We start from the raw sequence: 57,671 nt of genomic DNA on the forward strand, positions 1-57,671 counted from the left end.
GAGTATCATCAAATAATTTAGCAAACTCTTCAGAAGCCTGTTTGTTATACAAATAAGATAAATAATGCTCCCTTTTTAACTTTGCACTATCTGGATTCATTCGAAGAAGTAACATCTCATATTGGTCGTCAGAATATTTTACTATTTCCTGTTCCCAATTCTCTGAACTTCTGAGTTTGGGCTCAAGCTCTTTTACCTCATAACCAAACTTATCATTCATAAATTTATATAGAAACACTTGGGTGATGATTTTAAATTCATTCCCATCATTCCCCAAGCCATAAGAAGTACAAACCCCTTTCAGGTTATCAATTAGATCTTTTGTTTGCTGTGTAAAATCTTGTGTCATCATGCTGTTACTCCCTTGTATTCGTTCACATATTCTTTTACCAAACAGTTGTTAATGTATTTAGCAGATTCAGGATTTAACTCGATACTAGTTTTGATAAAACTTCCAATAACCATTTGAATCATCAGCTTATCAAAATAACTCTCGTTATCTAGTAATTTAGTATTAATCAGTACTTTCTCGTCAGCGTGTTTCTTTATATCTAATAACGACTCACATATTTCGCTTTCCCTTTTAGAAATGCTTCCCTTTTCCAAAACGCGTTTATGGATTCGGGCATATTTAACATCATTTTTATATTTCGCTTTTAGCAAGTTATTTTTTCGGTTGAGCTCAGTTATTTTATCATATATTTGCTGCAACGAACCAATATTACTTTTCATATCATCCTGCGAAATTTCACTTAGATTCTTTTTCGCAAACAAACGTTTCAGTTCCTCGTATAAAGAAACGAATTCCGGGTCATTTTGGTCAAAATTAGAGGCAAGTGCTTCACGGGTTTTGCGAAGCGTATCTTTAAGTTGATCTGCAATTACTAGTTCATCTTCTGAGACTTTTCGAAACATAAACAGCACATTTTCTAAAGCGACATTTAGTAGATTAGTGGTATCCGTGCTATTCTGTAAAGATTCCTTAAGATTCAGCAATTCCAAGTGTCTCGTAGCTTCGTTATAAAGCTGATTTAGTTTTTTAAAGTCAACTTTCTCCAATAGATCTGTATGATCATATACACGTATCATATTGTAAAGATTTTTTGTGTTCTCTAAAACCCTTTTTATTTCTAGAACTTTTTTCCGGTCTTCAATTTGACTTATTTGCTGTGAGAATATTTCCGCATTATTTAAATCAAAATGAAAAAGCTTTTCCTTTATCTCCTTTATTTCTTCTTCAATCTCTTCTCTCGATTTAAACAGGTTGGAATAAGTATGCATTTCATCACCAAGCTCTGCTTGTAACTCATCAAAATATGCTTTATTGGTAGCATCAAACTCTTTACGTATGTCTGCAAAGTCAACGACAAATCCATATTTGAATTTTTTATACGGTCTGTTCACCCTCGTTAAGGTTTGTAATAAATTGTGATCTTTGATAAGTCGTCCTATATATAGTTTCTTTAATCTCTTGGCATCAAAGCCTGTAAGTAACATATTATAAACGAAAAGAAAGTCAATCTTACCTTCTTTAAAGTCGTTCACTTCTTGTTTTCGATCCTCTTTAGTCCCTACATCATGTAATATTAAGGAGGCTGTTAGGGCTTTGTTTTGTCTTCTCTGATAATTTCCATATTCAGCAACTTGCTCAGCGACCATTAAGTTAGGTTGTACTGGCACTACTGTTTTTTGGGTTGGATTATACTTACTGATGAAAATCTCAAATAATTTTCTTGCTTGGTCAGCACTATCGCATACAACCATAGCACCAATTGTATGGTCACCGAATCGTATTCTACTATTCATGAAGTCTTTAACAATGTAATCAATCATGGGTTCAACAAACTTCTCGTGGGCATAAATATAGCGCTTGTCTACATCACCCTTAAGGATTTCAACTTCTTTTAGCGCCTGCTCTAATTGAATCTTAAAATTCGTCTCAATGCCTTCGCGTACCAACTTTAGTGTATAACCATCAGCTATCGAGGCATTGTAATAATATTTGTGAATATAGTCTCCAAAGGTATCACGAGATCGTCTATCTCTTCCAATAAGAGGAGTTCCAGTCAGACCTATAAGAATAGCATTTCTGTCAGAATTGTAGAGGTTAGCTAGAAAGCTACCTGTTGGATTATAACTTCGGTGTACTTCATCCAAAAAATATACTCTTTGTGTGTTAATATCATAGTAATTATTTTCCAGTATATCAGTATCATCATAAAATTTCTGAATGTTGACAACAGTAATCTCCCGTTTTCCACTCAAGTTATGAAGAGCCTGTTTTAATCTAAAGTTTCTAACCAACTCATCTTTTGAATCAACTGTATGAACAATTAAACCACGACTTGAAAATTCCCTTTTCGCTTGGTTCATTAGGTCAATGCGGTCAACAATAAAATAGAATTTAGGTATGATTCCCTTATTTTGAAAATAATCCGTTAAGTAATGAACATTGTAGAATGATAGTGCCGTCTTTCCGCTCCCTTGAGTATGCCAAATAATCCCTTTCTTTATTCCTTCTTCAAGATTCCTTTCAATCGCTTTTGTCGCAAACAATTGAGGATAACGCATTATATGCTTCTCTAATCCTGTTTCGCTTTTCACATAAGCAAGACTATATTTTAACAACATAGCAAAACGATCTTTATAAAATAAAGATGTTAGTATCCGATTGGTTGGCGTATTTATTTCTTTATTAGTAATGAATTCTGGAGAGTGCTTAATTGATGAAAGGTTGTTATCCATCAACACAAAATTCTCTAGTTCATCATCTTCTTGTCTTAGTAGTGTTGAACAATCTAACTCTTCTTCCTCTTTGAAACTATTAAAGTTAGCATTAGAATAGGAGACGGTAGAGTAGAATGCTCCCTGTATAGGTTCAATTGATCCCAGATCATATTCCATATTATTCGAAAAAACAAGGACTTGCGAAATGTTGATAAATTTTCGAAACTTACTATTTTTAAACCTTGTGTTAATTCTATCCCTTTCAGCAAGAATTCCTTCGTGATTATTCGGCTTTTTAACTTCAATAAATGCAAGAGGCATACCATTTACTAATAATGTAATATCAGGTCTAAATTCATCATCGCCATTTTTATACGGCAGCTCTGTAACTACATGGAATGAATTATTACTAAAATTTTTGAAATCAATAAGCTTAATTCCTGCTGCAGAAGTGAGCATATTGTAAAAGGCTTCTCCCAAGTCTTCATTATCTAAGGCTAATGACACATTCTCAAAAACCCTTGTTACGTCTATATCACTAATGTCAGAATTAATACGATTAATGCTATCATAAAAAATATCAGTAAAAATATTGGTGCTTACATCCCATTTGGCCTTCGACAATGATAAATAGTTGTATCCTAATCTGTATAAATGTAATATAGCCGGTATTTTAACTCTTGTATTTTCATTAAAAGCCATATTAATATTCCACTCCTTGAAATTTTATATCTCGTCGTCTAGAGTAATTACTTCCAAAGGATTTATTAATATCTATGTAAATTACAGTATTTTTTCCACATATGAATCTAGTGCCTAGTCCTATAGCCATATATTCCACAGAATTTTGAGTTTATCCTTTATTAATAGTTCATTCATTTAATCATATTAATGTTTACGACTAATATCATTAGCAAGTATATGATTGATATCTTCACCGTATATCCAACCGTTATAAATACTCGGTATCAGCAATGTGCGACGTCCTGCAAATGGCAAGGTGTACGTTTTACTACGAATACAATGAACAGCCAAGGGAGATGTATCTTTCGTCACCGCTGCAAACACGGTTTCGGAGACGTCTTTCGTTTGTTGCGAACGGAACCAATTGAAGATCCGAAAGTCGGAACGCTGACGTTCGGCCAGCCACATGAATGTCTTCTTATAATCCATTGGCAAGCAAATGTACAAAGAAATCTCTACTTTTGGAGATAGGAGTGTGGTACTTCCATTTTACCAAAAAGGCGATTTCTTTTGCATTTTTATAAGCGGATGGTAGAAACTTTTATCTTCGAAGCAGCGGAGAGGACGGATTGTGGAAAAGCGGTAGCGTTCGCCTTGGTCTCCGTTTTTTTATCGCTAAGGGGAAATAAATAAAAACTGGGGACCACAGCGATTGGAACAACGGTCCGTTCGCGAAGCGCCACACTAGTACCGATGTCCATCCTACAAAAAAGAGGGCTGTCCCAAGCAGCCATTTCATGGCTTTTGGGACAACCCCTTTCATACAGATCAACGGCATTCCTCCGAAGAAGAGTCCTTGATGCTATAGGCTTTTCAACCTATTACATCATGCCGCCCATTCCACCCATGCCGCCCATGTCAGGAACGCCAGCAGCGCCTGCTGGTTCTGGCTTGTCAGCAATAACAGCTTCAGTAGTCAGGAACATGGACGCTACGGAAGCAGCGTTTTGCAGTGCGGAACGAGTTACTTTGGCAGGGTCAACGATCCCTGCTTCGAACATGTTCACCCACTCACCAGTAGCAGCGTTGTAGCCGATACCGATAGCTTCTTTTTTCAAGCGGTCCACGATAACGGAACCTTCTTGACCAGCGTTCGCTGCGATGGTGCGAACTGGCTCTTCCAACGCGCGAAGCACGATGTTTACGCCGGTTTTCTCGTCGCCGGATACGCTCACTGCCGCAACAGCGTTATATACGTTCACAAGAGCTGTACCCCCACCGGATACGATACCTTCTTCAACCGCAGCGCGGGTTGCGTTCAGGGCGTCTTCGATGCGCAGCTTACGCTCTTTCAATTCTGTTTCAGTTGCAGCGCCAACTTTGACAACGGCTACGCCGCCAGCCAATTTAGCCAGACGCTCTTGCAATTTCTCTTTGTCGAACTCGGAAGTAGTGTCTTCCAGTTGAGCACGGATTTGGTTCACGCGAGCAGTGATGTCCGCTTTGTCGCCGCTTCCGTCAACGATTGTAGTGTTCTCTTTGGTTACGCGTACTTGACGTGCGTTACCCAATTGCTCAATGGAAGTAGTCTTCAGGTCCAGACCGAGCTTCTCAGTGATCACTTGGCCGCCAGTCAGGGCAGCGATATCTTGCAGCATAGCTTCGCGACGGTCGCCAAAGCCAGGAGCTTTAACAGCAACAGCGTTGAAAGTTCCGCGCAGTTTGTTCACGATCAGCATAGCTTGTGCTTCGCCTTCGATGTCTTCAGCGATGATTACAAGCGGTCTAGCTTGCTGAACGATTTTTTCAAGCAGTGGCAAGATTTCTTGCGTGCTGCTGATTTTCTTGTCTGTGATTAGGATGTACGGGTTCTCCAGAACAGCTTCCATTTTGTCCGTGTCAGTGATCATGTACGGAGAAATGTAACCACGGTCGAACTGCATACCTTCAACCACTTCAAGCTCAGTCAGGAATCCGCGGGATTCTTCAACGGTGATTACGCCGTCTTTACCTACTTTTTCCATGGCTTCAGCAATCAGTTGGCCTACTTCATCGTCAGCAGCGGAGATTGCCGCTACTTGAGCGATAGATTGTTGACCTTCGATTGGTTTAGCGATCTTCTGCAATTCTTCAATTGCTGCCCGCACTGCTTTGTCAATCCCTTTGCGGATAACCATAGGGTTAGCGCCTGCAGTTACGTTCTTCAGACCTTCACGGATCATGGCTTGAGCCAGAACAGTTGCAGTAGTAGTACCGTCACCAGCAACATCGTTGGTCTTGGTAGCTACTTCTTTAACCAGTTGAGCACCCATGTTCTCGAAAGCATCTTCCAGTTCGATTTCTTTGGCGATGGTTACACCGTCGTTAGTGATCAGCGGGCTACCGAATTTCTTCTCCAGTACCACGTTGCGGCCTTTCGGTCCAAGTGTTACTTTTACCGCGTTTGCCAAAGCATCAACCCCGCGCAGCATTGCGCGGCGAGCATCTTCACTGAACTTGATTTCTTTTGCCATTGTGTAATATACCTCCTAAAAGTTTTGTGAGCATGCACTTCTTCGATCTTCTGCGTCAAAACTAGCTTCGAAAGCATCATCCTAGTTTTGTTAGCGTACACTTCTTCGTGCATTATTCATAAGTAATTGAGTTCAAGCTTATAAACGATTCTTAGTCCAGAATCGCGTGAATGTCGCTTTCTTTCATAATCAAATATTCTTTGCCTTCGTATTTGATTTCGGTTCCGGCATACTTCGAGAAGATTACACGGTCGCCTTCTTTAACTTCCAGTGCCACACGCACGCCATCTTTCAATGCGCCGCTGCCTACTGCGATAACCTTGCCTTCTTGCGGCTTCTCCTTGGAGGAGTCCGGAAGCACGATTCCGAAAGAAGTGGTTTCCTCCTGCTCGCTCGGTTCTACCAATACGCGTTCACCTAAAGGTTTGATCATGAAAAATAGCCTCCTTTAAAATTATGTGATTGTTCTTGAAAACAGAGATTAGGAATATCGCTGTAGTCTAAAGACTGCGATATTTTGAAAAATATGAATCTGGCATAAGAAATACCCGTCATTCCATATTTTTCAGCATCATTAGCACTCGACACTCCGTAGTGCTAACAACAATTTTTATGATACTCAACTTGAGAGCGGATTTCAAGTCCTTTTACACAAATTCGTATTTTGTTTTCGGAAAAAAATGGTTTTGGAAGGTTGTCCGACACATACCCCTTTACATTCTATCCAGCCGTCGGAAAAATATGCCTTTCTCCCCTATCATCCACCCGTAACAGCATCTTGTCTGTGCTTGCGGATATAGGCTAGAGCGAGTCGCATGAATTCGGCAGCCAGCCGCGGAATATTGATCTCATCCTTGACAGCCATCACGACCTCTTGCATGAGCGCAGGAGCGAAAGAAACAGCCGGTAGTTTTGCGCCGAGTCTGGAAATATAGAACCGGGGCAGTATAGACAGACCCAAGCCTTCCTGTACCATCGCCTGAATGGTATTGAAATCCTTCACTTCCATCACAACATTGAAGCCGGAATGGCTGGACAGCAGCAGATTGCGCAGATCCTCGTCCTTCGGCATTAGAAAGCACTGTTCTTTGATTTGCTCAAAATTTAGAAAGGATTCCTGCCCCAGCGGATGATTCTCCGGTAAAAGCACTACCATTTCATCGCGGATCAGGGGCACACTATGCCACTGTGGGTCTGGAAACATTGTTATACCGACATCAATAACGCCACTGGCGATCCATTCATTAATCTCCTCGGATTCTCCCTCGAAAACCACAAGCTCCGAGCCAGGGAAAGACTGCTTGAACGCCTCGGACAATTCCGGCACGAACCGGCAGGCAATATCCGGCGTGGCACCGATCCGCAACGAACCGGCCTGCATTTGCACGGCAAGAGCGGCTTCTTCCTTCATGACCTGGGTTGTATGCAAAATAAGACGGGCATGCTTCAGCATCGCCTCTCCGTTCTCGGTCAGGACAATACCTTGGCGGCTGCGGTGAAACAGCAGAATACCCAATTCTTTCTCCAGACTTTGAATCATCTGCGAAACGGCAGATTGAGTAAAACCAAGATCTTCGGCAGCACGGGTGAAGCTCTTCGCTTCCGCTGCGGCCGCAAACACTTGCAACTGGAGTATAGTCATCATCCCCCCTGCCGGAAGCCGGCAGAAGAATCCTCCCCTCTGTAGCACATCTGGTCATCTGGCCCAAATCAGCCATTAGTAAAAACTAATATCAACATCATCAACCTTAATTTTACTAACAAAATAGCGGCATGTATACTCCAGTTGTGCAGATCGGTAAGCGAAATCGAAAAGACAGGACCTTTGAGGGACTGAAGCCTGGCATACGAGAATTTGGAACTACAAATTAACGCACTAGCCGAGTGAAAGAAAGCGGGAAAACACCTCATGACAGCCAAAAAAATCAACCTATTATCATTCTTCCGGTCCTATAACGGGGCCGTTTGGCTCCAGTTCACAGGCACTATTCTCAGTTCATTAACGATGTTCATGATCCGGCCTTTTCTGGTCTTATACTTACATGACCAAATGAACGGCTCTGTGCTGCTGCCGATCCTGATTGTCGGCCTGCAGCCCTTATTCGGCATCTTCGCCGGAATCGGCGGCGGAAGCCTCAGTGACCGGTATGGACGCAAGCCAGTTATGGTTGCTTCGCTACTGTTACAAACCCTATCCTTCGCCGGCTATGCCTTGGCAGACGGAATCATCCTCTTCGCAGCCGCCTCTATCCTGAACGGGATCGGCTCGGCCCTTTTCCAACCAGCAGCCAGTGCCCAGATCTCCGACATTGTCCAGCCGGAGAAGCGGGCGGAGGTCTATGCGCTGCTGCATATGGCGCTTAATTTCGGCGCTGCCTTCGGTCCCGCTCTCGGACTCATGCTGTTCTCCTGGAACGTGCATATCGTCTTCTGGATCGCCGCACTACTACTGGCTGCCTATTCAGGGCTGCTCTGGCTCCGTTTGAAGGAATCGGCACCGTCCAGGCTACCTAAAAGTGGACAAACTAATGGGGCAGCTGTATCTTGGCTGACGGCAGCAAAACAGCCAGAGAACCGGATGATTCTCTGGCTGACACTCTGCTACCTGCCTGTTGGCTTTCTGTATGCCCAGGTGGACTCCACATTACCTTTTCAGCTACAGACGCATTTCGATAACTATAAAACCGTACTTGCCACGATGCTGACCTTCAACGGTGTGACCGTCATTTTGCTTCAGTTGTGGGTTGCCAAAGTGACGGCACGCTTCACAGCACGCCGCATGCTCAGCATCGCCTACCTGCTCTTCGCTGCAGTCGCACTGGGCTACGGGTTCGCCCCCACGCTTTTCCTGCTGCTGGCCGCAGAGTTTATCTTCTCTGTTGGTGAGATGCTGCACGGACCTCATGCGCAAAAGGCCGTTGCCGAGATGGCTACGGCCGATCAGCGAGGGTATGCCTTCGCCATATACGGCATGGGTCCTCAAGTCTCCAGGGCACTTGGCCCGTTGCTGGGCGGCGTTGTCCTGGATCTATGGAACGGCACTGCCCTGTTCGTGCTGATTGCCCTTTTCACCCTGATCATGGGGAGAATTCAGTCACGCTTCTTACGCAGTGCTGCTTCAGGAAAACACTGCTCTACAAGCACACCCGTTAATCCTCCTGTCGCTTAACGTACCGCTCCTCCAGCTCCTTATCCGCAGCGAGTTGCTTTCGGTATACAAAAGCTGAGAGGAATACACTGAATTCATACAAAATTAGCAGCGGAATCGCTACCAGAAAGTCAGAGATGAAATCCGGCGGGGTAATCACGATCCCAATAAAGACCAGGACAAAGTACGCATACCGTCTCAGTTTGCGCAGACGCAGCGGGTTAAGAATTCTGATTTTGGTCAGGAACATAACCACCAGCGGCAGCTCAAACAGCAGCGCCATCGGCAGGACCAAGCTGAACATAAACTCAAAATATTGAGCAATGCCATAGGTTTCTTCTAGTCCCATATCTCTTGTGATGGAGATTGTAAAAGAAAGCGCCATCGGAAACACAATGTAATAAGCGAATAATACCCCGAGGATAAAAAGAATGAATACGTACGGCACATAACGTAGTGCCGCGTTCCGCTCCACCTGACGCAGCCCTGGGCTGACGAATGCCCATAGCTGATAGATGATAAAAGGAACCGAAATGGCCAGTGATAAGGCCATGGCAATCTTCATGTACATGCCAATCCCGTCCCAGAAAGAGAAGGCATGCAGCACAAAGCCTTGTGCCAGATCGGAACGGATCAGATATTCGTAGATCGGCTTAGCGCAGAACAATCCGCCCACCAAGCCCAGTACAAAGACAATCAGCACATAAATAATCCGTTTTCGTAATTCGGTGAGATGATCCACCAACGACATCTCATCACCCTTCCCAGACATGCAGACACCACCCATGACACAAAATAACCCCACAAAGTACAGCAGGGAGCTCGCTGCTCTGTCACCATACTTTGTGGGGTTTTCTGATACCAATTCAAAAAAAGAGGGCGCTCTCCAAAGCCACTAGTCGACTTAAGAGAAAACCCCCGCCTTAATTGTTCTATTATTCCGGTAGACGTCTGTCCTGCGGAACATTGGCCGCTGCATTCTGCGGGGCTTCCGGCGCTGGTGGAGCTTCGCTCTTCTTGGCCGGCTCAGAATCACCGACGATATCACGTGCACCTTCCTTGAACTCGCGAAAGGTTCGTCCAACTGCCCGGCCCAGTTCGGGAAGCTTATTCGGACCAAAGAGCAACAGCGCCAGTATCACCAGCAAGATAATTCCCGGAGTACCAATTCCACTTAACATTGTTTATCCTCCTTGTCATTCTGTCCGTTCATGATACCGTTTACGACGATTTAATAATACCATAACTTATATCACACATCCATCGATTTTCTTCGAGTGATAGGGTGACATGACAAGAAAATGACCCGGAAAAACAGTGTTACTGGCGATACTGTCCAGTCACCATCAATAATGCCTCAGGAAGCTGGTCCATGATGGCCGCCAGATTCTCGTGCACACCCTTCGGCGTGCCTGGCAGATTCACAATCAGCGTACGTCCGCGTATACCGCAAATGCCGCGAAACAGCATTACTGCGCGGTTCTTCTGCATAACCGTACTCCGCATCGCCTCGGAAAGTCCTGGTACCTCTCGCTCAATGACACGCCGAGTGGCTTCTGGCGTTACATCACGGATGGCAAGATCCGTCCCCCCGGTTGTAAGAACCAGGTCCGCCTGAAAGTAATCCGTTAATTCTATTAAAGCCGCAATAATCTCATCCTGCTCATCAGGGACAATTCGATATTCAACAATCTCCCCTCCAAGCTCTTCCTCTACCAGCTCCCGGATCACCTGGGCGCTCGTGTCTTCCCGTTCGCCCCTGGCCCCTTTATCGCTGGCCGTCAGGATTGCTGTTTTCCACGCCATAGGTTCGCCCTCCCTCTCTTATATGTTATGTATCGTTATGCAGTGCAGCGCGCTACTAGAGCTTCTACACTTCTTGCTGTCAGGGGTTATCCCTTGTAAAACTCTCCGTTATGGCAATCCAGCACACCATGCTCCGTAATCAGCATGTCCATAATAGCATCGTGGTCATCCATCGGCACTTCTTCCACGATCTGCATATCGTAGGCCAGCCCGATCCAAAGCGGAGTGGCCACTCCTTCACAGAGACCGCTAGTCTCCCAGGATGAACGCAGACGGTCATAGTAACCCCGTCCATATCCGAGGCGTCCGCCCCGGATATCAAATGCTAGTCCCGGTACGAATACTGCGGCCGGAAGTTTGCTGGAGACCATGGTCCCCGCATCCTCTCCGGCCGCTGTCGGCTCCATGATGCCATACGTACCAACGGACAACTCCTCCCAGGAAGTGACACGATGCAGTGTCATGGCTCCACTGCTGGGAACAACCCGAGGCAGTAGCACCTCGCACCCAGCTTCCCAAGCGCGTGTGAGTAGCGGCCTGGTGTTCAGTTCTGAACGGAAGGATACATAGGCCATAATTGAAGACAAAGTCTCAGACTCGCTCCACGCCCAAGCTTTGCGGCAGACCCTAGTGGACAGCTCTCTGCGCTGCTCCAGGGATAAACTGTCCCGAGCGGTAGCCTGCTGCACCCGCAGCTCGCGCTTTCTTCGCACGAGCTCTTCATGCAAGCCCGTCATAAGCAGCCGCCTCCCTCTTCTGTCCGTCGTTTCTCCTAGTTTGTAAGATTAGTTTACCACTCTTCTCCCCGGTTCGCCAAGATAGCCCGAAGACATGGTTTTGCGCACGGGCGTTCCCCGTGTCCCGGGCCCTCTTCGTGAAACGTTCGGGTCTTCTTTCCCCCGGCAAGCTCTCGCACCGGAAACGCTTTTCATGTAAACTAAAAGGAATACGTGATTATAGCGGCTAAGGCGACAGTGCCAAGGCGTAATATGCAAGGGTGGAGGTTTCATCATTATGCTTCTTCAAGCAACAGGAATTACGAAATTATATGGAATACAAAGCGTGCTGGACGGTATCAACCTTCAGGTTAACGAAAAAGAGCGAGTAGGCCTAGTTGGAGTCAACGGAGCCGGGAAATCCACTTTTCTGCAAATTCTAGCGGGTGAACTGTCTTTTGACAGCGGGCAAATTCATAAATCCAAAGAAACAACGATTGGCTATCTAGCCCAGAACAGTGGACTGCAATCGGACAAGACCATAGAAGAAGAAATGCTAGCGGTCTTTGCTCCGTTAATAGAAGCTGAATCTGAACTGCGGCGGTTAGAGGAACAGATTGCCGATCCCGCACTGGCAGACGACCCCAAACGGTACGAGGATCTGCTAGAGCGTTATGCTCGTCAGTCCGACTGGTTCAAGGACCACGGCGGCTATGAGATGAATACCCGGATTCGCAGCGTCTTACATGGTATGGGCTTCGGCGAATTTGCGCCGGACACACGGATCTCCACCTTAAGCGGTGGGCAGAAGACACGGCTCGCATTAGCCCGGATTCTGCTTCAAGCCCCGGACCTGCTCATGCTGGATGAGCCGACCAACCATTTAGACATCGAGACTTTGACCTGGCTTGAGGATTATCTGCGCGGATATTCCGGTGGCATTCTCGTGGTTTCCCATGACCGGTATTTCCTCGATCGACTGGTGACAACAATTGTAGAGATTGAACGGCACCAGTCCCGGAGGTACACGGGCAATTACAGCCGTTATGTAGATATCAAGGCAGCCGAATATGAAGCTCGGCTCAAACAGTATGAGAAACAACAAGGCGAGATCGCCAAGATGGAGGAGTTCGTACAGCGCAACATCGTCCGGGCCTCCACAACCAAACGGGCACAGAGCCGACGCAAAGCACTGGAGAAGATGGACCGGATTGACAAACCGCTAGGCGACCTGAAAAAGGCCAACTTCGCTTTTGAGCCGGATTTCATGTCAGGCAAAGAAGTTCTGCAGGTACGTGATGTGGCCGTTGCCTTCGGAGAAGGACAGCCCCCGCTGTTCAGCAATGCCTCTTTTGAACTACGCCGTGGCGAGACCGCCGCGTTAATTGGACCAAACGGGATCGGTAAGTCCACGATGCTACAATGCATGATGGGTACGCGGGAGCCTTCTGCTGGAACCGTAAACTGGGGCACCAAAGTCAAAATCGGGTACTATGACCAAGAGCAGACACGCCTGAACCCACGAAATACGGTGCTAGAAGAGCTGTGGAGCGAATACCCGATGCTGGAGGAAGCCAGAATTCGTACCATCCTTGGCAACTTCCTGTTCAGTGGTGAAGATGTTCTGAAGAAAGTCTCTGCACTGAGCGGTGGAGAAAAAGCGCGGGTGGCGCTCTCCAAGTTGATGCTGCGCGGCGCTAACATGCTCATTCTGGATGAGCCGACGAACCATCTGGATCTCGTCAGCCGTGAAGTGCTGGAATCAGCTCTGATAGATTTTGAAGGCACACTGCTGTTCATTTCCCATGACCGTTATTTCCTCAATAAAATGGCAGAACGTGTGCTAGAGTTGCACCCCGATGGCATTGACCCGTATCTCGGCAACTACGACGATTATATTGAGAAGAAGCGGGAGCTGGAGGATATCGCCAAGGAGGCCGCCGAACAGGCTGCGCTCAAGTCTGCCGCCAAAAACATCGACAAAGAGCCCGCTCCCGTCGAGAAAGGCACGGCCTCTTCCTTTGAAGCAGACAAACAGGCCAAGCGCGAGGAACGTAACCGCCAGCGGCGGATCACTGAACTGGAAGAGGGCATCGCAACATTGGAAGAAGAAATTGCTTTTATAGAGAATGAGATGACCAAGCAGGAAGTCTACCAGGATTACATGGCACTTCAGCAGTATGAAGAAGAATTAAAGGATAAGAAGGAACGATTGAGTCATATTTTTAGCGAATGGGAAATCCTTGCTGACGAATAATGTAAATCGGCTTCAAAAAAATATTTTAACAGTTCCCATTTTGTTCAAATATACTTATCCACAACTCTATCCCCAGTTTTCGTGCATAACTCTTTGTTAAACACAGCCCTTCGGGGCTTTTTTTATGGATTAAATCGCCCTTTCTGTTGTCAAGGAAATATTATCCACCATATTATCCACATTTTCCACAGAACAACCTCACATCACCCCATCTAATCAAAGCCCTTAAAAAAAGAGCTGGTATTGCTGGTTTTACGCACTTTTTACACAATTCGTCCGGAATATGTGGATAACGTTGTCCACACCTTGACAAAGGCAATTCCCCTTAATATTTCCCGTGATTTTATGGCAAAAAAGAACCCGCTATCTCCGTATCAGACAGCGGGTCTAGTCAAAATAAGACAGCTAAGTGTGGGCGATGCCTTCCCTTTCGCCGAAACCTGAAGAACTATGGAGCTGAGAATCGCGGATAAAACGGCCGCCGGCGCAATCGTAAAGCCGATTTCTAGCGGCGATCTGCCGAACAGGTTGGCCAGCGCACATCTTTTGGCTACTCCGCTTCTACACTCCGTGCGGAGAGCAGCGCTGCGTTGCAGGCTGCAATATAGGCCAATCCAGCGGCCATTACAATATCCTGGTGGATCGCCGTACCCCTGAATTTGACGCCGCCCCATTCTACCATTACCGCAGCCTCAGCCTGGGCATTCTCCCCGCTGCCCAGCGAGTGCAGCTCCAGCCCGGCAAAATCAATATCCTCCGCAATTCCTTGCCCAATCGCAGCAATAATCGCTCCAAGAGGACCGTCACCTGTGCTGGTATGCGAGGTCTCGCTGCCGCTCTGCAAGTGACGCACCGTCACTGCAGCCACACGTCGCGCTGCGCTTCCGGCCAGCACCTGCACCTCGCCCAGTTCATAGACCTGGGCCTGCTGTCCAGTCGTGCTGCTAACCATCTGCAGGAGTTGTTCATCGCTGACAACTTTTTGCCGGTCAGCTGTTTCTTTGAACGACTCGTACAGAGCATCCAGCTCCGCCGGTTCAAGGGCAATTCCGTATTTTGCGGCTCTGTCCTTCAGTGCATGGCGGCCGGAATGCTTGCCCAGGATAATCATGCTGCGCGGAATACCAAGACGTTCCGGGTCCATGATCTCATAGGTGCTGCGATCCTTCAGCAAGCCGTCCTGGTGAATACCAGACTCATGCTGAAAGGCATTTCTGCCAACGACCGGCTTATTGTAAGCAATGGGAAAATGCATCGCGCTACTGATCAGTCGTGAAGACTCATACAGTTGATCAAGTGCAATACCCGTCTCTGCCCCCAGAACATCGCCACGAGTCTCCAGTGCCATGACCAGTTCCTCCAGCGCACAGTTGCCTGTTCGCTCACCGACCCCATTGACGGTCACCTCGATCTGTGTCGCGCCTCCCTCAATAGCCGCCAGGCTGTTGGCCACGGCAAGCCCCAGATCATTGTGACAGTGGGCACTGTAGATGACCTTATCTCCACCTCTTGCCCCCAGCCGCACCCGCCGGAACATCTCGCCGTATTCATGCGGCAGCGCGTAGCCAACTGTATCGGGCAGGTTAATAATAGACGCTCCTTCCTCGATGACTGCCTCCACCATCTCAATCAGGTCATCAATATTAGTCCGAGCGGCGTCCATCGCCGTGAACTCCACAACATCTGTGAATTGACGGGCATACGCCGTCATCTCACGGGCTTTTGCCACCACTTCCGGTCTGCTCATCCGCAGCTGATGCTGCAGATGAATGTCCGAGGAGGAAATGAACAAGTGAATCCGCCGCCGCTCGGCATCACGGGTTGCTTTTACAGCGGCATCAATATCGCCCTTGACTGCGCGGGCAAATCCGCAAATTTCTACGTTCCGTATTTTGCGCGAAATCGTCTCCACCGCGTTAAAATCACCAGGACTGGATACGGGAAATCCCGGTTCCATCACATCTACGCCTAACTCTGCAAGCTTGTAAGCCAGCAGTATCTTTTGCTCCGGCGTCAGGCTCGCACCCGGTGCTTGCTCACCATCACGCAGCGTGGTATCAAAAATCTGAATTCGTTTCTTAACTGGAATAATCATGGTAAATACCTCCTGATTTATGTGTTTGTTTTGGATTGATTTCGGACTATATTGAGTGATTTTGGGTTGAATTTAATTCGAATGGGTCTGAGTTAATGTTATTTGCTGTTGGTATAGGTTTGGATCTTACTTGGATCTAGGTTTGGCTTTAGATTTGGCTTTGAATTTGGCTTTGAATTTGGCTTTGTATTTGTTTCTAGCTTGTTTTGGTTCTGTGTTTGATGTCTATTTACTTAATAATCAACTTTGAAGCTAGCAGAACTGATCATCGCTTGGATCTATAATTGATTCACCTGTGATAGGCCGGCGTTTGAACTGCTTAATCTGCCCTTCTACTGCTCTCGGTCTGCTCTTGATGGTGCCATACGAATAATAACTGGAAATACTCCAGTTATTCTGGTACAAAACGCCAACGATCCCTGTAATAACAGGAATACCTCCCGTTAATTCACTCTAAATCTATGCTCAGGGGCATAAACCGCAGAATTAAAGTGAGTTTTTCCTGTTATTTTCACAAAAAACGAGGTTTGCAACTAATTAACAGGAGATAATCCTGTTAATTTCAGTTAAGTTGTATAGCTAGGGCTAAATCTTTCATAAAATCTGTTTGGACGGACGAAACAACCCCTGTATATCTCTCTGTAACATGCTTTATGTTTATTGCGCACAACCACACGTCGACTTGCGGTCGTGCTAATTCCCACCCACTGCTGCCGGCAGCTAGATGACAGTAGGAATTCCGCTGTTAATGCAGCGGAACTCCTACTCTCCGCACCCTGCGGACCAGGTACAGCTATATGCCCCATTCGGTCCGCAGGAACGCAAAAACCCGCCGTCTCATATAAGAGACGGCGGGTTTCCCCTCCGCGGTACCACTCTTGTTGACGCACAGTCGAACAGCATAACATCATCTGCTCGCTGAGTGCATCCAGCTCCTCTTCCCGGCAGGACGCTGAAGTTCATCTTCATCCTGCGGGAAGGTCCGGTAACGGGGACAAACCGTAACGGCCTACTGTTGTTCAGCCGTTCCGCTCCCGGGCGAGCTTCAAAGATTCTGGTGACTGCGTCGCACCCTACCGCAGCTCTCTGAACACCATAGTCTTTTACTACTCCCGTTCACAGCGTATATCTTTTGGAAAAAAGCATACAAAAAAGCCTGCCATCTCATTCAAGAGACGACAGGCTATTAACCTTCGCGGTACCACTCTTGTTGATACTCCTGATATCGGCTTATCTGCACCGACACTGAAATATCCACTTAACAGCCAAACAAATCAACCGGACGACATCATGTCCTTTCCTTTGTTTGACCACCCTCTCACGGAGGTTAACCGTAACGATGTATGAAAGGCCCCGGCGTGCACTGCCGTTCAATCCCTAGTCTAGGGCTTCCTTTGTTCCACCGCTCCGCTCCCGGACGAGTTCAGGTCTCCTTCGACTGCGTTGCACCATCCCGCAGCTCTCTTAACCCGGAGTTTCCTTACTACTTCCATTCATTGCGTTTACGCTAATTTATAATTGAACTGATTATACCCAGACGACGAACCGAAGTCAATAGGCGGGAACGGACCATTTTTCCAGTGAAAATCCAGGGTCAGCCACCATATCAAGAGGAATGCCACCCTCATGTTTCCATTTTACATAAGCAGCCGCACCAATCATGGCCGCATTGTCCGTGCAATAAACCGGCGGAGGCACAATCAGCTCGATGCCTTCTTGCTCGCAGCGGGCCGTCAGCGCTTCGCGCAAGCCCTTGTTTGCAGCCACACCGCCACAGAGCAACAATTGTTTGGCACTGCAAGCCCGGACTGCCCGGACTGCCTTCTCGACCAGTACCTCTACAACCGACTCCTGAAAGCCTCGAGCAATTCCGGCAACATTCGGCGTCAGACCTTTCATCTTGCTCTGGTTGACTACATTCAGCACGGCAGATTTCAATCCGCTGAAGCTGAAATCATAAGAGTGTGGCTCGAGCCACACTCTAGGCAGTGGCACGACCTCTTCAGCTTCCCGAGCCAAACGGTCCACATGAGGCCCACCTGGATAAGGGAAACCCAGCGCACGCGCGACCTTGTCGTAGGCTTCACCCACTGCATCGTCACGAGTACGGCCAACTATATTAAAGCGGCCTTCCTGCTCCATATGAACCAGTTCAGTATGTCCGCCAGAAACCACCAGCGTCATACAGGGATACTGCAGTTCAGCAACGAGGCGGTTGGCATAGATATGTCCGGCAATATGATGTGTGCCGATCAGCGGCTTATTCCAGGCAAGTGCCAGGCTTTTGGCAGCTACTACACCTACCAGCAGCGCCCCCACCAGACCCGGTCCTTGCGTTACAGCAATGGCCGTCAAGTCATCAGGTGTTACGTTCGCAGCCAACATCGCCTCTTCAATGACCAGCGTCATTACTTCCACATGCTTACGCGAAGCAACTTCAGGGACTACCCCGCCGAAGGCTCGGTGCGTCTCAATCTGACTAGAGATGATGTTGGACAACACCTCGTTGCCATCCTTAACCACAGCCACCGAGGTCTCATCACAGCTTGTCTCAATTGCCAATATAATCACAGGCTGAAGTGCACCCGTTTCAGTCTTCATTTATGGTCCACGCTTCCTTCCAAAATGCTTCGCTCCTCGTATGCCGGCAGATCGGCCCACATAATGAGCGCATCCTCACGGTTATCGGAGTAATAACCTTTACGGGTACCCGCCGAGCGGAAGCCTTTTTTGCGGTACAAATTCTGGGCAATCTCATTGGTTACCCTGACCTCAAGCGTGATGGACTGCATGCCTAAAAAAGCTGCTGTTCTCATCAGCTCGTCCAGCAGGCGTTCACCCCATTTGCGGCCCCGATAGGCCTCCAGCAGGGCGATGTTCGTCACATGGGCCTCATCCACGATCGCCCACATTCCAGCATAACCGATAATATGACCGGCCAGCTCCATCACCATATATTTAGCAAAATGATTGTGTGTCAGCTCGTTGCGGAAGGCTTCCTCCGTCCACGGCATAGTGAAGGCTTCCCGTTCGATTACCAGAATATCGGGAATATCCTCCACCTTCATCAGGCGAAAAACAAGACCGTCTCCCTGCCCTCTTACTGACTCCGCATCCGTCATCGTTTATTAATGCTCCCTTCTCTGCTTAACCGCAGATTGGCCTCCGCTTCCGAAAGCTGGGTATAGTTAGGTATGATGCTGTGCAGGTCGTCGCTCTCTCCCTGCGCCAATCTTGCTTCACCAAGCAGTCCTGCCCAGCGTCCTTCCAATTCATAAGGCACCGCCTCTAAGCTTGCGGCATCGTGCAGCGGCCGCAGCGATTCTTCACTGGCATGCAGCGCCGTCTCGCCGACAAACCAGAGCCTGCGCGGCTTGCTGCCTGCGGCGGCAGCTTCTTCGAGCCGTTCGCCGAGCCATTGCACCCAATCCGCCATCAGGCGGATAGCGTCCGGCTCAAGGCGAACCGGCGCGCCGCTGTCAGCAGCTGCGAACAGCGCCGTATAGGCTTGTCCGCGGCGGGCATCCAGCAGCGGGATGATCCAGTCCGGGCCATAGGTACCGGCCCCGGGACCAGCACTTGCCGGAACGCCGGCATCCGCATCGCTGCCGGCGCTATCCTGCCGGTTCGCCGCAGTCTCTCCGGCGAGACCGGCTTTCCAGCCGCCCCATGCCAAGGCATGCAGGCTGGACACACCGGCCACGGGCAGTTTCCATGCCCAGGCCAGTGTCTTGGCAGCGGTCACGGCTATGCGCGTCCCGGTATAGGAACCCGGCCCAACGCCGACCGATATACCGGCCAGGCTGGCAGGGGCCGTTCCCGATGCTGCCAGCGCCTGCTGAATGATCGGCAGCAAGTGAACGGAATGATTCCGTTCGCCAGATGCGTTGATCTCATGCAGCACGACGCCTCCTTCCGTGACGGCAACCCCCAGCGTAGCCGTCGATGTATCAAGCGCCAAAAACCGCTTGCGCGGCTCTATATTTTCATTCGTCATTCTTCTTAACCCCGTTCTGTTCCAGAGTCCGGCACCACTCATCGTAAGGCGCGCCGGTTCCCGTTACCGTGATAATACGTTCGTCCGGGCCAACCGTCTCCATGTATATATGCAAATGCCGCGGAGGCATCAGTTCGGCGATGATACTGCTCCACTCCACGAGACAAACTCCCTGCCCGTAGAAATATTCATCCAGGCCCAGCTCGTCCGCTTCCTGAACCGAAATCCGGTATACATCCATGTGGTACAGCGGCAGACGACCCTCATACTCCTTGATAATTGTAAATGTAGGGCTGTTGACGATGCCCTCTACGCCCAGATGACGGGCAAAGCGTTGGGAAAAAGCGGTCTTCCCTGCCCCCAGATCGCCGTCCAGTCCAATTACGGTACCAGGTACCGATGCAGCCGCCAGAGCAGCAGCAAGCCTCTCTGTATCCTCCAGGCTGTAGGAATGGTATTTGAGCACCGATTCAACATTATTGTCCAACTTCAATACCACCTTTGAATAAGTCCGTAATCGTCAGATTACATAAGAAATCTGTCGAAGTACAATACAATTAATTATATCGGTATGATTGTTTTACCGCAACAACGGTGTCATCTTTGAATTCGCAAGTAGAAACGACTTTGCCGTCCTTTGAGGGACGGTATCCGTTTCAGCGAGAAATATAAGGATAATTTATAGCGTAAAAATTCTTATATTTACAAAAAGGCCCTTGCCCAAAAAACGGGCAACAGGCCTGCAGCAAATTATGCCGTTAGACAACATGATACTGTTCTTTACTGAGCAGTTCTTCACCACGTAGCTCTTTATTACGCAGTTCTTTATTACGCAGTTCTTTATCCCGCTCTCATTATTACGACGTTCCTTGTATAACTAATTCCTTAACGCTTCTCTTCCAGCCGCTCCACGCCTACGGTATGCGTATTGGTGGGACTTGAACCCACCTGCACGGTAGCCATGCCGTTCTCAGCATCCACATGCTCAATCCAGACCGGCTCGCCGTCCAGATGAACCGAAATCATGTCCTTCGAAGCATAAATATCCTTTGCCCGCCTAACATCCATATCATGTCCTCCTCGTTTGTGAAATCGGATCACATTACGCTTTATCCTTTGGTGTGATGATCACCGGGACTTCACCGATGGTCTGCTCTGCATCCAACTTGTCCCCATCCACGCTATCCTCGTTCTCTGACGTGTTCGTCGTGATGGCATTCCAGTCGACTACCTCTGCAGGAATGTCCTGCTCACTCAAGATGTCGCTCCACTCGTTCCAAGATTTGCTCATCTTTTCCCCTCCGACGTACATCATATTAGCACGCTGATTGCTGAATTCCAGCCTCTTGCCTGGCCTTATTTTTTCCCATGGTTCACAAAAAATGCATCCGGCTAGAAAAACGTATCCAACCCAATACTAAGCCAAAGCAAATCCATGCACTTATGCTCTTATCACATTAAAAGCAGCAAGATCATTGTTCAGGAGGCGATATTATGCATACCGTTTGGAAAGGAGCCATCAGCTTCGGACTTGTACACGTTCCGGTCAAAATGTTCTCCGCTACGGAGGACAAAGACATCTCGCTGCGCTACATTCATAAAGAATGCGGCAGCCCATTGTCGTATGTGCGCAAATGCCCGGTCTGCGACAAGGAGGTCGCCTGGGAGGAGATCGGTAAAGGTTACGAATATGAGAAAGGCAAGTTTGTCACCTTCGATAAGGAAGAGCTTGATCAATTGACCGAAGAAAGCAGCAAGAACATTACGATCCTTGATTTCGTTGATTTGACGGAGATTGATCCGATTTATTTTCAAAAAACATACTATCTGTCCCCCGACCAAGCTGGAGGCAACGCCTACCGGCTATTGATGGAGGCCATGCGGCAGACGGGCAAAATCGGCATCGCCAAAATCTCCATCCGCTCCAAGAGCAGCCTAGCAGCTATTCGGGTGCTGGAGGAATGCATTGCCATTGAGACGATTTTCTACCCGGACGAGGTGCGTCCGGCTTCTCAGGTTCCCAATCTGCCGGGTGCCGGTGCCGTGAACGACAAGGAACTGGAAATGGCCAAGCTGCTGATCTCCCAGCTGTCCACGCCGTTCGACCCGTCCAAATATACGGACGATTATCGCCAGCGAATGCAGGATCTCATCTCGCACAAGATTGCAGGAGAGGAATTTCATATTGCACCTACCAAGCAAGAGAGCAATGTAATCGACCTGATGGCCGCACTCCAGGCCAGTATCGAAGCCGTTCAGCATGTTCCCACAGATCCCGGCCCCTCCCTGTCCGGTACCAAGAAGACAAAGACTGCCGGTACAGGTAAAAGAAAAACGGCAAAGACCTCTGTGGCGGTACCTGCGGCTACGCCTCTCGCGGGAGCTGCACCATCTGGCGGGACTCCCCCTGTGGTTACGACTCCGGTCGGTGCCATACCATCTGTTGGAACTTCTCCTTCCGCAACACCTGCAACGGCCGGAGCTCCGAAGGTCGGCCCCATTCCGGTCATCGCACCGACTAAGACTAAGCGCCGCAGCGCTAAGTCTAAAGAAACGATTTCTTAGAGGACAGGCAGATGAACCTGAAGCCTGTGATTCCCTTCGAGCCCATACTAGCCGATCAGTTGCCACAAGGTGACCAGTGGATCGCCCAGATCAAATGGGATGGCGTTCGCATGCTGTCCTACTATGACGGAAACAGCACCGAACTGGTTAACAGACGCGGGAACCGTCGCACGCTCCAGTATTCCGAGCTCGCGGATGCCGCTGCTTATTGTAAAGCAAGCTCCGTCATTCTGGATGGCGAGATTATCGCCCTCAGCGGCGGCAAGCCTTCTTTTCACGAGGTCATGCGGCGGGACAGTCTGAGGACGGAAAGTACGATCCAGGCTGTAAAGCGGCAGGTGCCGGTCATGTATATGGTCTTCGACATCCTGTACAGCAATGGCTTGTGGCTGCTCGACCATCCGCTGCATAAGAGACAGCAGCTTCTGGCTGAAGTGATGCTGCCTCATCCTCATGTGCAGATTGTTCCCAGCTATGCCGATCCCGCAGAGCTGTTCACTGCCGCTCAAAAGGGCGGACTAGAAGGCATTGTCTGTAAGGACATGGACAGTACCTATGCCCTAAACGGCAAGGATAAGCGCTGGCAGAAACGCAAAATCATTCAGGATCTTGTAGCGGTAGCCGGTGGTGTCACCTTCCGTGACGGGATGGTCAACGCACTGCTGCTCGGTCTCTATGACGAAGAAGGCGGGTTGCATTATATTGGCCATGCTGGTGCGGGCAAGCTGACCGTGCAGGATTGGCGTGAGCTTACCCGGTATGCCCATGAATCGGCAGCTCCAACCATGCCATTTGCTGAGCAGCCCCAGCGAAGCAAAGCGGCCTTCTGGATCATGCCGCAACTCTGCTTCAAGATCCATTTTCTAGAGTGGAATACATCAGGAACACTCCGCCAGCCTGTCATTCAGGCCCAAGTGGAAATTCCACCACAGGACTGTCTGTTAAGTCAGCGGAGCAAATAAAACCTAAGGAGGAGTCTAGCATGCCCACTGCAGTCAAAGGCTCCATCACAGTAGACGGGCAGGAGATCATCATCACCAATCCCAACAAACCGCTGTGGCCTGAGGTCGGCATTACGAAGAAGATGTATCTGCAAAAGCTTGCCGCGCTCTCTCCCTATCTGCTCCGTTACTGCCGGGACAGGCTGCTGACTGTCCTTCGCTATCCCCATGGGGTGTCCGGCATGTCCTTTTATCAGAAAAACGCGCCTGAGCCGCTCCCGGAATTCGTCCGGACCTTCAACCACGACGGCATTACTTACATTACCTTGCAGGGCTTGCCTGAACTACTCTGGCTCGGCAATCTCGCAGCTCTGGAGTTCCATCCGTCCTTACACCTTGCAGGCAGCACACTGCCCTGTGAATGGATGATTGATTTGGACCCTTCCCGCGAGCAGGAGCCGCGCATTATGGAAGCAGCCTCAATTGTAGGTACAGTGCTGAAATCCCTTGGTCTCACCTCGGTCCCAAAGACCTCGGGCGCAACCGGCGTTCAGATTATCGTTCCGATTACCCCGGGCGTAACCTTTGACGACCTTCGAGCGGTGGGCCATTTTGTCGGACGTTTTGTGAGCGAGAAGCACCCGGAGCTGTTCACACTGGAACGGCTGAAGAAGCATCGTGGAGATCGGATTTATTTTGACTATCTTCAGCATTACAGCGGCAAAACCCTTGCGGCACCTTATACCCCACGGGCTCGTCCGCTCGCAACTGTCTCGACACCTCTGACCTGGGAAGAAGTTGAACGAGACGTCTCTGTTACCGATTATCATCTGCTCAATATTGTAGAACGCCTTCGCCAGACGGGTGACCTGATTGCCAGCGTGTCCCCGCAGCCAGTGGAAGTCATTGCTCGGCAGCTTTCCTAAAAAAGCACAATGTTCATGAAGCTCTCTTTAAAAAGGGGGCTTTTTTTGCGTTTCATTTGCTCGTCAAAAATAACTTTCCTACCAGGGATTGTCCAGAATACGTTCAGCAACAAGTTGTACAATCAGTGGGGCATATATTGTCGACTTTTCGAGGGAATTGTCGCATGTAGCATTTTTAAGGGGGAAAGAAGGTTATGAGTAAAAAACAATCGTTTAAGAAGAAATCAATAACTATGTTATCTACCACTGTGCTGCTTGGTACTTTAGTACCTCACGCATTTGCTTCGGCATCGTTTGCTGATATCTCTAATTCTTACGCGAAAGATGCCATTTTAGAATTAATGGACAAAGGGATTATAAATGGTACAACGGATGGCAAATTTAATCCGACTGGATTGATTTCCAGACAAGACTTCGCCATTATTCTGGCAAAAACGTTGAATCTTGATCTGACTTCCCCACCTGCGTTAGCTACATTTAGTGATGTACCAAGTAATTCATATGCGTTCAATGCTGTGGAAGCTGCTGTGAAGGCAGGACTCGTGAAAGGCATAGGTGGAGAGCTGTTTGGAGCAGCGAATACGCTGACCCGTGAACAAATGGCTGTTATTTTTATGAATGCTTTAGCTGTTGACATCACCGGAAAAGGCAAAGACTTAACCTTCAGTGACGCTTCTTCCATCTCTGCTTGGGCTAAGGATTCCGTCGCCGCTGCGCTCGAATTAAACTTAATGAGGGGTAATCCTGACGGTTCCTTCGGACCGCAGAAGAATGCACTTCGTCAGGAAGTTGCTCTGGTTGCTTCTAAATTCCTGGTCGAAAAAGCTAAGCAGGATGCTGAGAACCCGAGCCAGCCAGCGACACCGGAACCGGTGTTAGGGGTGGTCATTCCACACTCTACACCAACCACTACAAGCGCTAACAGCAGCAGTTGGACTTCGCCAACGCCGGCGACACCCGAGCCGACGCTGACGCCGACTCCAACATCGACACCGGCGCCAACACCGACTCCGACACCGACACCGACTCCAACACTAACGCCGACACCGACTCCAACACCAACGCCGACGCCGGCTCCGGTCTACGAGAAATCACCTGCATTTGCGCTTAGCAACAGAATTTACAATAGTAACTTCTCGGAACAGCCAAAGACATTTACTCTTAGCGACGGTGTTAATACAGTATCGATCACAGCAGATCAAGACTATGAGGATATGAGAGATTTTGTACGCGTCTTAAATGTGGCTTTGACCGAAGGTCATGTGAACGCCAAGGCAGCGGTCGTTGATTTATTTAGCTTTAAAATTGTCTCAGATGTGACGGGACCCGATGCAGTTCTTTACATTGGAGGGGAAGATGCGTCATATGCGTTTAGGAAAGAGGAGTATCGCGGCTCAAATCTATCCGGCATAAACGAAGCTCCGACCATTCAGGATTTGCAGATTATTTCACGAGATGAGCCTACTGTGGGAGATCGACTCCTTGCTGATTTTGACTATATTGACGCAGAGAACGATGAGGTAGATTCCTTGAGCTATCAATGGTATCGTTCTGAATCCCTGGAGACTTCCGATAAGACAGCCATCTCTGGAGCGACCTATCAATATTATCAATTGACCGATGAAGATCTCGGCAGCTACCTCACGGTTGAGGTTACGCCTATAGCCAAAACAGGAACAAAAACAGGAACCACCGCTACCAAAACACTGAATCAGATCATCGAATCAAATGTGCCAACGGTCGATATCTCAAAATTTGAAGTGATTGATAACTACAAGGGTGAACAGGATCAAATTAGAGGCTTGGCTGGCGCAATTAGTGAACCGGACGCTGAAGTAAAGGCTTATCGCTGGGAGGATCTTAACGAGAATGGCATCGTGGATGTAGAAGACCAATTAGGCACTCCTATTACTCTCGGCTTAAGCCAAGGGGACGGATCAATCCCTGCCGCGATCATCGGCGATCTGGATGCAGGTGTATATAGCTATATCCTAACTTCCACCAATGCTGACGGCAAAGAGTCTCCGCGCGATGCGGAACATGCCCTTACATTTACTTTGGAAAAGGGAGCCCGCCCAGCCGTACCAACACTGCCTTCAACTTATTATGGGTTCAGTAATTCAAACGGATTCCTAAACTCCATGTCATTTCAAACAGGGGCCCTTGTTCCACCGTTCCGCTTTGATTACTTTACGGGGGAAACTTATTCGAATGGAATCATGGAAGTTACAATGGAGGGACTGACATTCAACACAGGTGATCTTATATTCGTTAATGGGTGGGAAAATATAACTGAGGAGCAATTAAGTAATGAGGGACATACCCTGACTATTAAAAACATAACAGGCCCTTCACAAGACATTGCCTTCATACTGTATAATAAACGAATTCCACCTGTAGGGGATTACCTTATCGGCTTTAGAGCAGATGCCGATGGTATTGGAACACTGAGGTCCTTTTCCGAGGTACAACAAATTACATTGAAATCGGTTCAACCGTTATAACAACATTCCAACAATGCAAAAAGCGCAGGCTCCAGGATGCAGTATCCTTTCAGCTTGCGCTTTTTCTCATGCTTTTGATAAAAAATACAGAAGGTATTCTATATAAGAATACGGCACATAAAGATGGTTCCGCCGTATTTATTGAGCGATCGTTCGTAAATATACCTTCTTTCAGTGAGTTAAAGCCCGCACCCGAGCTTCGCTAATGGATGGATTTTTTCTTAAAGCGTCCACCCTTGACATCATGGATATTACCAATCGCAACGAATGCGTCAGAATCCCAATCCTCTACAATGGCTTTCAACTTAGCTTCTTCCAGACGAGTAATAACAACAAAGATCACTTTCTTGTTCTCGCCGGAGAAACCACCTTCTCCATCCAAATAAGTAACACCACGCCCAAGGCGCTCTGTCAGCGCTTCTCCGATATCACGGAATTTCTCGCTGATAATCCATACCGACTTCGACTGATCCAAACCTTCAAGTGTAATATCAATCAATTTGAACGCTATATAATAGGCAATAAGTGAGAACATTGCATTATTCCAGCCGAACACAAAACCTGCACCCGATAGAATAAACAAGTTAAAGAACATTACAACTTCGCCTACAGAAAACGGTAGTCTCTTGGCAACCAGAATCGCCACAATTTCCGTACCATCAAGCGATCCACCATAACGGACAACCAGCCCGACGCCGACGCCCAGAATGATACCGCCAAAGACGGCAGCCAGCAGTGGATCCGAGGTGAAAGGCTTCACAGGATGCAGCAACTGAGTTCCTATGGACATCAGGACTACGGCAAATAAAGTGGACAAAGCGAACGTTTTACCGATTTGCTTATAGCCGATCAACAGAAATGGAAGGTTAAGCAGCGTCAACAGAATACCGAGGGGAATATCAAAGATATGCGACAGCATAATCGAGATCCCTGTAATACCACCGTCAATCATCTGATTCGGTACAAGGAATATCTCCAGTGCAACCGACATCATCGCTGCCCCTATGGCCAGCATAACAACTCGTTGCGCGAGCTTCGCCGTTTTGATTGCTCCGGACTTTTGTGGTCTGCCTTCTTTCGCAAACAGTTCTTGACTCACATTCATAGAACTCCCCCTACAATTACAGTATAATTTTGAAACATAAGTTATGAGGTTCATCTCTTACATTTCTGATTTGTACACTTTATTATATCATAAATAAACGTTCCATAATGAATGGTTCATGTAAAAAACGTTCAATAATTTTGTTGTTTGTCACTTTTCCTGTCATAGAAGCGGTGATAACAACTGACAAATGCCCTCACCCAGCTTGACAAGCCGGCCTCTCTCTCTAAATTGCTCCGGATTAATGAACTCACTGTGCTTTAAATCCCGCTGAAATCCATCTGCAACCGCTGATATAGCATTAAGGTCCAGCAGCACTGCTGTCAGCTCAAAATTGGAGTAAAAGCTCCGCATATCAAGGTTTACGCTGCCCACCGCAGCCAGCAATTCGTCGGCCACCATGATTTTGGCATGCATGAACCCTTTGGTATAGCGGTAGAATTTCACGCCTGCATCTTGCAGATTCTCCAAATAAGACAAGGATGCATAATAGACTACCCAGTTGTCTGGCTTCGCCGGGATAACAATCCTGACATCAACCCCTTTGAGCACTGCACTCTTCAGCGCCCGGCATATGGCGGGATCGGGAATAAAGTACGGTGAGGAAATCCAAATCCGATTCTTCGCAGCACTGAGGGCTCCAAAATACATCTCTTGCGAGGCATCCATCTGGCCATCTGGCCCACTTGGCACAATCTTCACCGCCTCTTTCCCCACGCAGCCATGAAATGGAAACAGACGGGGATGGCTTACTTTTTCACCGGAGGCCAGCTTCCAGTCCTTCAAGAAGACATATTGTATAAAATAAACGGCATCCCCCTCCAGACGCAGCTGTGTATCGCGCCAGTAGCCTATCTTGGGATTTCGGCCGAGATACTCGTCCCCCACATTCATCCCACCGGTAAATCCCACTAATCCATCTACGATCAAGAGTTTACGGTGGTTGCGATAATTGAAGCGCCCTTCCAGCAGCGAAAGCAGTGGCGGCAAAAAGAAATGCACCTCAACACCAGCTCTGCGCAACGTCTGGATATATCTCCGGCTCAGGGCATGACTGCCCATCCCATCACACAGAAGGCGCACTTTAACCCCCTGCCGGGCTTTGCGAATCATCACATCCTGAAATCGATCCCCGATCTCATCGTCCCGAAAGATATAGAATTCCATATGAATATGCTCACGGGCGTCTTCCATCGCTTCCAGCATAGAAGTGTACGCTTCTTCTGTGCTGGAGAGCAGCCGAGTAGTATTACAGCCGGTAATCGGGCTTTTCGACAGTCCGGACAGCAGGGATAACAGCTCTCTTTGCTCGGCGAACTGCGGATTCCCACACTCCTCCATCTTTTTGACTACACGGCTTTTGCCGGAGACATGAGCGTGTATTTCAGGCTGATGGGTAATGCACTGCCGGTTCACCGAACGTTTTCTCCGAAAATCACGACCCAGTGCATAATAGAAAAGCAACCCTAACGGGGGGCAGCAGAACGTGAGGAACATCCAAGCCACCGCCCGCTGCGGGCGCCTAAATTCAAGCAGCAGAATTACAGCCAGCTGAACAATAAAGAGAACTAGAATTATGGCCAACACCTTCATACAGCTGACTCCCCCTAAGTAATCAGAGCGCAGCCAACGCGGCCAACGCTCTTCTATTTTCCAACAAACCATTGTCATGTTCTCGAAAGATATGGAATACATAGAGTAATAGGACAAATCGGATAGAACTGCGGAACGATTCACCGCCTGCCCGCAGCAATACAGGAGCGGCTGCCTATAGCCGCAGGAAGGAGACGCTATGAAAAGTCAGCCAGATCGCAGCGGCATTACACTGCTCGTTGTCCGGGATGCCGGGCGTCCTGTCCGACAGCTTCAGCTATCCAAGCCGATGGCGTTGGCCCTGCCGGCTGCAGCCGCTCTATCTATCTCCAGTCTGGTCACCTCCATGCATTTTCATGCATCGAAGTCGATTGCCGATCTGGAAGCAGAAGCTGCTGCGCTGTCCTTGAACAATCTTCGTATGGAAATGCAGGTCGCGGACAAAGACCAGACATTATCACACCTGCGAAGTCAAGTTACAGAATTGTCGGAAGAAGCCGAGAATATCAGGGACCGGTTAAAGAATGTAAGTGAACTGGAGAAACAACTGCAATCCCTTTTGGACAAAGAGAAAACTACACCAACTAGTTTACCGTCCGCAGCAGCCTCGGGAAGTCAGCCCGGCATGGATAAAAATAATTCTGTTGCTTCCACGACGAAGTCTTCCTCTACTGCTATTACGGGTAAAGAGAACTCTGCCTCAGCTGCAATTGATCTCACCTCCGCAGCCCAGACTACTCTCAACACGGGCAGTAGCCAAGGGGATTCATCCACTACTACAGCATCCTCTGTGATCTTCGTAAAGGAGCCCGCCGACTCCCCCGCTATCCGCTTCCGGATCGGAGCCATGAGCGGCATCATTGGCGATACGGTAACTCCACAAGTTGGCGGTGAATATATCGCCGTGTACCAGAATGATCCTTTTCAGCTGATTGAGAATACCAAGGATGATTTCGAGGAAATTCACAGTATTTTGGATGAAATGCTGAGTCGGATCTCCAACACCATTCATCAGGCTAAGGAAGCCAGCACCCAGGCCGCGCAGAAGCAAGCCAAACAAGTGGAGGCCCAAAAGCAAAAACTGGAATCTGGGGTAACGTGGCCAACGCTGTCTAAAGTCATCTCCTCGAATTTCGGCTACCGCTCCGATCCGTTTAAAAGCGTATCTGCCTTCCATGCCGGGATTGACATTGCAGCAAAAAACGGAGATCCCGTCTTTGCCGCCCTCTCCGGGGAAGTCGTCGCTGTGGATCAGCAAGGCGCCAGAGGCAAATATATAGTCGTCAAGCACCCGAACGGACTGGAGACTTGGTACATGCATCTTAGCGGAATGAATGTCTCTCCTGGAGAAAAAGTAGCCAAGGGACAAAAAATCGGTCTGGTGGGTAGTACCGGGCGAAGCACCGGCCCCCATCTTCACTTTCAAGTGGTCAAGCAGAACAATCCAGTGAATCCACTGTCCTACGTTAAGCCTTAAAACTGTGTATTCAGTCCATATGGAATAGGAGGAAATAAAATGTGGAACAAACGAGGAAAAGGAACCTCCATCAAATCCACGGATTCATTGATTGGGCATGGAGGCACTCTGGAAGGTAAGGTACATTGCGACACGAACTTACGGATTGAAGGAACCTTCAGCGGGGAAATTGAGTGCAGCGGCACAGTAACCATAGGGGAACAGGGAACTGTCCGTTCAAGCATTACTGCGGAAGAAATTATTATTGCCGGAAAAGTATACGGTGATGTTACCGCTAACCGCAGACTCATCATGACGGGCAGTGGTCAGCTACACGGCAATATTTCAGCCGCCACGCTTAACATTATGGAAGGCAGCTTCTTAAACGGTTCGGTTGACATGAAACAGCCCGCCCCGGAGTTAGCAGGCGGGCAAGAACAGAAGACAAAACCGGACAAGGCCGCCGCACGTGCTGCCAAAGCGCAGAATGCACGTGAAGCTGGATAATCGCCTGGGCCTAAGCTGCTACATCCCGCTTGCGGAACACAATCCAAGCGATCAGCAGGAACAGCAAATAGTACGCAGCCAGCACGGCAATCGAGAAGCCCAGTGTGGCTCCTCCCGGACCAACATCCGATGACAGGTATACCCGCAGGTCCATGTGGGTGAACAGCAGATACTTCGCCCACTGATATCGGTCTGGGTTGAAGATGATCACAATCAAATTTTTGGCAAATATAATAAACAACGATAAACCGATGGCCAGGCCGCTAGCCCGGAATACACTGGATACCATAAAGGCCAGCGTTGTGGTCAAGAACAGCTCAACATAACGGAACAACAAATCCATAAAGGAATAGGCTGACGGACTCCAACCGGTCAGAGAAGACATAACGTCTCCCGCCTGAGAAGAGAATAGGTACGCAGAGCCCAAACCAAACGCAATCAGCACCCCTGTGCTTAGCAGACTGAACAGTAACATCGAAATGTATTTTGATAGCAGTATTTTGGAACGACTCCACGGGCGAATCAACAGCAGCTTGATCGTCCCCCAGGAAAATTCGCCCGCTACGGAGTCAGAGGCCACAACGACCGTAAATATTGTATTCAGGAAAAAGGCCACACTCACAGTCATTTGGAAGGTCTCCCAAAGCCCCATGAGATGGCTCTTGTCACTGGCTGAGAAGTAGAACAACACTGGCATAAGCGCACTCATGATTGCCAGAATCAACAGCATCACCCAGGTACGTGCCCTGCTGTAGATTTTGATATTCTCATTATGTATGAGTCCCGTGAATTTACCCAATGCCTTCACCTCCGGTCATTTCCAAGAATTGATCTTCTAGCGAACGGGACAAGGCCCTAATTCCGTATACCTTAACCCCACCGTTGACCAGCAGTTCATTCAAAGCCGGAATTTCCTCGCGTGTTACTTCCAGCACAAGGCCTCCATCCTTAACAATCCCCCGGCCAATCAAGGCCATTGCTGTTTCTGCTTGGTCCACTTCGAACAAGGTTTCCGCCGCTGTTACCACTGTATCGCCTATATTCTTCAGCTGTCTAACATCCACTAGTCGACCATTTTGAATAATGGCCACACTATCACACATCAATTCCATCTCGGAGAGCAAATGGCTGGATACGAAAACCGTCGTCCCCTCCTGCTGACATAACCGGCGCAAGTAATCCCGCAACTCGCGAATGCCCTGTGGATCTAGTCCATTCGTCGGCTCGTCCAAAATCAACAGCTTCGGCCGATGCAGCAGCGCTTGAGCCACACCCAGCCGTTGCCGCATCCCCAAGGAATAGGTTTTCACCTTATCATGAATTCGGTTATCCAGTCCTACTAGCTTTATTACCTCGTCGATCCGCTGCTTCGTTACACCGCTTACCATTCTCGCGTATTGGCGAAGGTTCTGATATCCAGTCAGAAATTTGTACATCTCCGGGTTCTCAACGATAGCACCGACATGGGCCACCGCTTCTTCAAAATGATCTTTAATGCTCCGGCCGCAGATCAAAATATCTCCCCGACTGATCGAGATTAAGCCTACCATCATCCGAATCGTAGTGGTTTTACCAGCGCCGTTTGGCCCCAGAAAACCGAAGATTTGGCCTGCCGGGATATCCAGTGTCAAATCGCTTACCAGCGTCTTGGAGCCGATTTTTTTAGTCACACCCTGTAGCCTGGCAACCGGTTCAGCAAGTTCTGTCGTCAGCATAGTCTCACTTCCTCTCTCGTATAGAAATACCTTTTCTTTTCTAATTTAACCATTCCAGTGTACCACACATCTCATTTTCCCTAAAAATGTAATATTATATCATATCATAAAAAAGGGATCTGGCCCCTCCCGCACTGCGGAGCAGGACCAAATCCCTCTATTATTTATTTCATCATTTCAGTGACCTGCGTTCTCCTTAACCGCCTACACGGGCAAGCTCACGCATATTGGCTTCAAAAGCGGCCATCAAGGCAGCTTCCCCGGACAAGCCGGTCTGCTCCACCTTGCGAATCTGTTGCATCATCCGTTTGTAATCCTTTGGAATAACACGAACAAATTTCGGCAGATTGTCATTCCATTGCTCAAGAACCCGCGCTCCAATCGCACTACCAGTCAGTTCGTTGTGACGGGAGATCAGATTGAACAGCTCCTCAGCTTCCTCGGACTCTTCCACCCGTTCCAGCAGAACCATTTCCAGGTTGCAGCGCTGGATGAAGCTATTGTCCGGATCGTAGACATAGGCGATACCGCCCGACATTCCAGCCGCGAAGTTGCGTCCAGTCTCACCCAGGACAACAACACGCCCTCCGGTCATATATTCACAACCATGGTCACCTACGCCTTCAACCACTACATTCGCTCCAGAGTTACGAACAGCGAAGCGTTCACCGGCGATTCCGTTGATATAGGCTTCCCCGCTAGTGGCTCCGTACAATGCCGTATTCCCGATGATAATATTATCCTCGGCCGCAAAGGTAGCCTGCGGTGATGGCTTGATGATCAGCTTACCACCGGACAATCCTTTACCTACATAGTCATTGGAGTCCCCTTCAACAGTGATCGTGATCCCCTTCGGCACGAACGCTCCCAAGCTTTGACCAGCCGAACCGGAGAAGTGTAGAGAAATCGTATCTTCCGGCAAACCCGCTGCTCCGTATTTACGGGTCAGCTCACTACCCAGGATCGTACCAACTGCACGGTTCACGTTTGTAATTGGCAGGGAGGCTTTAACTACAGTACCATTCTCAAGGGCCGGAGCCGCCAGTTCAAGCAGCTTAGAGACATCGAGTGTCTCATCCAGGCCATGGTTCTGATACTGACTGCGGAAGCGCGTGCTGCCTTCTGGAAGCTCTGGCGTATGCAGCAGACTGCTGAGGTCAACGCCCTTCTTCTTCCAATGGTACGAAGCCTTCACAGCATCGAGACAATCCGTGCGTCCGACCATCTCTTCAATGGTACGGAACCCGAGCTCAGCCATGATTTCACGCAGATCCTGTGCCACGAAATTCATGAAGTTAACGACATGATGCGGGTCACCTGTGAAATTTTTGCGCAGATCAGGGTTCTGGGTGGCTACTCCCACCGGACAAGTATCCATTTGGCATACACGCATCATGATGCAGCCAACAGCGACCAGAGGCGCTGTCGAGAAGCCATACTCTTCTGCACCAAGCAATACCGCTACAGCAAGGTCACGTCCGCTAAGCATTTTCCCGTCCGTCTCCAGCACTACACGGTCACGGAGATTGTTGAGAATCAGCGTCTGATGCGTTTCCGCAAGACCAAGCTCCCATGGGAGACCGGCATGACGGATCGAATTCATCGGCGAAGCACCTGTACCGCCATCATAACCGCTGACCAGAATGATATCGGCCCGGCCTTTGGCTACTCCGGCTGCAATCGTTCCTACGCCCACTTCAGAGACCAGCTTCACGTTGATATTGGCACGCGGATTGGCATTCTTCAGATCGTAAATCAGCTCCGCCAAATCCTCAATAGAGTAGATGTCATGGTGCGGCGGCGGCGAGATCAAGCCTACGCCTGCAGTGGAGCCACGAACCTCGGCAACCCAAGGATACACCTTGCGCCCCGGAAGCTGTCCGCCTTCACCCGGCTTCGCGCCTTGCGCCATTTTGATCTGGATCTCGTCAGCATTCACCAGATAGTTAGAGGTAACCCCGAAACGTCCTGAAGCCACCTGCTTGATCGCACTGCGACGGGAATCTCCGTTGCTGTCAGGAATGTAACGTGCCGGGTCTTCACCGCCCTCACCGGTGTTGCTCTTGCCGCCAATGCGGTTCATCGCGATAGCCAAAGTCTCATGCGCTTCCTTACTGATCGAACCGAAGGACATCGCACCCGTCTTGAAGCGTTTCATGATCGCTTCTACAGATTCGACCTCTTCCAGCGGAACGGGTTCATAAGGGGAGTTGAACTCCAGCAGAGACCGGAGAGTCAAGTGCTTCTGGCTCTCACCTTGAACAAGCGCAGCATATTTCTTGTACATCTGATAGTCACCACTGCGCACAGAGTGCTGGAGAAGGTGAATGGTCTGCGGGTTGAACAAATGCTCTTCCCCGTCGCTGCGCCATTGGTAGTCGCCGCCGGAATCAAGCACCTTATCATTGCCGTCCTTCTCAGTGAAGGCCCGGTTATGATGAGCCAGTGCTTCCGCAGCCACTTCCTCAAGACCAATACCACCGATACGGGAAGGCGTCCAGGTGAAGTAACGATCCACGAAATCGGAATTCAGACCGACCGCTTCAAAGATTTGCGCGCCACGATAAGATTGGATGGTCGAAATCCCCATCTTGGACAGTATTTTAACTACGCTCTTCGTCGCAGCTTTGATATAGTTCTTCACGGCTTTGGCATGCGAGATGCCGCGCAGCAAGCCTTGGCTAATCATATCGTCCAGACTCTCGAACGCCAGATAAGGGTTCACCGCACTGACGCCATAGCCAAGCAGCAGTGCATAATGGTGCACTTCGCGCGGTTCACCGGATTCCAGCAGGATGCTAACCTTCGTCCGGGTGCCTTGGCGGATCAGATGGTGATGTAGGCTGGACACGGCCAACAGTGCCGGAATCGCTGCATTCTCACAGTCCACACCGCGGTCGGATAGAATCAGAATGTTGTGGCCTTTGGCAATGACACGGTCAGCCGCCTCAGACAAACGGTCTAGAGCGATGCGCATCCCCTCAGCACCCAGCTCAGCCGGGAACAACGTAGGAATGGTCATCGACTTGAAGCCTGCACGACGAACATGGCGAACCTTGGCGAAGTCTTCATTGGACAGAATCGGTGTCTCCAAGGAGATTTGCCGGCAGCTTTCCGGTTCCGGCTTCAGTAAGTTACGCTCAGGACCGATGGTAGTTGTCGTGGAAGTGACCAACTCTTCACGAATTGCATCAATCGGCGGATTCGTGACTTGGGCAAACATCTGCTTGAAGTAATTGTACAGACGCTGTGGACGATCGGACAGCACCGCAAGCGGAGCATCGTAGCCCATAGAGGTAACAGCTTCTGCACCGGTGGATGCCATTGGCTCAAGCACCTTGCGCAGATCCTCGAACGTATAGCCGAACGACTGCTGCAACTGGAGTACATTGTCATGCTTTGGATTCGGCAGCTCAGGCGCATCCGGAAGCTCATCGAGACTAATGAGATGCTCATCCAGCCATTCACGATAAGGGCGTTCAGAGACGATTGCTGCTTTCACTTCCTCATCGGAAATGATGCGGCCTTCCTTCGTATCGACGAGCAGCATACGGCCTGGCTTCAGCCGGTCCTTGTACAGCACGTTTTCAGCTGGGATATCCAGCACGCCCGCTTCAGAAGACAGGATAATCTTATCGTCTTTTGTAACGTAGTAACGCGCAGGGCGCAATCCGTTACGGTCAAGCATGGCACCGATCTGCACACCGTCAGTGAAGCCCATTGCAGCCGGTCCGTCCCAAGGCTCCATCAGGGTGCTATGGTATTGGTAGAATGCTTTCTTCTGCTCATCCATGGTGTCATGGTTGCTCCAAGGCTCAGGCACCATCATCATGGCTACCTGCGGCAGAGAGCGTCCGCTCAGGTACAGGAACTCGAAGGTGTTATCGAACATCCCTGTATCGGAACCATCCGGATTGATGACCGGCTTGATCTTGTCGAGGGATTCACCGAACACATCACTCTTGAACAGAGATTGGCGGGCATGCATCCAGTTCACATTTCCGCGCAAGGTGTTAATCTCACCGTTATGAATCATGAAGCGATACGGGTGAGCGCGTTCCCAGCTTGGGAACGTATTGGTGCTGAAACGGGAGTGTAGCAGCGCGATGGCCGATTCCAGATTCTCATCCTGCAGATCAAGATAGAATTGCCCCACCTGTTCAGTGGTCAACATTCCTTTATAAACGATTTTGCGGCAAGATAAGCTTGGCAGATAGAAGGATTCCCCCTCTTCTGCACCGTTGTAACGGATAGCCAGCTCAGCCCGTCTACGGATGACATACAGCTTCCGCTCGAAGGCCAGCTCATCGGATACCGCTGCGGAGCGGCCGATAAAGACCTGGCGCACATAAGGCTTGGCTGCTTTAGCCGTCTTGCCCAGCATCTCGTCAAAAGTAGGTACGTCGCGGTAGCCGAGCACCTCTTGGCCTTCTTCAGCAATAATTTCGCTTAAGAGAGCCTCATGGCGGCCTCTGATCTCCTCATTCTGAGACAAAAAGATCATACCCACGCCATAATGGCCTTGCTCAGGCAGTTCAAAGCCAAGCTTCTTGGCTTCTAAGGCAAAGAAACGATGCGGGATTTGCAGCATGATGCCGGCTCCGTCACCGGAGTTCGGCTCGCTTCCCTGGCCTCCCCGGTGCTCCATATTGATGAGCATGGTCAAGGCATTGCTTACGATTTCATGGGACGGTACGCCTTTAATATGGGCAACAAATCCCATGCCGCAAGCATCTTTTTCGAACTGGGGATCATACAGGCCCTGTTTGCGGGGCAGTTCAGTGTGTCTCATCTTACGCAACCTTTCTATAATAAATTGGGGCGGTATCTCGAGAAAATTTGACATATTAAAATCTAAATAATTATTCCACGGTGATTTGGTTTTACTAGTGTATCACCGGGGTTTATGCTGGGCAAATTATAGTTTTTTATGATGTTGATAACTATAGTTTTTGCTGTACAGCTTTACTTAACCAAAGATTTATTTGCATTTCCATGTAGAGTAATACATATTCTTTGCATTATTTTTTTTGCACCGAAAAATGTTTCATTAATTTTCCTAACCTAGCATCTTTTTTAACGATAAATGTCACTTCAGAATGCGCAAGAAGCGCTCCACATGGGAGCGCTTCTTGTTGTATAGACCAAACCAGAACAGCTTGCAGATTATACAGTTAATACTTTTTCATTCTTCAAAGTCATTTCATTATCCTGGCTGCGCGTCATGAAGTACGCGAGGGTAAGCATCATGAAGACCAATCCATAGATCGCAAGTCTTCCCATATCTCCCCACATTGCGCTGTAATCTCCGGTAGAGATCACTGCCTTTAATCCAGCGACACTGTAAGTCATTGGCAATATCGGGTTAAAGAACTGCATCCAGTCTGGAATCAGTTCCAGCGGGAAGGTACCGGCGCTTGTTGTCAATTGGAAGATCAGAATGACAATGACAATGAAGCGGCCCGGGTTAGCCAGCCAGGTTACAAGCGCCTGGATGATCATCATGTAGGCCAGACTTGTGATGAAAGTGAATAGATAGAACAGAGGTACACTCTGTACTTCCAGACCCAGACCATACAGGACAATCATAGCCGCCATCATCGACTGAAGCAGACTCATCATTGAGAATGTCAGTGTGCGGCTGATAAAGCGGTTGAACCGGGTTGCTTCTGCAACCTCTGATTCACGCGTAGGAATAACCAGTGTGCAGATTAGTGCCCCTACGAAAAGACCCAGCGACAGGAAGTATGGTGCAAAACCTGTACCATAGTTAGGTACTTTATTGATTGCATGGTCTTCGATAACAACAGGCTGGGCAAACATTTGAACCATAGCATCTGTTTTGGTCACAGCACTTGTCTTCTCGGCAGCCTCATCGAGTTTGGTAGCCAGTTCATTGGAACCGGATTTCAAATCAGCCATCCCGTTCTTAAGTTCCCCGGCACCGTCCGCCAACTTCTTCGAGCCATCTGCTACAGCGCTAATGCCGCTGCCCAGCTCGCCAACTCCGTTCAGAAGCTTCGAAGTCCCTGCGCCCAGCGCTTTGCCGCCATCGGCCAGCTTGCTGCCGCCGGCTGCTGCTTCACTCAGCTTCTCGCCGAACTGCTTCATACCAGCGGTCAGCTTATCGCCGCCTGTTGCCAGCGCAGAAGCGCCTTGCGCCAGCTTCTGCTGTCCTTGCAGCAGCTGTGTGCTGCCTGCGTTCAGCTGCTTAGCACCGTCATGCAGTTGGCCTACGCCACCTGCAAGCTGCTGCGAGCCCGCGTTTAGCTGCGCCGCACCTTGGGCGAGCTGTTCTTGGCCGCTGTGCAGGGCACTTGCGCCCTGTGCAAGCTGCTGCTGGCTTTGCTGCAGCTGTGCGTTGCCGTCAGCAACCGCTTTGCTCGCGGCGAGCAGCTTTTGCACTGCCGGATTCTCCGCAAGCTGCGGATTCGACTGGGCCAGCTGTTGCAGGCCGTCAGATACTGCTTTTGCGCCTTCGGTGACTTTGGCGCTACCTTCTGCGGAAGCCTTTAGACCAGCTTCCAACTGCGCGCTGCCTTCAGTAGAGGCGTTCAAGCCCGCTTGCAGCTTGCTGCTGCCGTCAACCAGGGATTGTGCGCCTGCTTGCAGCTTGCTTGTGCCGTCTACAGCGGCCTTTGTTCCTTCTTGTAACTTCGTTGTACCGGTAACGGCCTGCTGGAGACCACCGCTAAGCTGTTTGCTGCCGGACGAGCTTTGGTTCAAGCCGTCTTGAAGCTGCTTCTGTGCAGCAGACAACTGCTGCAATCCACCAGCCAATGTGCTGGTACCCGATTCCAGGGCAGCTGCACCAGTATTCAGATCAGTAACACCTTTAGTCAGAGGCTCTACGCCGTCTTTCAATTTGCCTGTGCCATCGGTCAGCACCAGCAAATTCTCTTTCAATTTCAGCGCGCCGTCGTCCAGCTTACCTGCGCCGTCGGCAATCTTGCCCGCGCCTTCTCCTGCATCGCCAAGACCGCTGGAGATTTCAGTAATTTTATCAAAGACGGATTCAGTATAAGCTTCGGTGATCTTAGCAGATACTTTCGCCTTGATTTCCTTCACGGCTGTTCCCCCGATTTGTCCAGCCAGGAAGTTGTAGCCTTCATTCGGCTCAAAAATAATTTTGGCCGGCTGCGGATCTTTATCCAACAGCGTTGTTGCCTTTTCGGAGAAGTCCTCAGGTACGATAATGGACATGTAATACTTGTTGTTCTTAAGACCGGCGTCTGCTTCTTCACGACTTACAAAATTCCACTGGAAGCCGTCCGTCTTCTTAAGCACATCTATCATGTCACTGCCGGCTTTCAATTCTTTTCCTTCGTAATTGGCGCCCTTATCTTGATTCACTACGGCGACCGGCAGTTCGTTCATTTTGCCGTACGGGTCCCAGAATGCCTTCAGGAACAATCCGCTATACATCACCGGAATGAAGAGGACGACTATGATGGGGATCAGCACCTTAGGATTTCTAAGAGCCGCACCAAGGTCCTTAATAAACACGGATAATGATTTCATTCTGGTTCTCTCCTTTTGATCATATGCTCTTTTTAAATGTGTTTTTAAATTATGTTTCTTAAATGCTGTACCTATGAAATATTGCTGTAACACCAAGTGACTGTTTTCCCCATTCGGTCAATCAAGGCCATAAAAAAAGCACCATCTCGGTGTGCTTGCGACGAAGCAGAAAACCTTTTTCAAAAATTATGGCCAAACAAGTATGAAGAAATAGATGATAGGGAAAGCAGATATGAGGAACGCAATCCCTATGCCGATTCTAAACATTACTGTGCCAGCCCTTCAGCGAGAAACAAACGAAAGTAGTCCTTGATTTGCTCTTTGTCTAAAGGAGTGTGCGTTTTGTTCAGTTCGGCAGTCAGCACAATGTACAGCCTGAACATTACCACCGATACAATTTTAGGGTCGCAGGGCTTGATCTCACCCCGTCGGATCGCGAGTTCCACCTCCCGTTCGATATATTCCAATACTACGCTCTCGATCTTATCGAGTCCTTCTTGAGCCTGCGGCGTTCCGAATTCGCGATTTTCCTGGGAAAGCTTGATGAATAGCTCGTGTTCGCTTCGAAATTCCAACAAGGAATCCAGCACGCGATGCAGGTTATCAAAGAAGGGCTTGTCGCGCCTGATCTCCCGCTCGGCAATCATTTTCATCTCAGTCATCATGTCGCGCAAGATCTCATCAAACAGCTGTTCCTTGTTCGTAAAAAAAGTGTAGATGGTTCCTTTGCCGACATTCGCTATCTTAGCCACCTGATCCATCGTGGTCGCTTTATAGCCGAATAATGAAAATGATTTGGTCGCGGCTTGAAGCACCTGCTGCCTTCGATCTACCACAGCCACCCTTACACATCCCTTCGCCAGAAATAATGGTTACTATTGAACTTCTGACCACTTTACTAATCCGGTCAATCGGTCATTTATTACTTTAGCACTTTGCCCATATGTTTGCAATACCTTAGGGCCAATCTTTTTATTTTTTTAATTTATTGCAGTGTTTTAACTTTCTATTTACGTCTTATTTGTATAATGTGAAAAGAGTAAGGATTTGCCACGTATATAGGATAGATAGATTGCCGCAATTCTACTCATGAAGGAAAGTAGCAGGTGAACTTATGCGAAAGAAAAGAGTACTGCTGTTTTCGGAAGGCTTCGGAACGGGCCATACAGGGGCAGCCTATGCTCTGGCCGAAGGAATAAAGCTGCTGAATCCGGATGTGCAATGCCGGGTAATCGAGCTGGGCAGGTTTCTCAACCCAACGGTCGCTCCCTGGATTCTTTCCGCTTACCGAAGAACCGTCAGCAGCCAGCCCAAATTGGTCGGCATGATGTATAAGACCCAATACAACAAATCACTGAACCGGTTGACCAAGCTAGCTCTTCACCGGATTTTTTATACTCACGCTGCACAGGTCATTGAGCAGCTCAAGCCCGACCTGATTATCTGCACCCACCCCATTCCGGCTGCCGTCATCTCCCGTCTGAAACGACAGGGACTTAATGTACCACTGTATACGTTGATAACGGATTATGACGCGCATGGAAGCTGGGTGAACGACGAGGTAGACCGCTATCTGGTGTCCACTGCCCGCGTTCAGGCCATTCTTACCGGCCGCGGCATTCCTGCCGAGTACGTGACCGTGACCGGTATTCCGGTGCACCCCAAGTTCTGGGAGAGATCGAACAAGACCCAGCTTCGCAAAGAACTCGGCCTCTCCGACATCCCCACCGTGCTTATTATGGGCGGCGGCTGGGGTCTAATGTTCGGCAAAGATGTTATGACCTCGCTCACCTCACGGATGAACGAGATTCAGCTTATCTTTTGTATGGGCAGCAATGACAAGCTCGTGGCCAAAATGCAGGGTAATCCACTGCTAAGCCATCCCAATATCAAGATTATCGGCTACAGCAACGAGATCAACAAGCTGATGGACGCGTCCGATCTGCTGATCACTAAGCCCGGTGGCATGACCTGCACAGAAGGCCAGGCCAAAGGCATCCCTATGCTGTTCTACAAGGCGATTCCTGGTCAGGAGGAGAAGAACTGCCAATATTTCGTGGAATTGGGACTAGCGGAGGTACTGGACGCCGCAGTCGTGGACAAATGGTTCACAAGACTGCTTAGAGAGAGAGGCTCGCTGGAGGAACAGCGGAAGCGCCGTCTGGCTCCTGACCGACATCAACCGCGTAACTGCGCGGCCACAGTCCTTGAGATGCTAGGCAAGCCAGTAAGCGGCCTGTCTGAAAGCCGGGGATCACGATCAAAGTCTCGAAGCGAGGAGGCCGTTCTGCTGACGCCTTGAGCGGCAGCTGATGCCTTGAGCGGCAGCTGATGCCTTGAGCGGCAGCTGATGCCTTGAGCGGCAGCTGATGCCTGCTTGACTTGGCTGTCTCGCATATTACAGAAACAATAAGAGGGTGTCCGGCAAGCCATTGGCTGCCGGCACCCTCTTATTGTTGTTGTGCAGAAGCTGAAATTAGATTTCGACACTCTCTCCCGGTTGAAGTGGAAAGCCTGTGATTCCTTCCTGGCGCAGCCGATTACAGAAATCGTCACCGTCCTGCGCAATAGCAGGGAACGTATTGTAATGAAGTGGAATAACCTTATCCGCCCGCAGCCACTGAGCAGCCAGCAGCGCATCGTCCGGACCCATGGTCAGCACGTCCCCAATCGGCAATGCAGCCAGATCAATATCGTTCCGCTCCCCAATCAGGCGCAAATCGCTAAAAAGCGCGGTATCCCCAGAATGAAACAGTGTCTTGCCGTCAGTGGTCAGCAGGATTCCCGCCGCTTCACCTCCATATAACCATGAATCACCCTCTGCAATTGAGGAAGAATGAATGGCCGGTGTGTACTTAACGGTAAATTCACCGTACGTATGGCTGCCGCCAATGTTCATATGCTTAACCTCGGCACCCTTGGAACGGCAATATTCGGCCAGCTCATATACAGCAAAGATGGGGCATTGATTGCGTGCAGCAATAGTGAGCGCATCGCCAAAATGGTCGGAATGGGCATGGGTAAGCAAAACCGCATCTACCGTAATTTCATCGGGAGAGATACCGGAGTTCGGATTCCCTGACAGAAAGGGATCAAAGATAACTTTGCAGCTTTCGGACTCTACAAGCAAGGCTGAATGTCCATAATAGGTGATTTTCATGACAACTGTTCTACCTCCAGGTTCATAATAGATTACTTACCCTATAATGAGCTGAGGTTCCACAAAAAATCAAATTATTTATAAAAAGTATGATTGCCGATGGTTTTGACATACTTCTGGGTATGATGTACCGTCAAATCCTGCGCAAGTTTTAGCGACAAAAAGAAGTAGGTGTCGTCTGCAACCTCCTTGATTCCCGATAATGCGGCGTTAACAGCCTTGATACAATCTTCATTAGGCTTCACGCGATTAAGACGACCGTTCGCCACTGGACTGAACTGTCTCTTCTGATAGATTACTTTATGCATCGTGTCGGGGAAATTGGCTGACCGCAGCCGGTTCAGAACAACGTTGGCAACTGCCACTTTGCCCTTGTACGGTTCGCCTTCCGCCTCTGCCATGACGATTTTTTGCAGCAGAAGCAGGTCTTCTCCGGAAACTGTGTAGCGCCAGGTTGCTTTGTCTTTCTGTTCCTGGCTTATTAGCTCCGTCCGGGAGAAGTACAATATGATGGGGGGATGTTGCTGAGTTGCCGCGACCTTCTTCGCTTCGGTCTGACTCCCCTTTGATGCCGTTGCCGTTTTTTGCGGCTTTTGTTGCACCACTGGTGTGATTGGTATAGCTGCAGCCGTTGTTTCGACGGCGGCTACCTTGACCACTGCAGTTTTAACCGTGTCTGTGGCGGCAATGGTTTGTCGGTTCAACCACTCAGCCTTCTGCTGAAGACTCCAGTCTGGCTTGGGTTGAATCACAGCATTGTTGATCACTGGATGTATCGTGCTTGGTATCTGTATCCTCGTATGGTGAGAAGCCGTCGTCTTTGGAGCTAGCTCCAGCGCCGAGGTCACTGGGGGCGCACTTAGTTTGCCCTGAACTTTAGTTAACTTCCCTTCTGTCGTTGGTTCGGGGTGCAGCAGGTTTATCGCTGAGAAACTCACCAGTATCACGCCAACAAGCAGCGCAATATAGCGGTTTTGTTTAAAAATAACCATAATTCTCCTCCTATATCACGGCACATTCCTATTCTATGTAACCGAAAATGGAAGATTTGAAAACTGTCCTTTGTCGAATTTTTTTAGAGAAATGTCATGTTTTCAACATTTTCATACATAGGAATGGCGCACATTCTGGTAGCATACAACACAAGACCATCTACCGTCCAGTGTCGAATTGAGGACAAATGTTCTCGTTTTTGCCGTAAAACCTCCGAAAATTCGACAAATTCGGCCTTATAAGGGACGTCACCGCGATATTTCCGGGCTAGAGTCAAATGCGGAGTATAAGATCTGTCCTCTACCCCAAAACCTAAAGGTAGTGTAGCGGTGGTAACTGCATTCTGCAGGGCATTAAGTTTCTCTAGTTCTCTGCCCAAGCCGACCCATAATACACGAGGCGAAGCCGGAAGGCCAAAAGTATCAAAGTCCTCCAGAGAAAGCTCAAAGGGGGCCGTGGCGGCTGCAACTTTTTTAAGAGCAGCAATCAAGGCCGGGATGTCCTGCTTCGCTGTATCCCCCAGAAATTGCAACGTAATATGATAATCTTCGAGGTGAGTCCATTTGGAAAATGACACTTCCGTAGCAAGCGACCGGCTTAGATTCCCGAGAGATTCGCGAATCGCCTGGGGCACAGGAACTGCAACGAACAGGCGCTCTTTATCGTGACTTCCCTTTTCATTCATTATGGTCATTTCACCTTTCGCAGCAGATTTGTTATCCTTAAACATATCTATTCGTACAACCATAGCATAACGGGAGGGAACCAACATGACTAAATCCATTGTATGTCTTCAACCCCTTACACCGAGCCAGCAAGCAAAGATTAGAACGGCCGCCCCGGGTTATACACTTGAATTAGGAAGTTCCAAGGAACCAGATCTTCAGCAGCTCGCAAGCGCGGAAATCGTTGTTGGCTGGGCCAAGGGCATCGGGGACGTTCTACTGGACGGAGAAGCGCAGCTGCGCTGGGTACAGAGCTGGTCTGCCGGCATTGATAAAATGCCGCTACAACGCTTGCAGGAACGTGGTGTCCTTCTGACCACAGCTAGTGGTGTACATGCCGAACCTATCGCAGCCGTGATCTTCGGCTTCATCTTGAGCTTCACCCGAAATTTGCACAAAGCTGTGCTTAACCAGAGCAAGCGTGAGTGGCATTCCTATGGAAATGAGACCGAACTATCCGGCAGAACGGCTGTGATCTTCGGCACCGGAGCCATCGGAGGCGAAACGGCGCGAATCGCCAAAGCCTTCCGTATGAAGACCATCGGTGTCAACCGTACAGGCAAGCCGGCTGCAGAGTTTGATGAGGTTTTCCAGATCAGCCACTGGCAGGATGCGGTTAGCCAAGGAGATTTTGTGATCAACACATTGCCGCTTACAGACGATACGCATCATTTGTTCAACGCTGCCGTCTTCTCGGCGTTCAAGGAAGGGTCCTATTATATCAATATCGGCCGCGGAGGCACCACACATACCGGCGATTTGATCGAAGCCCTGCAGTCAGGGCATATAAGCGGTGCCGGGCTGGATGTATTCGAGATCGAACCACTGCCGCAGGATCATCCGCTGTGGGAAATGGAGCAGGTGATCATCACACCTCATTCTGCCGGCAATACGGATCGCTATGCCGACCGAATCGTCGATATTATTACCGAGAATCTGAGATCCTATATCGCTACAGGTTCCCCGTCTCTCAATAAAGTTGACTATAATCAACAATACTAGGTCTACAACCTCAATAAGCCTCCGCACTACTCTTTACAAATTTCGTAAAGGGTGCGGAGGCTTTTTATAATGCTAATTACACTTGAAATCTGGAGACAGACTCCTTCAATTCACTAGACAAGGATTTGAGATATTCAACACCGGCAGCGACCTCACTTGTAGCACTTACCTGTTGCTGGGCAGAAGCCGAAGTCTCCTCCACTGAAGCGGCTGATTCCTGTGACAGTGCCGAAATATGCTGGCTGAATTCATGCATCGTCTCACTGGATTGCTCCATCCGTTTCAGATCCTCTCCGATTTCTTCCATCGTTTCAGCCATCACCTGAACCGAATGATTAATATCCGACAACGCAGCTCCGGTCTCCACAATCTGCACATTGCCTTCCTCGGTTTTTACAACCCCGTCCTGCAAATATCTCACTACTTCCTTGGAGTCATGCTGTATCCCTTTCGTAATGCCGGTAATCTCCGTTACCGTCCGCTGTACATCCTCAGACAGCTTACGCACCTCTGTGGCGACCACTGCAAAGCCGCGTCCGCTGTCACCAGCTCTTGCTGCTTCAATGGCTGCATTAATAGCCAGCAGATGGGTCTGCTCGGCGATACCGCGAATCGAACCCACAAGTCTAAAAATCCCTTCATTCTTCTTATTAAGTTCTTCTAAGGTAGCCATAGACTGCAATACTGCTTCTGTGATCTGCTGCATATATGTAACAGAGCTTTCCATCAGAACTTTCCCACGTTCGCCTTTATGTAGTACTTCCTGTGAATATAGCCCCAGTTCATGACTTTTCCCAGTAAAATCTTCAATCAGCTTGTTCAGGTTCTCAATCGCTTTGGAAGCATCCACTGCGGCCTCAGCCTGACTACCGGAAGCCGTTGCGAGTTCTTCCATCGTAACGGCAATCTGCATGCCGCCCTCTTTAGTCTCGGTGATGGAGCGAACCAGTGTTTCACTCTGATCACCAATGATCTGGGATACACTACGGATTCTTTTAACAATATCAAACAACGCATGATTCATTTCGTTCACGGTATTCGCCAGCACGCCGATTTCATCCTCGTTGCCAATCAGAGTGTCCTCGGCCTGCAAATCTCCGGTAGCAATTCGTTTCAAATGCACCGTCACTTTCTTTAGAGGAACAATCATCGACCGGTTGATGACCAGATTGATGATCCCGATCACTACAAGCACAAGCAGCATGGTTATGACCGTCACGATAACGGAGCCCTGGAAAATGTTTGCCGAAATCTTATCTTTGGTGTTGCCTTCTTCCACGCTGTGTTTCACAAGGGCTTCCATGTCTTCCTGCATGTTATTAAAAGCAGAAATACCCTTCCGGGAGACTTCCAGCGCTAACTGGTCATCGTTCCCCTGACTTAGTTTCAGTACCTGGTCATTCATCATCATGTATTCCGTCCATTTGTTGAGCAGGGACTCGAAGCGCTTGGTCTGCTCCTCATCTTGAAGCTTGCTCTGATAGCTCTTCATGGCAGCAGATACATTACGGATATAAGCGTCGCGTTCCTCCTCCAGCTTGCTCATCTCTGTCTTGTCAGAGCTTTGGATATGCTGTAAGGTAAGCGACATAATATGCTCTGTATAATAATTGATGTTGTGAATCTCGTTTAATTCTGGGATCAGCCCTCTAATAATTTCACTGCTGTTTGTCTGCATCCGGTTCATCTGAAAGAGAGAGAGCACCCCGCTGATCACTACCAGTAGTGCCAAAGCCACATATGCCGAGGTGAATTTAAAGCTGATACTTCGTTTGCCGTTAGATATGACTTTCTTGAGTCTGTCTGCCGGCAAGCCGGAAGCTGAGTTTTTAATTTTAGCCTTGAAACCTGAAGCTTTGTCCATACCCTTGAGCCCCCTCATCTTTTTTTCAACATTTTACATTCCGTTTACAATACTTTCTTTTCATTTCAAAAATGGCGAAAAAAAACGCCCCTTCCTATATTTTCGGCAGGTGGCGTGCATTAATTTATATGATTTTACCCGGGGATAGTACACTTTCTGCAAGCAAGCGATAAGAAGCTCGCCGCTTCTCATAATCCTTCAATGGTGTGAAAATCAGCAGGTCTCCAGTCTTGCACCGATGAGCCATCTGCTGCAATTCCTCTCGTAGCTGCTGCGGTGTACCGCAGAGCAATGGCGGCCCCGGTTTGTCTTCACCAGAACCAGCTCCTCTGTCTCCCTGCTCCGCTCTGCTCTCTTCAGCTAACAGCGAAGCTTCCTCCGCGCTGCTGGCACATATCACAGCCACTGCGACCATGGTACGCGGCTCTGGCATGAGCAGCGAAGGCTCAAAATTCCGCCGGTATTGTTCCAGAACCGGCTCAGCTTCTTTGTCGCTCATGTAGCTACCAAATACATAACCCGTCCCAAACCGCGCAGCGTATTCCGCGCTCCGCACACCTGTGCCGAGCAGCCATGGCACAGGGGGCTTAGCTGGCAGCGGTCGGGCGCTGACGGGCTGCCCCTCATAGGCGTAACCATCCTGAAGCAATTCCATGACCGCCCTGATCGTCTCGGGCAGCTCAGCCACTGCTTTCAGGAAATTACCACTCAGTGCCATCGCTGCATGCGGCGGACCACCCGGTGCCCGCCCAAGGCCAAGCTCGATTCTGCCCGGGCACAAAGCTGACAGCAGATGGAATGATTCCACCACCTTTAGTGGGCTGTAATGGGGCAAAAGCAGCGCGCCGGAACCAAGCTGGATCCGGGAGGTCAATGCCCCAACATACCCCAGTAGCACCTCAGGCGATGGACAAGCCAAGCCCTGAATATCATGATGCTCCGCTACCCAATAGCGATGATAGCCCCAGGCTTCCGCTGACTGAGCCAACAGCAAGGCTTCTTGTAGCGCTGTTTCCGCGCTGATCCCTGACAAGCGCGGGGCCAAATCCAACACGCCCAGCCGCAGTGGTTTCATAACTGCCTCTCCTTTTCAAATGTGCGGTACCGTCACCCTAATCGAGATCGTAAATGGAGCCGACTTTAAGACCGTACAGTTCATTGTAAATTTTCTCAGCAAAAGCATCTGTCATGCCGGCGATATAATCAATAACCATATGCTCCCAGGTCCAGATTGGCTTCGCCTGCCGCTGGTCCTTCTCAAAGCGTTGTAACCAGTCGGAAGGAATAATAGCTTTGGAGGTATCTGGGTCCAGGAAGGCCCCCCACAATCGACGAAGAATCCATTCACTTCTTTTCTGAAGCCGCTGTACTCGCAAATCGCGAATCATAGTGACCCATGCGAAGCTTTTTAGGACACTGACTGTACGCAGCATATCCGTATCTTCTTGTCCCTCTTTAATGAAGGTAACCTTCTTCCAGTCCCCATCGTTGATCACGCCAAGACTAGCCACAAAGGTGCTGACCCAGTAGGCCTTCACTTCCCGGCGGGTTCTGGAATAATCATTCTCACAGGTCGGCAGCTTCTCCTTCCAGACACGGAGGAATGCACTGAGGACTTCTTCCACTTTGGCCCGAATTTTATCGGTCTCCCAACCCTGCCAGAAGAAATCCTCCAACGTAGTGATCTTCTCGACAATCAGCCGCTGGATATAGTCATCATGCATGAAGTGTTCATGTACTTCGATCTTACCAGCCTTGATGCCATCCTCCAGATCATGTGCAGAATAAGCTATATCATCGCAGAGGTCCATAAGCTGGGCCTCCAGTGTTTTCTTGCCAGCAGGAATTCCCCAATCGCTGCGGATCTCAGAGATGTATTCCCATTCATGCAAATACAAGCCTTTCTTCAATACTGTACCTGGAAACGGATATTTATTAATGCCCAGCAGTACGGCATCGGACAGATTTAGACCATCGATGTTTTCCCGCTTCTCCAGGAACATAATCAGACGGAAATTATGGGCATTCCCTTCAAAATGCTCGTAGCGCTGCTTCATCTCATCCTGAATAAATAGCTTCTCCGCAGAATCGGCGCCTGCCAGACGGGCTGCTTCATTTGTTTTATTCTCAATCAACTGCTGCAGAATGCTGTCCAGTACCTCTTCTCCTTTATGTCCAAAGGGAGGATGGCCAAAATCATGAGCAATCGCCGCGCACTCCACCACCTCCGGATCAATCACCAGTCCAGGATTGTCGGCCTGTCCAGTCTCCACTTCCGGATAGGATCGCAGCAGGCTCTTAGCAGCCTCGCGAGCAATCTGGGCGACCTCCAATGAATGGGTCAAGCGTGTGCGGTAGTAATCACCAGTGCCTGCGCCGAAGACCTGGGATTTGCCCTGGAGCCTGCGGAACGTCGGCGAATGAATCAGGCGGGAATAATCTCGTTCATAAGCGGCACGCGACGTCTCCAGGCGTGTAATCTCCGGATATTGCCGGTGTTCTCTTTTGTCAATCAGTGTCATGTTCCCCACCCTATCCTGAAATCGTTATTTAGTAATTTATTATAAAACATATTACCCCGAACTTTCACCTATATAAGACGAACAAAAGAAAGTAACAAGAAGCGAGAAGGTTAAGAATTAACAACTGGAAACAATTTAACAATCTAATAACTATGCGAGTTGGAGATATTACTGTGCAGGGGAAAAAACACATTTTGAGGAGGAAATACTTTTATGAAAAAATTAGCTGTTGCCGCCATTTCTGCCTGCCTATTGATGTCCGCTGTGTCAGCTGCCAGTGCGGCTCCGGTTGAGCCGACGAAACATGAGAAAAAAGCACATACTCAAACCAAACACAAAGCTAAGGCACACCATAAAACTCACGCAAAAGGAACACATGCGAAGAGCCTAAAAGCCAAAAGCTTGGGACACAAAACTTTAAAAACCAAGAGCCTGAATGCCAAGAGCATCAAAACAAAAGGTATTAGCACCAAAGCCACTAAATTGCCGAAAACAGGCTTCGGCGGCGCGAGCGAACAAACGGAGTAAGGAGGATGAAAGGGGGAGGATAACTCCCTCTTTCTCTTATAATTATGAAAAAATGGATCCTTGTCTGGCTACTCACCAGTATCGCCTTCTATGGCTGTGGTTGCGCAGCAACAACACCCGAACCTAAAGAAAATCTTCATACAGAATCACAGACGAATACAACCGTAGATGACATCAAAGTTGAACCAACCAAAGAACCCATACCGATCCATTCCGCGCCTCCGCTACCTGAAAAACCGTTTATGCCGACCCAACTTTCCATTCCCGCTATTGAAGTCACCGCAGAAATTGAACCGGTAGCTGTATTACCAAGCGGGCAAATGGGCGTGCCAGAATCAACCGATCTGGTTGGAATTTCTTATCCAGGCGTTCGTCCAGGATCAAAGGGCAACGTGGTATTGGATGGACATGTGGACAGCTATACTGGCCCTGCCGTTTTTTTTAAATTAAAAAAGTTAAAACCGGGCGATAGCATTATTGTCTCAGACAACGTACACAAGCTTACTTACACAGTCGAGTCTGTTGAAATTTACCCAACAGAACAGGCTCCATTAGAACGAATATTCGGGGATACCACAGAACACCGGTTAACCCTTATCACCTGCACAGGGAAATATAGCAGAAAGAAAAAAGAACATGAGAAAAGGCTGGTCGTTTTCACGAAGCAGAAAGGTGAGTTATGATTGTGCTTAAAAAAACCAGTATCCTGTCCCTCATCCTTATTCTTTTGGCCTCCTTTTCTTTGCCCACTGCTACGGTGAATGCTGAGGAAAGCAAAGCAAATCAAGAGGTAGATGCCGCACTAAAGCAAATCTTCGCAGATCGCGCACAGACGCTGATCGACCAGCAAACGGAACGGCTACAGGGCACTTATCTGACACAACAGACATTAAGCAAAAATGCCTACCATAACGAGAGCAATCGAACTGCTTATATTAACGCGTGGGCCGCGAAAAGGTCTATCAAACTGGTCAAAGCCAACAGCAGCATTCGCATCATCCGCAGGAACGTAAGTGGAGAAACGGCTAAGGTGTCCCTTGTGCAATCACTCAAGCTTAGTTATGTGTATTTAAATGAAGTGATCCCGCCACAGTCCTTCGGCATCGGCACACGGCATTTTATGACGCTGAAGAAAATCAATGGAAGTTGGAAAATCGCCCGCGAATGGTATTTGGACCCGTTGGACGAGAATCCACATAAGATTGCTGACAGTCCAGACGGGTTGGCCCCTTCTGTTAAACCTGCAGCAGCGGTATCGGGTAAAAGTCGTCGTTACAATCGTTCACGCGCCATAGCCTATGCCGATAAATATGCGGGAACTGCATGGGGAGCTGGCAATCAGCATCGGTATAACCGCAAATATCTCGACTATACAGGTAAAGGCGGCGATTGCACTAACTTCGCCTCTCAGGCGGTCGGTGATCCTGAAGAAGGTGGAGGACTACCGATGAAGTCCGGCTGGCGATATTTTTATCAGACCGGCGGTTCGCAGACCTGGGTACAGACCGATGCCTTCCGTAATTTCCTGCTGCACTCCGGCTATGGCAACATGGTCGCCAAGGGTACCTATAAGGAAGTAGTAGCCCCTTCCAAAAAATATGCCAATGGCGCCATCTCCCAACTGCAGGCCGGCGATCTGATCGGTTACATTATGCACAATAATGATACGGATCATTTTTCGGTTATAACAGGCTTTGATGAATATGGTTATCCTTTAGTCAACTCCCATACGGCAGATCGTTACCGTGTTCCTTTCGACCTTGGGTGGGACAAGTACACCAAATATGAGCTGATTCATATCAGAGATTAAGCTTGTCAGCATAACGCCATTTCAATGTCATACAATTAAAGATCACGACATTGAATCCGTTATGCTGGAGGTAGCGCTGTGCCTCATCTATTCAAGCAATCTGCCATTCGGGCAGCCGCCATGGTTGCAGTCAAGCTGTTCGGACTGGCGGGAAGAATCATCCTCACCAGAATTGCTGGCGCAGAAGGAATCGGGCTGTACCAGATTGCCTACTCCTTCTACGGCTTTCTATTGATGCTGGCCGGAGGACTGCCCACGGCGCTCGCGCTGGAAACCGCCAGAAAACCCGCACAGGGCTGGCAGTTTCTAAAGATTGTTTCTGTGCTACTGATGTTTGGAGGCGGAGCCACTAGTCTGGTCATTTTCCGGTACTCGCCATTTCTCTCCACCCTGCTTGGTAATCCCGGTCTGAAGCATGCGCTGCACAGTCTGGCTCCTGCCCTATTTGCTGCTCCGTTGCTCGGATTACTGCGAGGTTATTTGCAGGGACTGGGACGTATTGGCATCATTGCTTTATCAGAAGTCACTGAGCAAGCTGTCCGCGTAACCTGCATGGTACTTATCACAGCAGGGCTCCTACCGCTGGGTATGAGCCGGGCCATAGGTGGAGGGTTATACGGTACCTTTCTTGGTGCATTTATCTCTTTTTCACTGCTAACCGTATACCTTTCTTTGGACACCCATTCTCCGCGCTCGCAGGGCCACTCAGTAGTATTACCTGTTACGATATTCTTCAAAACTTCGCTGGTCATTTCTATGACACGTATGTTCATACCAGCTTCGGAATTTATTGACGCTTTACTAGTTCCTAATCGTCTGCTCGCAGCAGGCCATAGCACCTCCGAAGCAACCGCCATGTACGGCGTTATTTACGGGATGGCAGCTATTGTCGTCTATGCTCCTACGCTCGTAACAGGAGCACTCAGCCATACACTAACGGTCCGGATCGCAGCAGAATGGCAGCAGGGCACTTTGGAAAAATTCAATCATCTGGCAAGCCTGGCCTTGAAGATCTCCTGGTTGTGGGGAATCGCCTCCGGGCTGTTTCTATTTGTTCATGCTGACATGCTTTCCACTCTCATTTTTAATACGACAGCTGCGACTACACCGATCAAGTACCTGGCCTCCATCCCGCTTCTGGTAGGTTTCCGCGAACTGACCACCAGCATTCTCTGGGCGCAAGATATCAAGAAGGCTCCCTTCTGGGGTCTGCTTGCAGGGCTGGCTTGTTCCACTTTTGCGCAATATATACTCGTAGGCATTCCTGGCTTCGGCTATGCCGGAGCGGCGATAGCCATTGTATCTATGGAACTGGTGTCTTCGCTCTGGAATCTGAAAGCTTTACATATTCATAAGCGGAAACTTCACCAGCTCCTGTTCTTAATGCTCTGTGACATCGGAATTCTACTCCTGGCTGCGGCGGGGGCTTCGCGCTGTCGGCAGCTGTTACAAAGTCTATTTTCCGAACTATGGGTTTTCATGCTGGAGAGCACCTTATTCTTTCTCGCCTCCGGTCTATATTTTTATCTACGATGTTTTTACGGCGGCAAGTTCAGACGTGCTTGATCCTGCACAGTTTTTTCCATCTTGCCCTCTCTCTGCATATTTCCTCCTGCCAAAGGTGCATTCTATATAACTGAACCTAAGAAAAAGGGGGGGGCATCCATGAAAAGAGCGTATAGGGTCATTTCGGCTGCATTAGCCCTGCTGCTCTGCTGTACGCCGTCTACACTGGCCAGCCCGATAGTCAAGAACCGCTACTATTTTGAGAAACGGGGCGACATGATCTGGGAGGTACATACCAGTCAAAAGGTGATTGCCCTCACCTTCGATGACGGTCCGGATCCAGCGGAGACCGAGTTGATTCTGGATTTGTTGAAGCAGTACAATGCCAAGAGCACATTTTTTGCAATTGGAAAACGGATTGCCGCTTATCCCGATATCGCCCGGCGCGTGGTTGCCGAGGGTCATGAACTGGCTAACCATACTTATAATCACGTGTATTTCAAGCGACCCATCTCCGAAAAGCAGGTACACGAGGAACTGGATCTAACGGAGAAAGAAATTATCAAGGTCTCGGGCAAGCGAAGCAACCTCTTCCGTCCGCCTGGAGGAATGTACGATGAGACTCTGATTAATGTGTCCAATCAAATGGGGTTGAAGCCCATCCTCTGGTCTTGGCATCAGGATACCCGGGACTGGAACAGACCGGGGGTCTATGCCATCTCGAACAAGGTGATTCGCAATGCCCACAACGGCGATATTGTGCTTTTTCACGACCATGTACATGGAAAATCGCAGACAAGACAGGCGCTGAAGATCATTCTGCCAGAGCTGGAAAAGCAGGGGTACCGGTTCGTCACCGTCTCCGAATTAATCAAGCTCTCCGACACACAGCGGGCAGGCAAGCAGCAGGTCGGACGAAACCCTGATAGATAATAAAAATCTTCTATTATATAGGAAGCTCAATTTGAAGTATAAAAGCCCTTTCGGTAATGCGCACCGAAAGGGCTTGCTTCGTAGTTTATTTTTTCATTCTGGGGTCCAGCACATCACGCAGACCGTCACCTATAAGGTTGAAGCCCAGCACAGTCAACATAATGGACAGACCCGGGAAGATGACTGTCCACGGCGCCTTCTGAATAAACTGCCGAGAGTCGGATAGTATCTTCCCCCACTCCGGATCAGGTGGTTGGGCACCTAGACCCAGAAAGCCAAGTGCGGCGGCTTCAATAATCGCATGTGCGATACCGAGTGTACCCTGCACGATAACCGGTGTAAGACTGTTCGGCAAGATATGGGTGATCAGAATGCGGCTGTCCTTCATACCTATCGCCCGAGCCGCAGTGATATACTCTTCTGATTTCAGACTGAGCACTTTGGCTCTCACCAATCTCCCATAGGTCGGGATGTTAACGATGGCAATGGCATACAACGCATTTTGTAAGGAAGGACCCAGAATCGCCACAATAGCAATAGCGAGCAGGATGCTCGGAAACGCCAGCAGAATATCAAACATACGAGAAATCAACATGTCGGTCCATTTGCCATAGAACCCTGCTAGCACCCCCAGGATCGTTCCGGCAATCATGGAGCCGATGACGGAAAAAAAGCCAACCCATAAGGAAATCCGCGCTCCATAGATCACCCGACTGAACAGATCCCGGCCGAGATCGTCGGTACCAAGCCAATGTTGGGCCGAAGGTGGTTTCAGACGGTTAACCAGTTCCTGCTCCTTGTAGTCATAGGGTGCAATCCACGGCGCCAAGAGCGCAATCATTACGAAGAATAGGATGATACCCAGTCCCAGCATCGCCGACTTGTTCTTACGGAAGGCCCGCCACGCATCACGCCAGGGGCTGGATGTCTCCTTAACGGGAATATTACTGAGAGACGTTGCATGGATAGTTGGCTGTGACATAGATTCACCCTCACTTGTAATTAATGCGCGGATCAATAACGGCGTACAGCAGATCGACCAGCAGATTAATGATTACAAAAATAAACGCAATCACCAGAATCCCCGTCTGGATGACAGGATAGTCGCGTGAACTGATGGCTTCAAAGATGTAGCGCCCTACACCCGGCCAGGCAAAAATGGTCTCGGTGAGCACCGCACCGCCCAGCAGTGCGCCTGTCTGTAAGCCGATTACGGTCAGTACAGGAATAAGCGCATTCTTCAGGGCATGCTTGTACACGACCAGAAACTGCGACATGCCTTTCGCTTTGGCTGTGCGGATATAATCGGAATTCATGACCTCAAGCATGCTGGAACGGGTCATCCGGGCAATAATCGCCATCGGAATCGTTCCCAGTGCCATACTTGGCAGGATCAAATGCTTGATGACGGTCCATAGCTGATCCCAGCGTCCTGCCAGAATCGTGTCGATCACATAGAGATTGGTGATGCTGTCCACCGGATTACGCTGGTCCATCCGCCCAATCGAGGGAAGCCATTGGAGCTTCAGGGCAAATATTAATTGTTCCATGAGTCCTAGCCAGAAAATCGGCATGGAGACCCCGATGAGCGCAATTATCATGGCGCTATAATCAAACCAAGAGTTCTGTCGCCAGGCACTAAGGATACCCGCATTCACGCCCACCAGAGTAGCAAACAGCATGCTGGCTGCTGTTAATTCCATTGTTGCCGCCAGATAGGGCAGAATCTCCTTCGCAATCGGCATCTTGGTGCGGATTGAGGTACCGAAATCCCCCTTCACCAAATCTCCCATGTAATTCAAATACTGCTGAAGCCAGGGCTTATCAAGACCAAGTTGATCACGCAGCGCCT

Annotated in this window: 47 protein-coding genes and 1 other annotated feature (2 of these 48 cut by a window edge); of the genes, 15 read left to right on the top strand and 32 right to left on the bottom strand. The window is 49.2% G+C overall.

The annotated features are described in order from the left end of the window. From ACFVRY_RS23705 to ACFVRY_RS23730, 6 genes are all read right to left on the bottom strand, one after another. A protein-coding gene (locus tag ACFVRY_RS23705) for an HsdM family class I SAM-dependent methyltransferase (RefSeq protein WP_387502764.1) crosses the window boundary here: on the bottom strand, positions 1-352 show its beginning. Its footprint begins 1,277 nt before the window's first position; only the first 352 of its 1,629 coding nucleotides appear in the window; its start codon is at positions 350-352; its stop codon lies off the left edge, out of view. Then, entirely contained in the window at positions 349-3,429 is a 3,081-nt protein-coding gene (locus ACFVRY_RS23710) for a type I restriction endonuclease subunit R (RefSeq protein ID WP_387502765.1), read from the bottom strand. The genes ACFVRY_RS23705 and ACFVRY_RS23710 overlap by 4 nt, the downstream gene beginning before the upstream one ends. A gap of 186 nt (positions 3,430-3,615) precedes the next feature. Next, a complete protein-coding gene (locus ACFVRY_RS23715; RefSeq protein ID WP_387502766.1) occupies positions 3,616-3,900 on the bottom strand; it encodes a hypothetical protein in 285 nt (94 codons plus the stop codon). A gap of 392 nt (positions 3,901-4,292) precedes the next feature. Beyond that, positions 4,293-5,924: a chaperonin GroEL gene (gene groL / locus ACFVRY_RS23720; RefSeq protein WP_387502767.1), complete on the bottom strand. Its 1,632-nt coding sequence runs from the start codon at positions 5,922-5,924 to the stop codon at positions 4,293-4,295. A 151-nt stretch (positions 5,925-6,075) separates the two neighbouring features. Next, positions 6,076-6,357, bottom strand: coding sequence for a co-chaperone GroES (gene groES, locus ACFVRY_RS23725; RefSeq protein WP_175373947.1), 282 nt, complete (start codon positions 6,355-6,357; stop codon positions 6,076-6,078). A gap of 324 nt (positions 6,358-6,681) precedes the next feature. After that, positions 6,682-7,569, bottom strand: a complete 888-nt coding sequence (locus tag ACFVRY_RS23730; protein ID WP_387502768.1) for a LysR family transcriptional regulator — start codon at positions 7,567-7,569, stop codon at positions 6,682-6,684. 264 nt (positions 7,570-7,833) lie between these two features. On the opposite strand from ACFVRY_RS23730, the gene ACFVRY_RS23735 reads away from it, so the two are divergent. Continuing rightward, entirely contained in the window at positions 7,834-9,093 is a 1,260-nt protein-coding gene (locus tag ACFVRY_RS23735) for an MDR family MFS transporter (RefSeq protein ID WP_387502769.1), read from the top strand. Here the strand turns inward: ACFVRY_RS23735 and tatC are convergent. From tatC to ACFVRY_RS23755, 4 genes are all read right to left on the bottom strand, one after another. Beyond that, a complete protein-coding gene (tatC, locus tag ACFVRY_RS23740; RefSeq protein WP_387502770.1) occupies positions 9,074-9,844 on the bottom strand; it encodes a twin-arginine translocase subunit TatC in 771 nt (256 codons plus the stop codon). The genes ACFVRY_RS23735 and tatC overlap by 20 nt on opposite strands. A gap of 163 nt (positions 9,845-10,007) precedes the next feature. Continuing rightward, positions 10,008-10,253, bottom strand: coding sequence for a twin-arginine translocase TatA/TatE family subunit (gene tatA, locus ACFVRY_RS23745; protein ID WP_175373943.1), 246 nt, complete (start codon positions 10,251-10,253; stop codon positions 10,008-10,010). A gap of 139 nt (positions 10,254-10,392) precedes the next feature. Beyond that, on the bottom strand, positions 10,393-10,878 hold the full coding sequence (locus ACFVRY_RS23750) for a MogA/MoaB family molybdenum cofactor biosynthesis protein (protein WP_020429419.1): 486 nt from the start codon (positions 10,876-10,878) through the stop codon (positions 10,393-10,395). An 86-nt stretch (positions 10,879-10,964) separates the two neighbouring features. Continuing rightward, positions 10,965-11,615: a 5-formyltetrahydrofolate cyclo-ligase gene (locus tag ACFVRY_RS23755; protein WP_387502771.1), complete on the bottom strand. Its 651-nt coding sequence runs from the start codon at positions 11,613-11,615 to the stop codon at positions 10,965-10,967. 277 nt (positions 11,616-11,892) lie between these two features. Between ACFVRY_RS23755 and ACFVRY_RS23760 the strand changes: the two genes are divergently transcribed. Further along, positions 11,893-13,851: an ABC-F family ATP-binding cassette domain-containing protein gene (locus ACFVRY_RS23760; protein WP_387502772.1), complete on the top strand. Its 1,959-nt coding sequence runs from the start codon at positions 11,893-11,895 to the stop codon at positions 13,849-13,851. A 550-nt stretch (positions 13,852-14,401) separates the two neighbouring features. Here the strand turns inward: ACFVRY_RS23760 and ACFVRY_RS23765 are convergent. The 7 genes from ACFVRY_RS23765 to ACFVRY_RS23795 form a co-directional block, all read right to left on the bottom strand. After that, entirely contained in the window at positions 14,402-15,946 is a 1,545-nt protein-coding gene (locus ACFVRY_RS23765; RefSeq protein WP_387502773.1) for a 2-isopropylmalate synthase, read from the bottom strand. 841 nt (positions 15,947-16,787) lie between these two features. Beyond that, positions 16,788-17,075, bottom strand: a binding site (T-box leader). 422 nt (positions 17,076-17,497) lie between these two features. After that, positions 17,498-18,547, bottom strand: a complete 1,050-nt coding sequence (gene tsaD / locus ACFVRY_RS23770) for a tRNA (adenosine(37)-N6)-threonylcarbamoyltransferase complex transferase subunit TsaD (RefSeq protein ID WP_387502774.1) — start codon at positions 18,545-18,547, stop codon at positions 17,498-17,500. Continuing rightward, positions 18,544-19,068 (bottom strand): ribosomal protein S18-alanine N-acetyltransferase, encoded by a 525-nt coding sequence (gene rimI, locus ACFVRY_RS23775; RefSeq protein WP_387502775.1) that lies wholly within the window; start codon positions 19,066-19,068, stop codon positions 18,544-18,546. Before rimI ends, tsaD begins: the two co-directional genes overlap by 4 nt. Next, positions 19,065-19,943, bottom strand: a complete 879-nt coding sequence (gene tsaB / locus ACFVRY_RS23780) for a tRNA (adenosine(37)-N6)-threonylcarbamoyltransferase complex dimerization subunit type 1 TsaB (protein ID WP_387502776.1) — start codon at positions 19,941-19,943, stop codon at positions 19,065-19,067. The genes rimI and tsaB overlap by 4 nt, the downstream gene beginning before the upstream one ends. Continuing rightward, positions 19,933-20,430, bottom strand: coding sequence for a tRNA (adenosine(37)-N6)-threonylcarbamoyltransferase complex ATPase subunit type 1 TsaE (gene tsaE / locus ACFVRY_RS23785; RefSeq protein ID WP_387502777.1), 498 nt, complete (start codon positions 20,428-20,430; stop codon positions 19,933-19,935). The genes tsaB and tsaE overlap by 11 nt, the downstream gene beginning before the upstream one ends. A 398-nt stretch (positions 20,431-20,828) precedes the next feature. After that, the gene (locus ACFVRY_RS23790) at positions 20,829-21,011 is read right to left on the bottom strand and encodes an H-type small acid-soluble spore protein (RefSeq protein WP_387502778.1); all 183 of its coding nucleotides are present in this window, start codon (positions 21,009-21,011) and stop codon (positions 20,829-20,831) included. Positions 21,012-21,045: 34 nt separating this feature from the next. Beyond that, on the bottom strand, positions 21,046-21,234 hold the full coding sequence (locus ACFVRY_RS23795) for a hypothetical protein (protein WP_387502779.1): 189 nt from the start codon (positions 21,232-21,234) through the stop codon (positions 21,046-21,048). Positions 21,235-21,437: 203 nt separating this feature from the next. Between ACFVRY_RS23795 and ku the strand changes: the two genes are divergently transcribed. From ku to ACFVRY_RS23815, 4 genes are all read left to right on the top strand, one after another. Beyond that, the gene (gene ku / locus ACFVRY_RS23800; protein ID WP_387502780.1) at positions 21,438-22,508 is read left to right on the top strand and encodes a non-homologous end joining protein Ku; all 1,071 of its coding nucleotides are present in this window, start codon (positions 21,438-21,440) and stop codon (positions 22,506-22,508) included. An 11-nt stretch (positions 22,509-22,519) separates the two neighbouring features. Beyond that, positions 22,520-23,470, top strand: coding sequence for an ATP-dependent DNA ligase (locus ACFVRY_RS23805; protein WP_387502781.1), 951 nt, complete (start codon positions 22,520-22,522; stop codon positions 23,468-23,470). 20 nt (positions 23,471-23,490) lie between these two features. Next, on the top strand, positions 23,491-24,375 hold the full coding sequence (gene ligD / locus ACFVRY_RS23810; RefSeq protein ID WP_387502782.1) for a non-homologous end-joining DNA ligase: 885 nt from the start codon (positions 23,491-23,493) through the stop codon (positions 24,373-24,375). A gap of 194 nt (positions 24,376-24,569) precedes the next feature. After that, positions 24,570-26,879, top strand: a complete 2,310-nt coding sequence (locus ACFVRY_RS23815; RefSeq protein WP_387502783.1) for an S-layer homology domain-containing protein — start codon at positions 24,570-24,572, stop codon at positions 26,877-26,879. Between the two features lie 202 nt (positions 26,880-27,081). On the opposite strand, the gene ACFVRY_RS23820 is transcribed toward ACFVRY_RS23815, so the two are convergent. Beyond that, complete coding sequence (locus ACFVRY_RS23820; RefSeq protein ID WP_379467240.1) at positions 27,082-27,984, bottom strand: YitT family protein; 903 nt, start codon at positions 27,982-27,984, stop codon at positions 27,082-27,084. Between the two features lie 162 nt (positions 27,985-28,146). Continuing rightward, entirely contained in the window at positions 28,147-29,577 is a 1,431-nt protein-coding gene (gene cls, locus ACFVRY_RS23825; protein WP_387502784.1) for a cardiolipin synthase, read from the bottom strand. Positions 29,578-29,776: 199 nt separating this feature from the next. On the opposite strand from cls, the gene ACFVRY_RS23830 reads away from it, so the two are divergent. Both ACFVRY_RS23830 and ACFVRY_RS23835 read left to right on the top strand, forming a co-directional pair. Then, positions 29,777-31,054 (top strand): M23 family metallopeptidase, encoded by a 1,278-nt coding sequence (locus ACFVRY_RS23830; RefSeq protein WP_387502785.1) that lies wholly within the window; start codon positions 29,777-29,779, stop codon positions 31,052-31,054. Between the two features lie 39 nt (positions 31,055-31,093). Continuing rightward, positions 31,094-31,540 (top strand): bactofilin family protein, encoded by a 447-nt coding sequence (locus ACFVRY_RS23835; protein ID WP_387502786.1) that lies wholly within the window; start codon positions 31,094-31,096, stop codon positions 31,538-31,540. Between the two features lie 10 nt (positions 31,541-31,550). Here the strand turns inward: ACFVRY_RS23835 and ACFVRY_RS23840 are convergent, their stop codons facing one another. The 5 genes from ACFVRY_RS23840 to ACFVRY_RS23860 all read right to left on the bottom strand — a co-directional run bounded on the left by ACFVRY_RS23840 (position 31,551) and on the right by ACFVRY_RS23860 (position 41,618). Beyond that, positions 31,551-32,339 carry an ABC transporter permease gene (locus tag ACFVRY_RS23840; RefSeq protein ID WP_387502787.1) on the bottom strand — a complete coding sequence of 263 codons (789 nt, stop codon included), beginning with the start codon at positions 32,337-32,339 and terminating at the stop codon, positions 31,551-31,553. Then, positions 32,332-33,255 (bottom strand): ABC transporter ATP-binding protein, encoded by a 924-nt coding sequence (locus ACFVRY_RS23845; RefSeq protein ID WP_387502788.1) that lies wholly within the window; start codon positions 33,253-33,255, stop codon positions 32,332-32,334. The genes ACFVRY_RS23840 and ACFVRY_RS23845 overlap by 8 nt, the downstream gene beginning before the upstream one ends. A gap of 196 nt (positions 33,256-33,451) precedes the next feature. Continuing rightward, complete coding sequence (gltB, locus tag ACFVRY_RS23850) at positions 33,452-38,047, bottom strand: glutamate synthase large subunit (protein WP_387502789.1); 4,596 nt, start codon at positions 38,045-38,047, stop codon at positions 33,452-33,454. Between the two features lie 374 nt (positions 38,048-38,421). Then, complete coding sequence (locus ACFVRY_RS23855) at positions 38,422-40,776, bottom strand: YhgE/Pip family protein (RefSeq protein WP_387502790.1); 2,355 nt, start codon at positions 40,774-40,776, stop codon at positions 38,422-38,424. Positions 40,777-41,042: 266 nt separating this feature from the next. Beyond that, positions 41,043-41,618, bottom strand: a complete 576-nt coding sequence (locus ACFVRY_RS23860) for a TetR/AcrR family transcriptional regulator (RefSeq protein WP_066377393.1) — start codon at positions 41,616-41,618, stop codon at positions 41,043-41,045. A 272-nt stretch (positions 41,619-41,890) separates the two neighbouring features. Here ACFVRY_RS23860 and ACFVRY_RS23865 point away from each other — a divergent pair, with 272 nt between their 5' ends. Continuing rightward, positions 41,891-43,078 (top strand): MGDG synthase family glycosyltransferase, encoded by a 1,188-nt coding sequence (locus ACFVRY_RS23865; RefSeq protein WP_387502791.1) that lies wholly within the window; start codon positions 41,891-41,893, stop codon positions 43,076-43,078. Positions 43,079-43,252: 174 nt separating this feature from the next. Here the strand turns inward: ACFVRY_RS23865 and ACFVRY_RS23870 are convergent, their stop codons facing one another. The 3 genes from ACFVRY_RS23870 to thpR form a co-directional block, all read right to left on the bottom strand. After that, on the bottom strand, positions 43,253-43,936 hold the full coding sequence (locus tag ACFVRY_RS23870; protein ID WP_387502792.1) for a metal-dependent hydrolase: 684 nt from the start codon (positions 43,934-43,936) through the stop codon (positions 43,253-43,255). Between the two features lie 74 nt (positions 43,937-44,010). Continuing rightward, entirely contained in the window at positions 44,011-44,883 is an 873-nt protein-coding gene (locus ACFVRY_RS23875; protein ID WP_387502793.1) for a cell wall hydrolase, read from the bottom strand. Between the two features lie 128 nt (positions 44,884-45,011). Next, positions 45,012-45,713 carry an RNA 2',3'-cyclic phosphodiesterase gene (gene thpR / locus ACFVRY_RS23880; protein ID WP_387502794.1) on the bottom strand — a complete coding sequence of 234 codons (702 nt, stop codon included), beginning with the start codon at positions 45,711-45,713 and terminating at the stop codon, positions 45,012-45,014. Here thpR and ACFVRY_RS23885 point away from each other — a divergent pair. Beyond that, entirely contained in the window at positions 45,700-46,656 is a 957-nt protein-coding gene (locus tag ACFVRY_RS23885; RefSeq protein WP_387502795.1) for a D-2-hydroxyacid dehydrogenase, read from the top strand. The genes thpR and ACFVRY_RS23885 overlap by 14 nt on opposite strands. A 76-nt stretch (positions 46,657-46,732) precedes the next feature. On the opposite strand, the gene ACFVRY_RS23890 is transcribed toward ACFVRY_RS23885, so the two are convergent. From ACFVRY_RS23890 to ACFVRY_RS23900, 3 genes are all read right to left on the bottom strand, one after another. Beyond that, on the bottom strand, positions 46,733-48,520 hold the full coding sequence (locus tag ACFVRY_RS23890) for a methyl-accepting chemotaxis protein (protein ID WP_387502796.1): 1,788 nt from the start codon (positions 48,518-48,520) through the stop codon (positions 46,733-46,735). A 124-nt stretch (positions 48,521-48,644) separates the two neighbouring features. Continuing rightward, positions 48,645-49,595: an MsnO8 family LLM class oxidoreductase gene (locus ACFVRY_RS23895; RefSeq protein WP_387502797.1), complete on the bottom strand. Its 951-nt coding sequence runs from the start codon at positions 49,593-49,595 to the stop codon at positions 48,645-48,647. Between the two features lie 37 nt (positions 49,596-49,632). Next, positions 49,633-51,042 (bottom strand): deoxyguanosinetriphosphate triphosphohydrolase family protein, encoded by a 1,410-nt coding sequence (locus ACFVRY_RS23900; RefSeq protein ID WP_387502798.1) that lies wholly within the window; start codon positions 51,040-51,042, stop codon positions 49,633-49,635. 213 nt (positions 51,043-51,255) lie between these two features. Between ACFVRY_RS23900 and ACFVRY_RS23905 the strand changes: the two genes are divergently transcribed. From ACFVRY_RS23905 to ACFVRY_RS23925, 5 genes are all read left to right on the top strand, one after another. Beyond that, positions 51,256-51,570, top strand: a complete 315-nt coding sequence (locus ACFVRY_RS23905; RefSeq protein ID WP_387502799.1) for a hypothetical protein — start codon at positions 51,256-51,258, stop codon at positions 51,568-51,570. A 44-nt stretch (positions 51,571-51,614) separates the two neighbouring features. Continuing rightward, the gene (locus tag ACFVRY_RS23910; RefSeq protein ID WP_387502800.1) at positions 51,615-52,253 is read left to right on the top strand and encodes a class F sortase; all 639 of its coding nucleotides are present in this window, start codon (positions 51,615-51,617) and stop codon (positions 52,251-52,253) included. Continuing rightward, positions 52,250-53,380: an amidase domain-containing protein gene (locus ACFVRY_RS23915; protein ID WP_387502801.1), complete on the top strand. Its 1,131-nt coding sequence runs from the start codon at positions 52,250-52,252 to the stop codon at positions 53,378-53,380. The genes ACFVRY_RS23910 and ACFVRY_RS23915 overlap by 4 nt, the downstream gene beginning before the upstream one ends. A 78-nt stretch (positions 53,381-53,458) precedes the next feature. After that, positions 53,459-54,946 (top strand): oligosaccharide flippase family protein, encoded by a 1,488-nt coding sequence (locus tag ACFVRY_RS23920; RefSeq protein ID WP_387502802.1) that lies wholly within the window; start codon positions 53,459-53,461, stop codon positions 54,944-54,946. Positions 54,947-55,045: 99 nt separating this feature from the next. After that, on the top strand, positions 55,046-55,819 hold the full coding sequence (locus tag ACFVRY_RS23925) for a polysaccharide deacetylase family protein (RefSeq protein WP_387502803.1): 774 nt from the start codon (positions 55,046-55,048) through the stop codon (positions 55,817-55,819). Between the two features lie 85 nt (positions 55,820-55,904). Here ACFVRY_RS23925 and nikC read toward each other — a convergent pair whose 3' ends face one another. Both nikC and ACFVRY_RS23935 read right to left on the bottom strand, forming a co-directional pair. After that, positions 55,905-56,801, bottom strand: a complete 897-nt coding sequence (gene nikC / locus ACFVRY_RS23930; protein ID WP_387502804.1) for a nickel transporter permease — start codon at positions 56,799-56,801, stop codon at positions 55,905-55,907. A 10-nt stretch (positions 56,802-56,811) separates the two neighbouring features. After that, positions 56,812-57,671: the 3' portion of an ABC transporter permease gene (locus tag ACFVRY_RS23935; RefSeq protein ID WP_387502805.1), read on the bottom strand. It continues 145 nt past the right edge of the window; the window shows 860 of its 1,005 coding nt (coding positions 146-1,005); its start codon lies off the right edge, out of view; the stop codon is at positions 56,812-56,814.

Origin of the sequence: Paenibacillus sp. NPDC057934 (genome assembly GCF_042887565.1) — a bacterium.
GTDB lineage: Bacteria > Bacillota > Bacilli > Paenibacillales > Paenibacillaceae > Paenibacillus_AQ.

Excerpts from the sequence above, each read along its gene's own strand:
- ACFVRY_RS23710 (WP_387502765.1), bottom strand. The coding sequence starts at position 3,429 with ATGGCTTTTAATGAAAATACAAGAGTTAAAATACCGGCTATATTACAT.
- ACFVRY_RS23715 (WP_387502766.1), bottom strand. The coding sequence starts at position 3,900 with ATGGATTATAAGAAGACATTCATGTGGCTGGCCGAACGTCAGCGTTCC.
- groL (WP_387502767.1), bottom strand. The coding sequence starts at position 5,924 with ATGGCAAAAGAAATCAAGTTCAGTGAAGATGCTCGCCGCGCAATGCTG.
- groES (WP_175373947.1), bottom strand. The coding sequence starts at position 6,357 with ATGATCAAACCTTTAGGTGAACGCGTATTGGTAGAACCGAGCGAGCAG.
- ACFVRY_RS23730 (WP_387502768.1), bottom strand. The coding sequence starts at position 7,569 with ATGATGACTATACTCCAGTTGCAAGTGTTTGCGGCCGCAGCGGAAGCG.
- ACFVRY_RS23735 (WP_387502769.1), top strand. The coding sequence starts at position 7,834 with ATGACAGCCAAAAAAATCAACCTATTATCATTCTTCCGGTCCTATAAC.
- tatC (WP_387502770.1), bottom strand. The coding sequence starts at position 9,844 with ATGTCTGGGAAGGGTGATGAGATGTCGTTGGTGGATCATCTCACCGAA.
- tatA (WP_175373943.1), bottom strand. The coding sequence starts at position 10,253 with ATGTTAAGTGGAATTGGTACTCCGGGAATTATCTTGCTGGTGATACTG.
- ACFVRY_RS23750 (WP_020429419.1), bottom strand. The coding sequence starts at position 10,878 with ATGGCGTGGAAAACAGCAATCCTGACGGCCAGCGATAAAGGGGCCAGG.
- ACFVRY_RS23755 (WP_387502771.1), bottom strand. The coding sequence starts at position 11,615 with ATGACGGGCTTGCATGAAGAGCTCGTGCGAAGAAAGCGCGAGCTGCGG.
- ACFVRY_RS23760 (WP_387502772.1), top strand. The coding sequence starts at position 11,893 with ATGCTTCTTCAAGCAACAGGAATTACGAAATTATATGGAATACAAAGC.
- ACFVRY_RS23765 (WP_387502773.1), bottom strand. The coding sequence starts at position 15,946 with ATGATTATTCCAGTTAAGAAACGAATTCAGATTTTTGATACCACGCTG.
- tsaD (WP_387502774.1), bottom strand. The coding sequence starts at position 18,547 with ATGAAGACTGAAACGGGTGCACTTCAGCCTGTGATTATATTGGCAATT.
- rimI (WP_387502775.1), bottom strand. The coding sequence starts at position 19,068 with ATGACGGATGCGGAGTCAGTAAGAGGGCAGGGAGACGGTCTTGTTTTT.
- tsaB (WP_387502776.1), bottom strand. The coding sequence starts at position 19,943 with ATGACGAATGAAAATATAGAGCCGCGCAAGCGGTTTTTGGCGCTTGAT.
- ACFVRY_RS23790 (WP_387502778.1), bottom strand. The coding sequence starts at position 21,011 with ATGGATGTTAGGCGGGCAAAGGATATTTATGCTTCGAAGGACATGATT.
- ACFVRY_RS23795 (WP_387502779.1), bottom strand. The coding sequence starts at position 21,234 with ATGAGCAAATCTTGGAACGAGTGGAGCGACATCTTGAGTGAGCAGGAC.
- ku (WP_387502780.1), top strand. The coding sequence starts at position 21,438 with ATGCATACCGTTTGGAAAGGAGCCATCAGCTTCGGACTTGTACACGTT.
- ACFVRY_RS23805 (WP_387502781.1), top strand. The coding sequence starts at position 22,520 with ATGAACCTGAAGCCTGTGATTCCCTTCGAGCCCATACTAGCCGATCAG.
- ligD (WP_387502782.1), top strand. The coding sequence starts at position 23,491 with ATGCCCACTGCAGTCAAAGGCTCCATCACAGTAGACGGGCAGGAGATC.
- ACFVRY_RS23815 (WP_387502783.1), top strand. The coding sequence starts at position 24,570 with ATGAGTAAAAAACAATCGTTTAAGAAGAAATCAATAACTATGTTATCT.
- ACFVRY_RS23820 (WP_379467240.1), bottom strand. The coding sequence starts at position 27,984 with ATGAATGTGAGTCAAGAACTGTTTGCGAAAGAAGGCAGACCACAAAAG.
- cls (WP_387502784.1), bottom strand. The coding sequence starts at position 29,577 with ATGAAGGTGTTGGCCATAATTCTAGTTCTCTTTATTGTTCAGCTGGCT.
- ACFVRY_RS23830 (WP_387502785.1), top strand. The coding sequence starts at position 29,777 with ATGAAAAGTCAGCCAGATCGCAGCGGCATTACACTGCTCGTTGTCCGG.
- ACFVRY_RS23835 (WP_387502786.1), top strand. The coding sequence starts at position 31,094 with ATGTGGAACAAACGAGGAAAAGGAACCTCCATCAAATCCACGGATTCA.
- ACFVRY_RS23845 (WP_387502788.1), bottom strand. The coding sequence starts at position 33,255 with ATGCTGACGACAGAACTTGCTGAACCGGTTGCCAGGCTACAGGGTGTG.
- gltB (WP_387502789.1), bottom strand. The coding sequence starts at position 38,047 with ATGAGACACACTGAACTGCCCCGCAAACAGGGCCTGTATGATCCCCAG.
- ACFVRY_RS23855 (WP_387502790.1), bottom strand. The coding sequence starts at position 40,776 with ATGAAATCATTATCCGTGTTTATTAAGGACCTTGGTGCGGCTCTTAGA.
- ACFVRY_RS23865 (WP_387502791.1), top strand. The coding sequence starts at position 41,891 with ATGCGAAAGAAAAGAGTACTGCTGTTTTCGGAAGGCTTCGGAACGGGC.
- ACFVRY_RS23870 (WP_387502792.1), bottom strand. The coding sequence starts at position 43,936 with ATGAAAATCACCTATTATGGACATTCAGCCTTGCTTGTAGAGTCCGAA.
- ACFVRY_RS23885 (WP_387502795.1), top strand. The coding sequence starts at position 45,700 with ATGACTAAATCCATTGTATGTCTTCAACCCCTTACACCGAGCCAGCAA.
- thpR (WP_387502794.1), bottom strand. The coding sequence starts at position 45,713 with ATGGATTTAGTCATGTTGGTTCCCTCCCGTTATGCTATGGTTGTACGA.
- ACFVRY_RS23890 (WP_387502796.1), bottom strand. The coding sequence starts at position 48,520 with ATGGACAAAGCTTCAGGTTTCAAGGCTAAAATTAAAAACTCAGCTTCC.
- ACFVRY_RS23895 (WP_387502797.1), bottom strand. The coding sequence starts at position 49,595 with ATGAAACCACTGCGGCTGGGCGTGTTGGATTTGGCCCCGCGCTTGTCA.
- ACFVRY_RS23900 (WP_387502798.1), bottom strand. The coding sequence starts at position 51,042 with ATGACACTGATTGACAAAAGAGAACACCGGCAATATCCGGAGATTACA.
- ACFVRY_RS23905 (WP_387502799.1), top strand. The coding sequence starts at position 51,256 with ATGAAAAAATTAGCTGTTGCCGCCATTTCTGCCTGCCTATTGATGTCC.
- ACFVRY_RS23910 (WP_387502800.1), top strand. The coding sequence starts at position 51,615 with ATGAAAAAATGGATCCTTGTCTGGCTACTCACCAGTATCGCCTTCTAT.
- ACFVRY_RS23915 (WP_387502801.1), top strand. The coding sequence starts at position 52,250 with ATGATTGTGCTTAAAAAAACCAGTATCCTGTCCCTCATCCTTATTCTT.
- ACFVRY_RS23925 (WP_387502803.1), top strand. The coding sequence starts at position 55,046 with ATGAAAAGAGCGTATAGGGTCATTTCGGCTGCATTAGCCCTGCTGCTC.
- nikC (WP_387502804.1), bottom strand. The coding sequence starts at position 56,801 with ATGTCACAGCCAACTATCCATGCAACGTCTCTCAGTAATATTCCCGTT.